Annotated in this window: 40 protein-coding genes and 2 pseudogenes (1 of these 42 only partly in view); 18 read left to right on the top strand and 24 right to left on the bottom strand. The window is 61.5% G+C overall.

Annotated features, from left to right (window positions below):
• Nucleotides 1-984: 984 nt before the first annotated feature.
• Together QWY84_RS19245 and QWY84_RS19240 are read right to left on the bottom strand one after the other, a co-directional pair.
• On the bottom strand, nucleotides 985-2196 hold the full coding sequence (locus QWY84_RS19245) for a hypothetical protein (protein ID WP_290204668.1): 1212 nt from the start codon (nucleotides 2194-2196) through the stop codon (nucleotides 985-987).
• Between the two features lie 533 nt (nucleotides 2197-2729).
• Nucleotides 2730-5339 (bottom strand): DEAD/DEAH box helicase, encoded by a 2610-nt coding sequence (locus tag QWY84_RS19240; protein ID WP_290204666.1) that lies wholly within the window; start codon nucleotides 5337-5339, stop codon nucleotides 2730-2732.
• Between the two features lie 1220 nt (nucleotides 5340-6559).
• Between QWY84_RS19240 and QWY84_RS19235 the strand changes: the two genes are divergently transcribed.
• Nucleotides 6560-7234 carry a hypothetical protein gene (locus tag QWY84_RS19235; RefSeq protein ID WP_290204664.1) on the top strand — a complete coding sequence of 225 codons (675 nt, stop codon included), beginning with the start codon at nucleotides 6560-6562 and terminating at the stop codon, nucleotides 7232-7234.
• Between the two features lie 123 nt (nucleotides 7235-7357).
• Here the strand turns inward: QWY84_RS19235 and QWY84_RS19230 are convergent, their stop codons facing one another.
• Genes QWY84_RS19230 through QWY84_RS19220 form a run of 3 tightly spaced genes read right to left on the bottom strand, consistent with a single transcriptional unit; the run spans nucleotide 7358 to nucleotide 8558 of the window.
• Complete coding sequence (locus QWY84_RS19230) at nucleotides 7358-7660, bottom strand: hypothetical protein (RefSeq protein WP_290204663.1); 303 nt, start codon at nucleotides 7658-7660, stop codon at nucleotides 7358-7360.
• Nucleotides 7657-8118, bottom strand: coding sequence for an RES family NAD+ phosphorylase (locus tag QWY84_RS19225; protein ID WP_290204661.1), 462 nt, complete (start codon nucleotides 8116-8118; stop codon nucleotides 7657-7659). Before QWY84_RS19225 ends, QWY84_RS19230 begins: the two co-directional genes overlap by 4 nt.
• Nucleotides 8118-8558: an Xre family toxin-antitoxin system antitoxin gene (locus tag QWY84_RS19220; RefSeq protein WP_290204659.1), complete on the bottom strand. Its 441-nt coding sequence runs from the start codon at nucleotides 8556-8558 to the stop codon at nucleotides 8118-8120. Before QWY84_RS19220 ends, QWY84_RS19225 begins: the two co-directional genes overlap by 1 nt.
• Before the next feature lie 432 nt (nucleotides 8559-8990).
• Here QWY84_RS19220 and QWY84_RS19215 point away from each other — a divergent pair, with 432 nt between their 5' ends.
• From QWY84_RS19215 to QWY84_RS19200, 4 genes and pseudogenes are all read left to right on the top strand, one after another.
• Nucleotides 8991-9566 carry a hypothetical protein gene (locus QWY84_RS19215; RefSeq protein WP_290204657.1) on the top strand — a complete coding sequence of 192 codons (576 nt, stop codon included), beginning with the start codon at nucleotides 8991-8993 and terminating at the stop codon, nucleotides 9564-9566.
• Between the two features lie 261 nt (nucleotides 9567-9827).
• Nucleotides 9828-10031 carry a hypothetical protein gene (locus QWY84_RS19210; protein ID WP_290204656.1) on the top strand — a complete coding sequence of 68 codons (204 nt, stop codon included), beginning with the start codon at nucleotides 9828-9830 and terminating at the stop codon, nucleotides 10029-10031.
• Between the two features lie 12 nt (nucleotides 10032-10043).
• Nucleotides 10044-10316, top strand: a pseudogene (locus QWY84_RS19205) (CAP domain-containing protein); the annotation flags it as partial.
• Between the two features lie 394 nt (nucleotides 10317-10710).
• Nucleotides 10711-11037, top strand: a complete 327-nt coding sequence (locus QWY84_RS19200; RefSeq protein WP_290204654.1) for an H-NS histone family protein — start codon at nucleotides 10711-10713, stop codon at nucleotides 11035-11037.
• Between the two features lie 331 nt (nucleotides 11038-11368).
• Here the strand turns inward: QWY84_RS19200 and QWY84_RS19195 are convergent, their stop codons facing one another.
• Nucleotides 11369-11779, bottom strand: coding sequence for a transketolase family protein (locus QWY84_RS19195; protein ID WP_290204653.1), 411 nt, complete (start codon nucleotides 11777-11779; stop codon nucleotides 11369-11371).
• A gap of 411 nt (nucleotides 11780-12190) precedes the next feature.
• Here QWY84_RS19195 and QWY84_RS19185 point away from each other — a divergent pair, with 411 nt between their 5' ends.
• Nucleotides 12191-12859, top strand: a complete 669-nt coding sequence (locus tag QWY84_RS19185) for an SOS response-associated peptidase (protein WP_290204652.1) — start codon at nucleotides 12191-12193, stop codon at nucleotides 12857-12859.
• A gap of 316 nt (nucleotides 12860-13175) precedes the next feature.
• Here QWY84_RS19185 and QWY84_RS19180 read toward each other — a convergent pair whose 3' ends face one another.
• A complete protein-coding gene (locus QWY84_RS19180) occupies nucleotides 13176-14006 on the bottom strand; it encodes a class I SAM-dependent methyltransferase (protein ID WP_290204651.1) in 831 nt (276 codons plus the stop codon).
• 69 nt (nucleotides 14007-14075) lie between these two features.
• Entirely contained in the window at nucleotides 14076-14681 is a 606-nt protein-coding gene (locus QWY84_RS19175) for an OsmC family protein (protein WP_290204649.1), read from the bottom strand.
• A gap of 375 nt (nucleotides 14682-15056) precedes the next feature.
• Here QWY84_RS19175 and QWY84_RS19170 point away from each other — a divergent pair, with 375 nt between their 5' ends.
• Nucleotides 15057-15665: a 2-hydroxychromene-2-carboxylate isomerase gene (locus QWY84_RS19170; RefSeq protein ID WP_290204647.1), complete on the top strand. Its 609-nt coding sequence runs from the start codon at nucleotides 15057-15059 to the stop codon at nucleotides 15663-15665.
• 334 nt (nucleotides 15666-15999) lie between these two features.
• Here QWY84_RS19170 and QWY84_RS19165 read toward each other — a convergent pair whose 3' ends face one another.
• Nucleotides 16000-16926 (bottom strand): LysR family transcriptional regulator, encoded by a 927-nt coding sequence (locus tag QWY84_RS19165; protein WP_290204645.1) that lies wholly within the window; start codon nucleotides 16924-16926, stop codon nucleotides 16000-16002.
• Between the two features lie 486 nt (nucleotides 16927-17412).
• Here QWY84_RS19165 and QWY84_RS19160 point away from each other — a divergent pair, with 486 nt between their 5' ends.
• The 5 genes from QWY84_RS19160 (at nucleotide 17413) to QWY84_RS19140 (ending at nucleotide 22732) form a co-directional block, all read left to right on the top strand.
• Nucleotides 17413-18480 (top strand): C4-dicarboxylate TRAP transporter substrate-binding protein, encoded by a 1068-nt coding sequence (locus QWY84_RS19160; protein ID WP_290204643.1) that lies wholly within the window; start codon nucleotides 17413-17415, stop codon nucleotides 18478-18480.
• A gap of 93 nt (nucleotides 18481-18573) precedes the next feature.
• Nucleotides 18574-19146 (top strand): TRAP transporter small permease, encoded by a 573-nt coding sequence (locus QWY84_RS19155; RefSeq protein WP_290204641.1) that lies wholly within the window; start codon nucleotides 18574-18576, stop codon nucleotides 19144-19146.
• Nucleotides 19139-20464: a TRAP transporter large permease gene (locus tag QWY84_RS19150; RefSeq protein ID WP_290204640.1), complete on the top strand. Its 1326-nt coding sequence runs from the start codon at nucleotides 19139-19141 to the stop codon at nucleotides 20462-20464. The genes QWY84_RS19155 and QWY84_RS19150 overlap by 8 nt, the downstream gene beginning before the upstream one ends.
• A gap of 38 nt (nucleotides 20465-20502) precedes the next feature.
• Nucleotides 20503-21198, top strand: coding sequence for a cyclase family protein (locus tag QWY84_RS19145; RefSeq protein WP_290204638.1), 696 nt, complete (start codon nucleotides 20503-20505; stop codon nucleotides 21196-21198).
• A 109-nt stretch (nucleotides 21199-21307) separates the two neighbouring features.
• Nucleotides 21308-22732: an amidase gene (locus tag QWY84_RS19140; RefSeq protein ID WP_290204636.1), complete on the top strand. Its 1425-nt coding sequence runs from the start codon at nucleotides 21308-21310 to the stop codon at nucleotides 22730-22732.
• 465 nt (nucleotides 22733-23197) lie between these two features.
• Here QWY84_RS19140 and QWY84_RS19135 read toward each other — a convergent pair whose 3' ends face one another.
• The 8 genes and pseudogenes from QWY84_RS19135 to QWY84_RS19100 all read right to left on the bottom strand — a co-directional run bounded on the left by QWY84_RS19135 (nucleotide 23198) and on the right by QWY84_RS19100 (nucleotide 31164).
• On the bottom strand, nucleotides 23198-23707 hold the full coding sequence (locus QWY84_RS19135; RefSeq protein ID WP_290204634.1) for a DUF2938 domain-containing protein: 510 nt from the start codon (nucleotides 23705-23707) through the stop codon (nucleotides 23198-23200).
• 390 nt (nucleotides 23708-24097) lie between these two features.
• Entirely contained in the window at nucleotides 24098-24925 is an 828-nt protein-coding gene (locus QWY84_RS19130) for a hypothetical protein (RefSeq protein WP_290204633.1), read from the bottom strand.
• Entirely contained in the window at nucleotides 24922-25374 is a 453-nt protein-coding gene (locus QWY84_RS19125) for a putative periplasmic lipoprotein (RefSeq protein ID WP_290204632.1), read from the bottom strand. The genes QWY84_RS19130 and QWY84_RS19125 overlap by 4 nt, the downstream gene beginning before the upstream one ends.
• Before the next feature lie 17 nt (nucleotides 25375-25391).
• Nucleotides 25392-26615: a COG3014 family protein gene (locus QWY84_RS19120; RefSeq protein WP_290204631.1), complete on the bottom strand. Its 1224-nt coding sequence runs from the start codon at nucleotides 26613-26615 to the stop codon at nucleotides 25392-25394.
• Complete coding sequence (locus QWY84_RS19115; RefSeq protein ID WP_290204630.1) at nucleotides 26599-27252, bottom strand: LpoB-related protein; 654 nt, start codon at nucleotides 27250-27252, stop codon at nucleotides 26599-26601. The genes QWY84_RS19120 and QWY84_RS19115 overlap by 17 nt, the downstream gene beginning before the upstream one ends.
• 108 nt (nucleotides 27253-27360) lie before the next feature.
• Entirely contained in the window at nucleotides 27361-28749 is a 1389-nt protein-coding gene (locus QWY84_RS19110; RefSeq protein ID WP_290204629.1) for a hypothetical protein, read from the bottom strand.
• Between the two features lie 1341 nt (nucleotides 28750-30090).
• Nucleotides 30091-30333 (bottom strand): annotated as a pseudogene (locus tag QWY84_RS19105) (IS3 family transposase); the annotation flags it as partial.
• A gap of 168 nt (nucleotides 30334-30501) precedes the next feature.
• Entirely contained in the window at nucleotides 30502-31164 is a 663-nt protein-coding gene (locus QWY84_RS19100) for a TetR/AcrR family transcriptional regulator (RefSeq protein ID WP_290204628.1), read from the bottom strand.
• An 81-nt stretch (nucleotides 31165-31245) separates the two neighbouring features.
• On the opposite strand from QWY84_RS19100, the gene QWY84_RS19095 reads away from it, so the two are divergent.
• Nucleotides 31246-31521: a DUF4242 domain-containing protein gene (locus QWY84_RS19095; protein WP_290204626.1), complete on the top strand. Its 276-nt coding sequence runs from the start codon at nucleotides 31246-31248 to the stop codon at nucleotides 31519-31521.
• Between the two features lie 165 nt (nucleotides 31522-31686).
• Here the strand turns inward: QWY84_RS19095 and QWY84_RS19090 are convergent, their stop codons facing one another.
• Nucleotides 31687-32835: an acyl-CoA dehydrogenase family protein gene (locus QWY84_RS19090; protein ID WP_290204624.1), complete on the bottom strand. Its 1149-nt coding sequence runs from the start codon at nucleotides 32833-32835 to the stop codon at nucleotides 31687-31689.
• 98 nt (nucleotides 32836-32933) lie between these two features.
• Nucleotides 32934-34259, bottom strand: coding sequence for an ABC transporter substrate-binding protein (locus QWY84_RS19085; protein WP_290204622.1), 1326 nt, complete (start codon nucleotides 34257-34259; stop codon nucleotides 32934-32936).
• Nucleotides 34260-34700: 441 nt separating this feature from the next.
• Between QWY84_RS19085 and QWY84_RS19080 the strand changes: the two genes are divergently transcribed.
• Genes QWY84_RS19080 through QWY84_RS19060 form a run of 5 tightly spaced genes read left to right on the top strand, consistent with a single transcriptional unit; the run spans nucleotide 34701 to nucleotide 40302 of the window.
• A complete protein-coding gene (locus tag QWY84_RS19080) occupies nucleotides 34701-35312 on the top strand; it encodes a TetR/AcrR family transcriptional regulator (protein ID WP_290204621.1) in 612 nt (203 codons plus the stop codon).
• Between the two features lie 19 nt (nucleotides 35313-35331).
• Nucleotides 35332-36924 carry an acyl-CoA carboxylase subunit beta gene (locus QWY84_RS19075; RefSeq protein WP_290204619.1) on the top strand — a complete coding sequence of 531 codons (1593 nt, stop codon included), beginning with the start codon at nucleotides 35332-35334 and terminating at the stop codon, nucleotides 36922-36924.
• A 17-nt stretch (nucleotides 36925-36941) separates the two neighbouring features.
• Complete coding sequence (locus QWY84_RS19070; RefSeq protein ID WP_290204618.1) at nucleotides 36942-38927, top strand: acetyl/propionyl/methylcrotonyl-CoA carboxylase subunit alpha; 1986 nt, start codon at nucleotides 36942-36944, stop codon at nucleotides 38925-38927.
• Entirely contained in the window at nucleotides 38924-39421 is a 498-nt protein-coding gene (locus QWY84_RS19065; RefSeq protein ID WP_290204616.1) for a MaoC family dehydratase, read from the top strand. The genes QWY84_RS19070 and QWY84_RS19065 overlap by 4 nt, the downstream gene beginning before the upstream one ends.
• Complete coding sequence (locus QWY84_RS19060) at nucleotides 39418-40302, top strand: HpcH/HpaI aldolase/citrate lyase family protein (protein WP_290204615.1); 885 nt, start codon at nucleotides 39418-39420, stop codon at nucleotides 40300-40302. Before QWY84_RS19065 ends, QWY84_RS19060 begins: the two co-directional genes overlap by 4 nt.
• A 233-nt stretch (nucleotides 40303-40535) precedes the next feature.
• On the opposite strand, the gene QWY84_RS19055 is transcribed toward QWY84_RS19060, so the two are convergent.
• The 5 genes from QWY84_RS19055 to QWY84_RS19035 form a co-directional block, all read right to left on the bottom strand.
• Complete coding sequence (locus tag QWY84_RS19055) at nucleotides 40536-41612, bottom strand: GGDEF domain-containing protein (RefSeq protein WP_290204614.1); 1077 nt, start codon at nucleotides 41610-41612, stop codon at nucleotides 40536-40538.
• A gap of 474 nt (nucleotides 41613-42086) precedes the next feature.
• Complete coding sequence (locus QWY84_RS19050) at nucleotides 42087-42380, bottom strand: circadian clock KaiB family protein (protein WP_290204612.1); 294 nt, start codon at nucleotides 42378-42380, stop codon at nucleotides 42087-42089.
• Between the two features lie 5 nt (nucleotides 42381-42385).
• The gene (kaiC, locus tag QWY84_RS19045) at nucleotides 42386-44116 is read right to left on the bottom strand and encodes a circadian clock protein KaiC (RefSeq protein WP_290204610.1); all 1731 of its coding nucleotides are present in this window, start codon (nucleotides 44114-44116) and stop codon (nucleotides 42386-42388) included.
• Between the two features lie 57 nt (nucleotides 44117-44173).
• A complete protein-coding gene (locus tag QWY84_RS19040) occupies nucleotides 44174-46258 on the bottom strand; it encodes a putative bifunctional diguanylate cyclase/phosphodiesterase (RefSeq protein ID WP_290204608.1) in 2085 nt (694 codons plus the stop codon).
• Nucleotides 46255-46625, bottom strand: partial view of an ABC transporter substrate-binding protein gene (locus tag QWY84_RS19035; protein ID WP_290204605.1) — the 3' end only. The gene runs 565 nt beyond the window's last position; 371 of the gene's 936 nt are visible here — the last part of the coding sequence; its start codon lies off the right edge, out of view; its stop codon occupies nucleotides 46255-46257. Before QWY84_RS19035 ends, QWY84_RS19040 begins: the two co-directional genes overlap by 4 nt.

The raw sequence follows: 46625 nt of genomic DNA, 5'->3' as shown, positions 1-46625 counted from the left end.
CTTCGGGCGCTGTCCAACGGGTCCTGCCGGAGTGGTACGTATCCGAGGGCACGCTCTACGCCATTACGCTCGGCGGACGCGACGCACCGGCACGGGTCCGCGTGTTCCGGGAGTTCCTGCGGGAGAACCTCGACGCCCACGGACAGGTGGCGAGCTGACATTCGGGGGCGCGAAAGCCACTGCGCGGCGTTGCTGATCCGCCATCAACTTCTCCGCCGGTCAGCTGTAGGCTCCAAGGAGTGCACAGGCGGCACAGCAGATCCGCCAGCGGTTCGCCGTGCGTGGCACCGATCGCCTTTGCTGGATTGCGGAATGTCGGAAGGAACATTGCACCCGCCAACCGACGTGACCACGGCAATACATCGGCTCAGCAAGACCGGCTTCCTGTTCGCCCCGGATGACTTCGGGCGGGGTACTTCATCCCTTCGCTGCGAAAGCCAAGCGCTAAGCGCAACCCTTTGCTGTCGCAAAAATGTTACACACTTCACACTTTGAGCCCTATGTTTGCGAGTGGCCCCGGCCCAGGTGCGCGGGTCCGCGCTGGTGCCAATGCTCTGCAGGGACGAAAACAAAAGGGCCCCGGCCTTCGGGGGCAAGAAGCCGGGGCCAACATGACCTTGGTGGAGGTCATCATGCCCGCTAAAGGAGAAAAGTAGCGGGCCTCCCTGGCGAAGCGCACTGCACACTCTAGCTCAGTGAGTGGATGGGATCTGTACGATGTCACACAACCAGGAGGTCTGCGGACCCGGTAGAGATTCCACGTCCACAAATACACCCGCGCATTGACGGTCGCAGCGGGAAAGATCTCCTCGGCAAATCCATTGCCCCGCTTCGAGAGGTCTCTATTGACCGGGGATGCAGCTGAAGAGCCAACGTCACAGCGCGTCCCGGACGCGCAGGCCAAGGATCAAAGGCGGGCGAGCCTGCCGCCCCCCTCGGTGCGCGGCAGGCGTTCTCGTGGGAATCATCGCGACCCGGTGGCCCTCACCGAAGGCGCCTACCGCTCGGCATCGGTCTTGAAGGGTACACGCTCACCCGCCGTAGGGGCCTTACGCCCATACGAAGTGGGCTCACGTTGGCCGGCCGCATGGCGGTCGCCTCGCGCACCGGCCGCATCCGGTAGCGGCGAATCGCATAGATCATCGCCGCGCGCGCCTCCGGCGCCGGGTTCTTGCTGTAGCCCTCCCACACGGCGCGCAGCGGCGCCCGACCGGCGTCGGGGTCAAGGCCAACGGCGTAGCACCAGGCCCGAATCCCATAATGGCACGCCCCCACCGCGCGGGCGTCGGACAGCCGCACCTCGATCCCTTGCGCATCCGCGTCGCGCAGCAGGCGCGACAAGGACACGTTCGGTGCAAGACGCACACTCTCGATGCGATCGACCTTGCGCTTTAGCCCCTGTAGCGCTCCGCGGGCGGTTCGCCCGTGGCAGGCGTACTCCGGCCCGCCCAGCGGGTCGCGTGTCAGTGCGATATAGCCGTGATCCGTGCGCACCTGATAGCCCCGCCCCTGCCCTGCCCACACGGCCCGGTAAAGCTCGACGCCCTCCGGCGCCCTCTCGAGCGGCGAGACGTCCAGCGTCAGCAGGCCATCCACCACCGCCAACCCGGCGCCATGGACCATGCGCAGCCACCGGCCCGGGACGCGGATGACGTGGTGGTCCTCATTCGCAATCCACCCCTTGAAACGCCCGGCATACGTATCGCGATTCTCATCCATGACAACGGTGTAGCCCACCTCCGTGGGGTCCGACACCACGTGGACCTGCAGGGAGTGGCCGCCCGCGGCGCCGCGGCGCATGGGGTTGACGGCCTCGAGCCGGCGTTGCGTGCGTTGGCGCAGTCGCTCGGCGAGCGGCGTTTCGCACATCACCCGGTTCGTCACTGCCTCTGTGGCACCGGGCGCGGGGCGCGCGCCCGATCGCCTGCCCCTGGAGGGCGATCGGCGCGCATTGCGTGCCCGCCGCGCGCCGTGGATCGCCTCGACTACCTCGTCGACGACCTCGCGCGCTCGGTCCGCGCGGCGACTGCCACGAATCGTACGCTTGCGCCCGCGCATCGCCTTCACCGCCGCATCGCGCGCGCGCTTTGTCCCCGGCCTCGCCCCGTCCGCCCAGTGGAGGGCGAGCCGGAATAACCGCTTTCCAACAACGGGAATGTAATTCCGGCCAACATTGCTCTTTTGTTTCGTCTTCATTTTCGTCTCCGTAATAAAGTTTTGTGGACTGTCACATCACACAAACCATATTACGAATCCGGCCTTTTATATTCCATACCAAATAAAGGTAATTTTTGCGGTTATTCTTTTTAATTATTCCTGCAAAGCAGAATATATTGAGCGCCTCTTTTCGCCCTTTCGGGCACGCTAATCGCACCCGCCCGATCGGCGAATCACCGACGACAATCAACGGGGCTCACCGGCGCGAGGGCGTCGGGTGGCCGCGCACGGCGTGTCGCCGCGACCGGCCGCGCGCGCACCGGCCCCCGGGGACGTGGTGCTGGCGCAGGCAGCACCACGCCCGGTCGCAGGCGCATCGCAGGCGGGCTTGCAAGTCCTTGATTGTGGGGCGGGCGTGGCGGGCACGCTACCCGCCACCCAAGGCGGGGCATTGCCGCGCAGCCCCCTCGGCAGCCAAGGCGTACGCCGCGCGTAGCGCCCCGTACAACCAGCCGCACACCGCTCGCGCCCCCGTGCTACGCCGCCTCCCCCGGTTCCCCGAGCGCCGTGCACTAGCGCGTTCCGTTCGTTGGTGATGCGGCATTCGGTGTGTCTCTCGCCCCCCAGATCGCATCCAGGATCGGCTCCCGGAAGAGCTCGGGGGAGACAGGCTCCGGTGCTACAAATTCCATCTCGCGGTGCGGAGTTTCGGGCTCCAATACCGACGCCGGGATCGGGTTCGTGCAACGCGATTGGGGCGCGGTCATCGGTCCGTGAGACGCCACCACCGCGCGCAACTGCTGGAGTCTTTCTGCCTCGACACGCTTTCCCCGAGTCCGTTTCCCGTCCACCTTCATCTCGCCATCTCGAAACGTCAGGCCAAACAGGGCCTCCAGGACACGCCGCAGGATCGGCACGGGGCTTTTGGCGTGGGCGTGCTTGGGATAGAGGGTGACCGGGAGGTCCAGCGCTTGAATCCACCCCAGATACTGCTCAACCAGGCCGCGCAGCGCCGGGCCCGCATTCGCGCGGTGGAGAACCATTGCGTTGGGGTCCCCGTCAAGCCGCCAACCGAGCGCATCGAGGAGATAGCAAAAGATCGCATGGAGTTTTCCGATATGGCGGCGACTCAGCGCGTCGCCCTTCTCCGCCCGATCGGCCGCGTGCGCCTGCGCGGTGGTCATCCCAGCAATCCGCCACGCCTGCACCCACGATGGCAAGCACCCTTGCGCCCACAGTGCGACATCCGCCGGCGCGACATGCGCACGGCCTAGCCAGTGCTCCACGCGCCGGCGCTCCAGCCGATAGAATAGCGCCTCGCTCGTGTCCTCCCTTTGATGTGCAGCCGCCCATTCCTGATCGGTCGCCGCCCGCGCAGCAAGCAGCGCGTTGTCATACTCCGCCTTCGCAATGCGCCGCCCCGAGCGCCCGGCCTCACGGCCGCATTGGCGGCACTGCTCGTTCGCTACGAGGCGCGAGACTCGGATGCCCTGCGCTTCCATGATCGCCCAAAGTGATACGGCCAGGTGGTTGCGGGAGAAACTCTGTTCCGCCCGGATGGTGGCAATCAGCGCCTCATTCGCGCTCGCCTCGCGGTTCTCGGGAAGCAGCTCGGCCAGACGTTTGCGGGGACAATCCAGATGATAGCGCTTCGGGGGCCGCACCCCGATACGATAGTTCTGCGCCGTGCGATCGCGACGCAACATCTGCAGCGCCTCCGCCGCCGTCACCACGCCAGAGAAAAGGCCAAACGTCCTCGTAAAATGCGGGACGGTGATCGATACCGACGAGACAATGGCCGGCGAGTGCACCAGGACTGACCACTGCGTCACGACGGCATCGGGATGCGCGATCAGCCGCGCCGGGGCCGTCTCGCCGCTGTTGTGCCCCGTAATCGCCAGGCATGTGCAGCCGCTTTCCTCGTGGATGCGGGCCGCGATCGCCCGCACTTCCTTGGCGCTGTCAGCACAAATGCGCACGGGTTCGTCGGCTTTCACCGCCTCCATCACCTCACCCAACACCTGGTCGAAATCCCCGATCTGCGCGGCGATGTGTGAGAACTCGGCTTCGCCCGTGATCACCGTGACAGGCTCGTCGGGGCGGTGCCGCTTTACGAAATCCACCAACGTGCCATTCGCGTCCGCATCGCACAGCACAACCGTGGACGTCGTGCGAATCGCTTCACCGAGCGCATCAATGGCTTGGTCACGGTTGTCGATATTGTCCGCCGTGGCAAGATGCTCCAGCACCTGCTGCGCTTCGTCGACGATGAGCGTCTGTGACCGACGAATCAGGCCCTTGTATCGCCGCGCCCCGAGTGAGTTCCCCGTGACCGCAAGCGACGACAACGCCACCTCTTCACCCGGCGCCGGCACTGGCTGTCCCACCCGCGCAGGCTCGTAGTGCGTCATGAGATCCGCCATCGGAGCGACAATGCTGCGAAGCCGGGAGACATAGACCGGCTGACGACCATCGGTCTTTGCCTGCTGCACGAGCGCGCGCGCAAACTGCGTCTTCCCGCTCCCGGTCGGCGTGGCGATGATGTAGATCCCACGGTTTTCCCGCATGTGCGACAGGAGCGTTTCATCAAGGCTCCACGCAATGCGCTCCACCCCCTCCTGGTCCACCGGGATCGATTGCGTCGCGCAGGCACGCTCGCGCAGCCGCCCGAGATACCTATGGAGAAACTCGGTCAGTGAGCGTGCGTCAATGTGGGGGTTGGCCGCCACCAAACGCTCAACAACCTCTTCTATGCTGTAGCGCAGCGGAGCCAATGGAGCGGCAGCGCGCGCTGCCCGCTCCGCCCGCTCGTTCGCATCCACCGCGCAATCAGCCACGCAAACGTCAGGGAGATGTCGCTGCAGCGCGTCGACGCCCGAGAACGGGTAGCTCGCGAGCTGCGCTCCGCGCGCGTCCACTATCTCAACGGCATGGACTCCGTAGTCACGGGCCAGATCAAAAGCCGATCCAGCTTCATGACGTTCACATGCAATCACCATCCGGTATTTCCGTCCGTAGGTTTGCCACCATTGCGTCAACGCCGCGTCGAACGGCGGCGCCGTCTCCACAACTCCCGCCCCCTCGTGGCGCGCTAGAACACCATCCTGGGCATCCGGCCGCGTAAGGTGCGTGAAAATGACCGTACTCTCGACCCGACCGCGTGGAACTAACTCATTGTGCATTCGATTATCTCCTTTTTTTGGCTGTCGCATCACCTCCTTCCTTCTTCCGAAGGCCCTATCCTGTGGCGAGACCCAGCCGACTGTTGACACGTCCGTATCTTCTCCCAAAGAACCTTCCAATGTCCACCCCGAATAACGCCAAAAAGTGGCTTTATTCGAACGCGATGGCCCCTTATTTATTTTCTTTTATTAATAACTCCAGGCTCTGTGTCCGTTCTGCTCCTGGCATCTTCACGCGCGTAGCGCGTGGCCTATCTTCAGTCCTGCACTATTCCACGGTTTTCTAGCTATGTATTATACAACCAGGAAAACCGTGGGACAGGCTTTTCACTCGAAGGGTTCGGTTCTCATTGCCGCCCCTGACCCGAGTCTTATTGCAAAGACGCAACAACAAGCGAGTCCGTCGATGAAGTTCACCTTCTTGTCGTTTAACCTTCAAAATCCGTCTCTTACAGTCTACAAACGATCGAGCGCCCGCTCGTTTCCCGGTCTTGGAAGCTGGCTCAAGCGGACTCTACGAGGTCTCACTCCATTGCCACGAACGAACAACGCATGGGTCTCACCGGTCACGCAGAGAGAAGGCTATGAACCGACAAGTATTTTTCCTACCGGCTAGGATATAAGAATTATTTATTTCGACTTATATAACCCGCACTACCGTCATCCCTTATCAACCCATTCGACCCACTTTCACAGGCCATAATGTCTTCTCTAAACCACAGACCTGAGCGGCATCGCAACGCCCTGAAAGGAATCGCAAAGAAGCGCCCTTCATTCCCATATGCGGTGTGTGAAATATTAGGTTTTATTAATATTCACTTTCCTATTGCATTCCCGACTAGAACTCGATACATTTTCTCCATCGATTCACGCATTTCTGAAAACGAGGAGGTACGCATATGACTCGCATGACTTCGCCAACCCCACAAACCACCTCTGAGCATCCAGCCAGTCCAAGGCAGTTTGCAGAGCCAGTGGCCGACGGATGGGATCTACAGGCCGCTGTCGAGGCGCTCGCTCTCGAACTGACATCCGCGTTCGGGGTTGGCAAGGGCGACTTTTCGGTAGGTCGCCTGACGCAGAAGTCCCTCTTTGGCCGAGGGACGGTCGTCAAGCGCGTCGACGGAGTCGCTTTCGATCGCACGAATGATGCAATCGGGACGCGAGGTCGCGTGGTTCGTCCAGACTCGAGTTCCCTCAGTCGATCCTCGGGAACTGGGATGGTGGCTTACGAGCACCTCGGTACGGGACTCTATCGGTTGGAGGACGTGCTGGTGGATGCGCGCGGGACCCGGCGCTGCTATCACCTCGTCGTGGTCGGTGATGCGGCTGCAATGCTCTCGGATCAAGACCGGGATTCATGGCATCAATTGCTGTGCGCGATGTTTCCGGGTGACATGGCCGAGGCGAAACGCGCCAGGGAGAGTCATCATCGTGAAAGTGAACGCTGCCAACGTCTGCTCCAGCAAATCCAATGCGAGCGGGACTACTACGTGCCAGTGACAGAAGGTGAGTGGACTGCTGATCCGGTTTACCCGAAGTTGCCGGACTGGTTTCCCCCACATGCGAACGATGATGAGCTCATCGCCGAGTGGAGTTTGCCCGTCAAATGGTGCGTCAGTGGATTCCGTGACGCCGTCGGCGAGACAGCCGAGGAGGCCATCGCCGTGGCCAGGCGAATCACGAACGAGCGCGAAAGGAATGCCCGCGCAGCGCGCCGGCAAGCGGACCATGCAGGACTGCCCGCACTACAGGGCTCAGCCCGGCAGGTCCAGTGGGCGGAACAGATCCGTGCGATCTGCAGGGACCGAGACCTAGTGAAGGAAGCAACCCGCAGGCGAGTGAAGACAGCAAAGTACTGGATCGATCACTTCAAGCATGTGACGCGCAAATAGGGTTCAATCCGTGCTTGTAGCTTCGTTCGCCATGTCAGCTAGCCTGCTGACTGAATGCCACGGCCACCGCCTGCCACCCAATTTTCCATGATCGTCAACCTATTCTCGGCGGGCTCTACCCCCTCACCCCCAGCCCTGGCGCATCAGTGTCCCCACCTGGCGCTGCGACAACACCCGAGCGCAATCCCGCCAGGCGTCGTCGTCGACTTCCAGTGTCTGGTTGTAGCGAAGATCGAAGCCGTTGACCTCGCGCTGCGCATTTATGCGCTTATCAAGTTCTTCGGCAAGGCGTTCGGCATCCTCGATCCAGTCATCATCGATTGTAGAGAATCGCGGGCCGTAGCCGGATACGGCTTCCATTGCAAAGGCCCTATCCTGAACGTAGCGCTTGGCAGAGGAACTGCCGTTGAGGGCCTCTTCTGTCACGGGGATGGGTCCTTCGTGAAAGGCAGCCGCACGTCGAACACGAAGGCACCATGATCCCTCACAGTGATTTGTTTCGCGTCAGGATGTCGTGGATTGAGGATGATGTTCCAGGACAGGGGAATAACCACGGAAGGTACGCGCATCAGCAGAATATCGTTGGCCCGAGTCTCCAGCCAGTCCCGCCCCACCGACACCGGGTTGTGCGGGATCGAGGGAATATCCAGGACGCTGGCCGCGGCGTCGATCGGGACTACCAGCTCAATCAGCCGGAAGTCCAGTGGCGCGACCGGCTCCTCAAGCCCGAAGTGCACCGCGTTTTCCCAGGCCGCCAGCGCTGGGTGCTCCGAGGTGTAGATCGCCGGATACCCAGGTGGCGTCCAACGGCCGCCGTAAAGGCGCGAGCCCTCCCCGGAGAGGTCGATTGCGTACTTGGCACGGGCAATGCGATAGAGTCGCATCAGGCCGCGATGCCGTGCTCGATTCGACCCAGCAATTGCTCAACCTCGTGCACCCCGGGGTCGTGCAGCAGCAGATCTGCCGGCACCTGCCCTCCCAGTGCCCGGTTGGGTTGCTCGAGCCACTGCCGGCCACGCTCGTGATCACCGAAGACCTCGGCCGCCCGGGCGTAGATCCGGCCCAGCCGCACTACCCGATCGGACTGCTCCTGGGATAGACGCACCGAGCCGCTCTTGGACGAGAGCGTCGTGCGCGGAAGGACCCGGTCGAATACCCGCCGAGAGATACGCGTTCTCAGGATACGGGCGTTCTCCGTGGGCAGCCCCCTAGTGACGACACCGCGCAGCAGCGTCCAATCGTCCGTTGAGGCCGATGACCAACCCTCAACCCGGAGATCCCCGAGATAGTACGTCAGGTACTGCTGGCGCTCCTGGGTCTGCATATCCAGCCCTCCGTGTCGACTCCGTCACCAGTATATGACGAAACGGACGACCGAGACAGGATCACCCTTCGCATTCGTCACCTCAGCATTCGTTTCTGTCGCAACAAAGACCACAGGCTTCGATCAGCGATCCCGATGCCCAACAGCGCGCCCGAGGAATGAACGTAGATGCCTAAACATGGGGGAAGGCTACGGAGCAACTCAACCACGCGGGGCACCCTGAGTCCGAGTTCATTTATTCTACTAGGTAGAGTATAAATGATTGTTTTTACTCCATTTTTATTTGACTTCGCGGCCCTGGAAACCTACAATACTGAACTGTACCCGATGCCATGGGATCGAGGTGAGTAAGGCTCTCACCGCGTTTGCACGTCTCGGCGTACGGCTCTCTCTGCGGTTACCGCAACCGCCCTAGACTAACGAGGAAACGACATGACAAAGCAGATCTCCGTAACGCCATGCAGCGCTCTCTCTCGATTGCTGGAGTCGCGGCCAACCCGCCCGGATATCAACCGGAGTACGCATATTGAGCTGGGATATACTGATGTGCCTGTTTCTCGGATTCCGGAGAACGACGCTATCAATCGGATGGCTGCCCGCTATGAGTGGACGCTCTCACAGGGATTTCCTCTACTCGACGAGGAAGCGTGGATGTTGCTGCTCAATTCCGAGATTTCACGCAGCGAGTTCGCACTCGACGAGCTGGATGGATTCGCGTCCCGGGTTATGGACGATCTTGGATTCGAAGCCGATCCGCGCGACGTTGAATTGTATTTCAACCAGAAAGGGACCACCCGAATGGGTACCGGTTCGCGTGCCATGGAGCAGATAAGGGAATTGACAGCCGTGCAGCGAGTGTTCGTTGCCGAGGCGATCGAACGGATCTGCGGAGACACCTCTGATCATAAGTCGCCTCGTACAGTCATCGCCCACCTCGCCGGTCGCTCCCCTGATGCTGTTTTCTGTAACGACAGAGAAGTCGCAAGCGACGCGTCTCCAGCAGGATGACGGTTCACGGGCGCCACGGATGGCAGGGCTCGTATCCGCCGGAGTTCCGGCAACAGACGATCGATCTGGTGCGCAGCCGGCGCACGCCCCGGGAGCGGGCCCAGGAGTTTGAGCCCTTGGCGCAGACCATTGTGAACTGGGTTGGACAGACTGGCCGTGTTGCCGGGGTGCAGGATGTTCGAGCATTGGCGGATCGCTGATAAGTTGAAATGTTTACAACGGTGCAATGAGCCGCCGCGGGCCGCCGTTAGGAGCCGCCTCGTGATGGTCACCCTCGTGAGCCTGATCGGCTTTTACGCGGCACCGGCGGTGCTTTCCGGTGACACCATTGACGGGGTCCCATTCTCTGATACTTGGGAGACGCTCCTAGCCGAGGCTAGAGTCCAGGAGCGGCAATGCGGCGACGACACCTACGCCGCTGGCCCACCGCTCACCTGGAACGATCACCTGGGCGCCGCGGCGTAAGCACACAGCGCGGACATGGCGCACACGGGCCAGTTGAGCCATGACGGAAGCGACGGTGAAACCCTCGCCGACCGCCTCGGCGCGGCCGGATATCAGGCATGGGCCTGGGCCGAGAACGTTGCCGCCGGCCAGCCGGATGCCACCACCGTGGTCGCCGCCTGGCTCGACAGCCCGGGCCACTGCGCCAACATCATGTCCGCGGATTACACAGAGTTCGGCGCAGGTGTCGACCGGGACGCAAGCGGTACACGCTACTGGACGCTGGTCTTGGCTGCCCCGCGTTAGTAGCCGTCTACGAAAATGCGGATACACTGCTGGGAGAGGCGCGAGAACCGGTCGGCCTACATATTTGCCGTTTTTTGGCACCTGCTGTTTCGCTGTCAGACGTTGAGCGCACCGGGCAGAACGGCGAATCCTTACCATAGGATTCGCCCTGGGTAGGTTGCACCAAGTCAGAACAGTCGTCCGTTTGTTGAATACCAAAACCGCACCCGGAATAGGCATCGTTTGCGATCATGAATGAAAGCCGGTGTCAGAGAATCAACCTGTCGTTCGGGTTTATGGGGTATTCGCGTTTCCCTTTTCTTCCTTCCATCCTTGACTTAGCATTGCACTTGCATCAAGTATTCTCTCGTAGTCAAATAACGGCGGTTTTTACCTAGAATGGAAGGATTTATCCATGGCAGTCGATCTCAGCAAGTACTCAACCAAGGAACTCAATACGCTCAGCAAGGACATTGACAAAGAGCTCCGTGCGCGCCGGAAGCACGATGAGAAAAAGGCTCGTGAGGAGATGAAAAAGGTCGCCGAGCGCTACGGCCTCTCGCTCAGCGAAGTCGTCGGCAGCGCCGCCACAACGAAGAACAAGGGGCGGACCCAGGCCTCGGCCAAGTACGTTCACCCGGATGACGGCTCGAAGACGTGGAGCGGTCGCGGGCGCAAGCCGGCCTGGGTGAAGGACTGGGAAGCCGCCGGCCGTTCCCTGGAGGAGCTCAGGGCATCGTAGAGTAACGCGTTGCCCGGATGGAGGCAGGGAGGCCTCATCCTGAGTGCAATAGCAGAAAACTGCCGCCGGCCACCAAGGCACAGGAACGCGTCGCGCCACACCCTGCACCCCGGCAAAGGATCCTCCATAATCCACGATGGCATGATCGCCACGGAATGCTTTTCTCCGCGGTTTTGTTCGGGCAAGGGAACCGCAGAAAGGAACGCGTGATGATGCAGTTCTCCGGCGTAGAGCCGTTTCTCGCATCTGCGTTCTGCGTCAATGCAGCGGTTTCTCCCTCGTTTGCACGAACGCATTCATTTAGGCTTGAGTTTCTCCGGGCGTGCTGGAATCACTGATGCTCGTAACGCTGGCTCGGAGCCACGGGAATCGCGTTGTCTCCATGCTCCAGGTCCATATCCCTGCAGAACTGCTCCGAGACACGGACCATCCGCTCGCGAGGCGCCGTTGCGAACTCAGCAATCAACGTGCCGGCAGGACGGCCGTGGAGCAAATAGACGTGCTCCTCACAGGTCACAATGTGCTGACTGTCCCGACAAGCCGCCCGGATCGGGGCGGTCACATCGAGTGCGCCGTCGTTGTCCAGCTCTTCTGCAGCGACGGTGACATCCGCGCCCGGGTCATACAGGCACGACCAGCGCCGAAGCACCCGCAACGGAATCCCTCTGCTCAGCATCCAGAGTGTGGCGATGTTGATCGAATCGGCCGATGCCCTGTAGCGCTCGAATAACGAAGACTCCATCGGCAAGGAACTCCTTGGCGTGTGGTGGCGATTGCTTCATTATTGAAGGCTGTATATATGTACGGGCTATCCTGCTAGCTCCACCACCTACGAGATGTTGTGTCCCCGTTGCGTGCCAACTTACTCGCAAGTCGCCGGCGGTCGGGACACGGCCCGGTCGAGCAGGAGGTGGAACAATAGGCCGCGTGCGCAGGGTGAACGCCGGTTAAACCGGGAGGTAAATTCATCCAGGTAGGGATCGAGCTGCGCCGGCTAAACGTCCTTTTGGAACCACTACATATTGATACTGGTGGAGCAAGGAGGATAGCCCATATATATGTATAGTTTTTGCCCAAGACGCGCAATCCGCTGCCGGATGGCAGCGCTTGGACTGGGTTAGACTGGAGATTGAATACCGCCGGGAGCCGACAGATGTGTGGTCGATTCGTCAGCAAGACCGAGGCGGCCATCGAGCGGGCGTTCAACGTGATCCCGCGGCAGTGGACGCATGATTGGGTCAAGTACAACGTCACGCCCACGCAAATGGTCCCTGCTATCCGACCCGCTGATGGCGAGCGCGAGGGCGTGATGCTGCGCTGGGGACTTGTACCCGCGTGGGCCGACGGGCAGCCGACGAAGTACAGCACCATCAATGCCCGGGCGGAGAGCATCGACACGGCGGCGACCTACCGCGGCCCCTGGAAGCGCGGGCAGCGCTGTGTCATTCCCGCCATTGGGTACTATGAGTGGCAAGCGGTTGCCGGTCGCAAGCAGCCATACTTCATTTGCCGTGTTGGCGGCGAGCCGTTCGGCTTCTGCGGCCTGTGGGAGGCATCAACGGCACCGGACGGGGCGGTGGTCGAGTCGTGCACCATCATCACGGTGCCGGCCAATCCCATGGTCGCGCAGATCCACGCAAAAGCGCGGATGCCGGCCATCGTCACCCCCGAGGACTGCGGGATCTGGCTGAAAGGATCCCCGGAGGAGGCACGGGCGGCGTTGGTGCCATTTCCCGCAGAACGCATGGACGCCTACCCGGTGAGTACACGCGTCAACTCACCCCGGAACGACGGCCCCGACCTCCTGGAACGCGTCGCCTAAACGTACCCGTCGTCTCAAAGCGACCCGTTGCGGACCTTCGATCGAGGGTTGGGAACGTCTGCTTTCCGTCGGAGTAAACACTCTCAGAAACTCTAAATCTCATGTTGTCATTGCATTCGGCTGAAGGTCGCAATAGGTCGGCAACTACTTCTGGTTTCTGACAGCCACATCAGGAAAACGCTCCCCGGGAACTGCTCAACGATGCCACGTCGATAGACAGCGCGAGCACCAACCTTGATACGGGTTCCGGCGAAGGGGCGTGCCGCAGCCCCTCCAGCTGCAGCACGCTTCCCGGTTCCGAGGCTTCCCGCGGTCGTCAGCGCCGTATACCGTGGACCACGCGGTACTGGCGCGGCACTGTAATGCCCAGTTCGTCGGCGAAGCCGTCATGGAAGGCCGTGAACTCCGCCTCGAAGCGGGAGCGCTGGTCCGCATCCAGCTTGCCGAGGAGGGTGCGTACCGGACCGTAGCCCTCCGAGAAGGTCCGCCAGGCGGCCGCGCCGTCGGGCTCCCGGTAGTAGGAAGTGCCCTCCTCGAAGCGCAGTTCGAAGGCGTCGGACAGCAGCTCCCGGAGCCGCTCCGTGCGGCCCCACTCGAAGGGTGACGGAGGGGGCGCGCCTTCCGGAGCCGGCATATACCCCTTGATGATCCGGAACATCTCGAAGACGTTGCCGTCCGGCGTCCACACTGCGAGCACCAGACGGCCGCCGGGCCGGCAGACGCGGGCCAGCTCCGCGGCGGCATCTTCGGGGCGCTGGGTGAACATGACGCCAAAGGTGGAGATCACGGCGTCGAAGGTGCCGTCGTCGAACGGCATCGCCTCGGCGTCGCCCTCGATGAACGGGATTTGCAGTCCACTGGCGGCGGCGCTCTCCCGGGCCGCGTCCAGCATATCCGGGGCGAAATCCAGCCCGGTAACATGAAATCCCCGTTCGGCCAGACGGCGGGCCGTCCAGCCCGTGCCCGTCGCCGCGTCGAGGATGCGCATCTCTTTGTGGGGTCGGAGCCGGTTGATGGCGTGCTCGATGGCGTCGAGGATGCCGCGGCTAATCTCGTCGTAGGCGGCACCAGCACTGGACCATACCGCCGACGGGCCCGCGTTGTGCGGGCGGATGGATCCTTTCCGGGATTCGGCTGCTGTACTCATGATATGCCTCCTTGATGGTTGTTCGGGGCACTGTCCAGTGCCCCGAACCCACTGGTTGCCGGATGCGCGTCAGGTGCGTGCGTCGTGGTGGGCGCCGGTCTCGTGCCGAATCTCGTTCGATTCGGGGCCCGCCGCCTGGTCGATACGCCAGTCGACAACCACCTCCGTGCCGCCTTTGAGGGTTTGAAACACCGGGCAGCAGCGTTCCGCGCTGCCCATCAACGCTTTCAGCGATTTCCCCGGGGTCATAGCGGGTACCTCCAGCAGCACGTCGCAGTGGATCCGCTGGAATCCTACCGGCACCGATGGGTCGACCACGAGGGCGCCGCGCACATCGACCTCGGCGCTAACGGCGACCTCGGCATTGATAATCTCGACATCCAGCCATTCCGCCAGCATGCGCGTCGTCGAATGCAAGCAGGCTGCTTGGGCCGCGCACAGCAAGTCACCGGGATTCGGGACATCATGGTCGCCACCGACCGCCCGGTGGATGCCGTAGCGCCAACGCTGCCCGCCGTTGTTGGCCGGCTCCACGTCACCGTGGAAGGAATCCGACGCATCGCCTTCAACCGCTCGTGCGTGATCGCTGATCCATGCCTGCTCGGGCGCTTCGCGATACCGTTGCTGCAGAACGCGCTGGCGCGCTGGTACGAAATGCTCGCTCGGCTTTGCCATGACGAAACCTCCTGTGGACCTTCGATGGACTGCGAGTCCATCTTGGGAGGTAAAAGGCATCACGACCTGAGGCAGACGTCCCGACCGGCGAGAGAAATTTGATAAAACATGGGACATGCGTCCCGGCGTACAGGTCAGTTCGTGCCGAAACCTGCATCCCTCGCCTGTACCATCAGCAGCAGAGTCCGTCCACCATGGTGGCGTGACTCACACCAACGAGCCCCCGGAAAAGCCGGTACGGTTCAAAACGGTGGTTTGCTGTCTACTCTGTAGGGTGGCCCGCACAATCTGTTGGACGCGGGAAGACAGAGGGTCTCCTGGCGTCCCCATCCCGCTTCCGGGGGCGGGATGCAACGCGCAACCGGGAGGCTGGTCATGCCCACGGTCCAATTCTGGTTCGAGTTCGGCAGCACGTATACGTACCTCTCCGTTGCCCGCCTTCGATCCCTCGCCGAGGCCGAGGGGGTTGCCGTCGAGTGGAAGCCCTTCCTGCTGATGCCGCTTCTCGTTGAGCAAGGACTGGAGAACGGTCCGTTTCTGCCGTTTCCGAACAAACTGGCGTACATGTGGCGGGATCTCGAGCGCCGCGCTGCTGAACACGGCATTCCGTATCGGCGGCCGGAGAAGTACCCGCCCGACGAGGTCCTGACGTCGGCGCGCCTTGCGCTGCTCGGTAGCGCGGAAGGGTGGAGTTCGACGTTCACCGAAGCCGCTTTCGCTCTTCACTGGACGGAGGGCTGCATCATCGGTACCGAGGAGAACATTCACGGCGCACTCATGCGCGCCGGCCAGGACCCTGACACGGCCCTGGCGAGGGCACGCTCGGCCGAGAACAAGGCAGCGCTCAAGGAACAAACTGAGCAGGCCCGGCAAAGGGGGATTTTCGGGTCACCAACGTTCATCGCCGGGGACGAGTTATTCTGGGGCGACGACCGTCTGGAACAGGCGTTGAATTGGGCGAAAGCACCGAAGCACGCACAGTGACAGTGGATGCGGCCCATCGCTCCCGGCTTGTCCGACGGACGTTCTCTGGTGGGCGAAGGTTTGTTCACCATTCTTTGGAACGGTGAATGGCGACGTTCCGCCAACCTGGTTGTCATTGACGACGCCCGGCATGTGCCGACCCGTTGCAGACGGCTGCTCAGAATCTGTCGGCGTCCGCTATCGAGGGGAGTGATCACCATTCACCACACCAGGCGAGCGAACACGTCGTTACCGGTGACGATGCACTGCTGAGATCCTAGCGCGTAGAGCCGAACCCGCTACCGCCGATTCGGCGTTCCCTTTCGCAATGGATCTCGTTCCCAGTATGTGATTTTCAGACAAGTCGCCCTGGCCAATCCCCCCTTTCCACCATCGTCTCCATCGTCTGTGTGACGAGCTTGTGTACAGTACGCACGGCCCGGGATCGCACCCCTTTTTGGGCGGTAGCTAGATAAACTGTCCACTGGATAGGCGGAGAGTCTATAGGGATGGCCTGAACTTCTCCCTTTTCAACCAACTCTGAAACACTAGCGTAAGGTAGTATTGACTCAAAGCCAGCCCTGACCAAGGAGATCATTCCAGTGAATGAATCCACGTCAAAGTGCGTCTCCAAGGGGACCTTCGCATTCGCGGATGCGTTTTTTATTCTTTTCGCCAAAGTATGGTGCTGACTTGGGAGAACTAGCCGGAATTCGGGAAGCATTTCAAATGGAATGCTTGTGCGATGCCGCAGTCGACCATCATTCCTGACTACCAGGAACAGCTCCTCAGTCATGATCGGGGTTACTACGAAGTTCTCGGAGTCGAGCATGCTCGCGTCATAGAGAATTGCCATGTCCAGGTTCCCAAGCTGGAGAGCCTCTCGTAGCGTCCCACTCATTCCCTCCACGGCGTGCAGCCAAATCCGCGGGTACTTTTCCGCCGCCAGCGTTAGTAATGGGGCAATCAATATTCCCGCTGCTGTGGTCGTTACTCCTACCTTAACTTCTCCGGATGGATTGTCGGCATAATCTGTTATCAGAGACTGCGTCTTCTCGACATCCCGTAAGACTCCTGTGAAATGGTGCAAGAGCATGAGGCCCACGTCGTTGGGGGTTACGCCCCGTGAGTGTCGGTCAACGACTGGTAAGCCCAGCTCCTCCTCAAGGCTTTTCAGGTTCTGGCTAAGGGCTGGCTGCGCGACGTTGAGCTCTTGGGCAGCCTGGGAAAGGCTGCCGACACGGGCGATGGTCACGAAATACTGCATCTGCTTCAGATTCATTGCCTGCCTCGTATAAGCGCGCCGCATGCTTCTGTCGGAGTTCTTGCGTTGAACTGCTCAGGTGTGACTCGACGTGGAATCAGCACGTCAACGGCAGACCTCTTTATAAATTTGCAATATACCTGATGACTGAAACTTTGTATAAGTGATGTCAGTGACTTGTGATATCACCTGGAAGAGAAGGTAACCGCCATTTTTGCAATCTTGCTTACACAGTAAAAAATACTGTTAAACCAAGGATATATGGAACTCCCAAGAGGGAGAGACTAGGACGCCAAGGCGTTGCGTCCGCAAGGAAGGCCTTAAATTTGGGCTGTCTTCGAGTGTCCGATACTTATTGGATATAAGCTTTTAATATATTAGGTATGCTTGATGGCGGGTAGCGATATAGTGCAATCGAGCCTAGCGTTGGAAAAGAGCATGGCGTTGAGAGGCTAGTTCAGGGCTGAAGGTACAGCTCGATTAACTTTTACTGCGTGGAGACAGATGATGAACATGACAAAACCACTCACCATCGCACTTCCAGTTGCGCTGATGACCACCGTCTCGGCGGCAGGTGCCGAGAATATTACGCTTCGCGTTGGGTCCGGGCATCCCATTGGCCTGCTTGCCTATACCGAGACTGCTCATGAGTTCTTCGCTCCTGAGTTGGAGCGAAGAGTCAACGAAGAAACGGAGCACACACTTACGATCCAGGAACTCCACTCGGGTGCAGTCGCCGACGTCGACGAGATCCTGCAGGCAACCAGGGACGGACTCTTGGACATCGGGTTCGCAAGCCTGATCTTCGAGCCTTCCAACGCCTTTCTACACAACTTCCCTCTATTCATGCCGTTCGGGACGCCAGACCCGTATATGGCGACCGAAGCCGGGCGGGCGACCCTCGAAGCCCATCCGGAGATGATCAGCTTCTTCGAAGAAGAGTTTGGCCAGAAGTACCTGACCGGCAGCTGCTTGGAGAACTACGGGCTCGGTACGGACTTCGAATGGCGCGCATTTTCCGATCTCGAAGGGCAAAAGATCGCGGGCGCAGGCGTCAACCTCGACTGGATCGCCGGGGCATCACCGGTAACTTCCAATCTCAACGAAGCCTATCAGGCAATCCAGACCGGAGTGTATGACGGGTACATCAGTGCGGCCGCTTGGTGGGAGAGCTTCAGCCTCTACGAAGTCGCACCCGTTTTCACGTTGACCGACTTCGGCTCCCAGTATGTCAACTCCGTGACGATCAATCTCGATACCTGGAACAGCCTGCCCGAGGAAGTACAGGAAATCCTCATGGAAGTGTCTGAGGAGTATGAAGAAGAAACCGCTCGAGTCTGTGCGGAGTCAGAAGAAAAAGCGGTCGCTGCCTTGGAAGAAGAGGGTGCGACCGTATTCGAGATCGACCAGCAAGCCCGCGAGGATTGGGCGGAGGCGCTCAAGGATTTCCCGAATCGCATGGCTCAAGAAGCCAACGAGCGAGGACTCCCTGGCACGGAAGTGATGACCTTCTATCTGGAAGAACTTGAGCGGCTCGGCTACGAGTGGCCCTACCGCTATGAGATTGACTAGCGCCGGATGCGGGCCGGTCCTATGGGCCGGCCCGCGCCCCACGTAACCCGAGGCACGCCCTCGTTTCGAATTCACGATTTCAAGGGTATGGCCATGTTCCAGTTCATCCTTCTTGTGGCGCTCCGTGCGGACTGGATCCTCAAGTGGATCGCCGAGATACTAATGGTGATCGCCGCCTGCGCGCTGGTCTTGCTCGCTTTACTTATCGGGGCTGACGTTGTTGGCCGTGGCGTGTTCGGGAACTCGATTACCGGTGTAGCCGAGGTCGTTGGACACGTTCTTCTGATAACGGCGTTCTTGCAGATCGCGTACAGCGTCCGGATCGGGTCGCTGCTGCGCACGGAAATCGTTGACAGCTTCCTGCCACGACGGGTGGTCCCCTTTTTCTGGCTAATCGGCTACCTGCTAGGCGCACTCTTCTTCACATTGGTTGCGTACTACACATGGGACCCGATGATTACTTCGTGGGTACGCAATTCCTTCGAAGGCCATGCCAGCTTGCGTGTTCCTAAGTTCCCCGCACAGCTCGCCATTGTGGCGTGTTCGGTACTCGCCGTCCTGAACTTCCTCGCTAAGTCGGTGAGGGCAATCGCCGTTTGCGTTACCGGCGACCGCGCCTACATCGATAGCGATGTCAGCAAATCGGAGGAGGCCAACATTGGATAGCGTTACCTTCGCAACGGTGATCATCGGTGCGCTGATGTTCTTGGTGTTCACCGGGATACCGATTGTCATTTCGCTCGGCCTGTGCAGTTTCTTCGGGCTCGCCTATATCATGGGGAGCTACGAAATCGCCGGCTCGTTGCTTTCCAGTTCCGCCTACGGCGCTATTCGATCATACGTGTTCGCCACTATTCCCCTTTTCGTCTTGCTGGGCGAGATTGTAGCCCGTTCCGGGGCGGCCTCCGACCTTTATCGTGTCATTGATCGATCCCTGCGGCTCCTCCCTGGCCGGTTGGCGCTTGCCACGGTAGGTGGGAACACGGTTTTTGGTGCAGTTACAGGAGTTTCCATCGCCTCGGCTGCGACCTTCTCCCGAATCGCCTATCCCGAAATGCTTCGTGCCAACTACAACAAAAGCGTCGCGCTCGGCTCGATCGCGGGTAGCGCCGCTTTGGGGATGCTGATCCCGCCGAGCATCTTGTTAATCGTCTGGGGCGTTATTGCCGGGGAATCGGTAGGTCGACTCTTCGTCGCCGGCGTCATACCCGGAATTCTTCTGGCAACGATGTTCTTCCTGTTCCTGCTTCTCTTAGCCATAGCCCGCCCGCGGCTGTTCGGTGACAAAACCGGTCCGGCTGATTCGGGGGACGGCGTGGACGTGCCCGGCATGGCCGAGTACTTCAGCTGCGTAGGGGTGTTGATCCTAATTCTCTCGGTACTGGGTGGTATTTGGGGGGGCTTCTTCACGCCCACCGAGGCCGCGGGCGTTGGGGTGCTCTTCTCGGTGGTTATTGGACTAGCAAAGGGCATGGGTCCGCGAGCCTTCGCACAATCCGTACTTAACACCGGGCGGGTCTCGGCGCCGTTATTGTTTCTTCTCATCACGGCCGACATGTACTCCCGGCTCTTGGCGATGGGAGGAATTATCGACGTCATCGGAGGCCTCTTCTTCGGCGTCGCTGGAGATCCTTTGATCATTATCGCTCTGATGGTCCTGGTCTGGGTCCTCATGGGCATGTTCCTGGACAGCGTTTCCATCATTCTCCTGACCGTTCCACTGTTTGCGCCGATTATTGCCCAAGCAGGTGTCGACCCGCTCGCGTTCGCGATCATCGGCATTGTCGCGATCGAGGCAGGTTTGCTTACACCGCCTTTTGGCATGTGTGTCTACACCGTGAAAGGCGCGGTGAGCGATCCGGACGCAACCCTCGCACGCATTTTCATGGGCGCCATCCCTTACTGGCTTGTGCTGCTGGTGCTGGTTGCGCTGGTGGCGTTCTTCCCGGGCTTGGCCAGCTGGTTACCGAACCAGATTCTCTAGCTGTGCCCGCACGGGTCCAACATCGAAAGGAGAGCATCATGAATAAGACCGTAATCGACTTATCCCTCACCGTTGAGGACAACATGCCGGCCCATAAGCTCTTTCAGAGCCCGTTCTATCTGAAGCATCTGAACCACGAAGACACCAAGTCCTTGGAACTCGGCGTTCCGGAAGACCGAATGACGTTCCAGACGAACTTTATCGGAATGCTTGATCATGTGGGGACGCACGTGGATGCGTTTCGTCACGTGAACCCGGACGGTACACCTGTGGATGAGATGCCCCTCGATATCTTCATGGGCAAGGCTGTGTGCTTCGACATGAGGCACATCCCAGACCTTGGCGATATCGATGCTGCGGAAATGGACAAAGCGGAGAAGGAAGCTGGTGTAAAGGTGGATGGCCACATCGTTCTTCTTTGTACGGGGCACCACGAGCGGCACTACCCGAATCTGGACGTGTGCTGGAAACACCCGGGCCTGACCGTAGACGCGACGCACTGGCTTGCCGATCGTGGCTCCAAAATGCATGGCGTCGAAGGCCCGAGCACGGACAAGCCCACCGACAACATCTTTGCTCAGCATCGTGCCTGCCGTGACCTCGGTATTTCGCACTATGAATGGCTCGTAAACCTGGAAAAACTCGTCGGCAAGGGCGAGTTCGAGTTCTTCGGGGTGCCAATCAAGTTCAAGGGTGGTTCTGGCTCGCCGGTGCGTGCGTTCGCGCTCGTATAGATCGTAGAGAGTGCAGCGATGCCCAAAGGGGTGTCGAGGCGGGGCCGTATGTCGCCTCGACACCAGCTAGCGGCTGTAGCGCGAACCGCCAATCGCGAGGAAATTAGCCATGACCGAGACCACAGAACTGCCAAACGATCTTCGATATGTCAGCCTTCAACGCCTCAGGGCCGCGATCAGGGAGCGCGAAGTGTCGCCGGTAGAGATTGCTGACGCGACACTCGCCCTCATCGACAAACTGGACGGTCGGCTAAACTGTTTTGCACACCTGGATCCGGATGACGTTCGGCGCCAAGCAAAAGACGTGGAAAAGAGGCTAATGCGAGGGCAAGAATTGGGACCCCTCGCCGGGGTGCCAGTTCCGATCAAGGATCTGATCGCGGTCCGGGACCAGCCAATGCAGTTCGGGTCCCGAGTTATGGAAGAGAATGTGGCAGATCAAGACGCTCCCGCTGTCGAGCGTATCCGCAACGCGGGCGGCATCATTCTCGGCAAGTCAACCACGAGCGAGTTCGGTTGCAAGGCTGTAGGCGACAGTCCGCTTACCGGCATTACTCGTAATCCTTGGAATCTCGATAAAACCCCTGGAGGGTCGAGTTGTGGTTCCGCAGCCTTGGTAAGTTCTGGCATTTCCCCGGTCGCTCTCGGAACGGACGGAGGGGGTTCGGTTCGCATCCCCGCTGCACTATCCGGATTATTTGGCATAAAAGCGCACTTCGGCCGTGTTCCGGTCTTTCCAGTTTCGGCGACACCTACGCTTGCCCATGTCGGCCCCTTGAGCCGTACGGTGCGGGATTCGGCAACAATGCTGTCCGTGATTGCAGGCGAGGATGACCGTGATCCATTTTGCGTTCGAGGCCCTGTACCTGAATTTGAAAAGGCTTGTGACTCGGTTGCCAGCCCCTTGCGGATAGCCTGGAGCCCGACGCTTGGCTATGGCGAACCGTTGCCCGAGATTGTGGATGTATGTGAACGGGCAGCCCGGGTATTTGAAGATCTCGGCCACCGAGTCGAGCTCGTTGATACCGTACTCCCGCAAGACCCGATCGATACTTGGGTTGCGGAGTTCTATGCCGGCGTCGGAACCAAGCTCGCGAATGCGTTGGCCACTAGGCGTGAGGATATTGACCCGGAGGTGGTCGACGTTCTGGATAAGGCGGTGAACCAGCAAATGCAAGATTACTACCAGAGCGTATTTCAACGATATGCGTTTCGGGAAACCATCCGCCAGTTTTTCCTTTCCTATGATCTTCTGCTCACACCGACGGTTCCGGCTCCGGCATTCGACGTCGGTCGCTCGACGCCGCCAACCCATAATCACAGAAGCATCGTTTCGTGGGTTTATTACACGTACCCGTTCAACTTGAATGGTTACCCGGCGGGGTCTGTTCCGGCTGGGTTCACGGACGCAGGGCTGCCCGTCGGGCTGCAGCTCGTTGCGGGCGCTAACCAGGAAAACCTGATCTTGTCTTTGGCGGCTTCGTTTGAACAGGCCCAGCCTTGGGCCCACAAGCAACCTCAGGCGGCAGGGTGACAGGGTGATGGGTTCGCTGCATGGAGCGGCGTTACTGTAAAGTCGACTAGATGCCGCCGCGTCAATGTAGCATGCCTTGCACATGGGCGGGCGGGTGCCCGCAGCAGATGAGCTACGAGCGGTCGCTGCGGTTCATGGCCTGGAGGTAACCGCAAGAGGCCGGAATTCTCGACTTTTGACCCCTCAACGATCCCGGGGGTCATCAGGCGCGATGGCGTCTTCCGTATCGAAGCGGTCACTGACACGTTCGTCGGCACTGACCGCTCATGGCCGACTGTTGCCGGGAACGGTGTGATCGTCCCTCGCGTCGTGGGGGCGACCCTCGATGGCAATCTCCAGTCAGGAGTCGGCATTGCCGAATAATGACTTAATGGCCGCTTTCGGGACACTATCTGCGTGAACGCGTCCAATTCAGCCGCGCAAGGTCAAAACGCGGAGCAAAGGCCATCCCCGTGGCGCGCTTTGTTAGGCATGAACCCGCAGCACATAGCTCACGCCAACCGCGCATACATACAGCCCGATCCCGAATACCGTGTGCGCCATAAGGCTTCGCAATCTGGCCTGCGTTGGATTGGGGATTCTTGATGCAGCAATGCCGAGTCCGAACGATGGATGCATGATGACGAACGGAAGCAGCACTGTGCCAACGCCGAAAAGCACGGCAGGCAATAAAGTTGGCCGCATAAGCCAGCCACCAGACACAAGAACGACGAGCGTAACCGCGAATACGGCACCAATAGCATAGTGAGCGACCCAGCCCACTGTGCACTCTAAGCGTTTCTGAGAAGAGGCGGCGATACTCGCGTGCATGAACGTGCCGTCGAGCATATGACGAAGCCAGCGCCCGACCATGCAGTAGTTGGCCGAAGGAATGCTAAAGACACGCTTCAGGAACAGTGCCCAAAGGTCCATGAACAGAGTTGCGCCAAGCCCAACGACAGCTGCGCCTAAGAAGTAACTTGCCTCGGTGCTCATAATCCGATGTTCATGCCTAACAGTGAATGAATCGCCTTCACGGTGATTCGATCACTGTGACGGCGCCATAACACCCCGCTGTCAATGGGAGCGCTGTGCGTTGTATTGCATTTACAGAAGCTTAGCGCGGGGAGGGAATCAACGCCAACCAATCATTTGACGGCGTGTTTTTGCCCCTTCAACTGGAGAGCGGACGCTGGCGGATGCCCGGCCAACGTCCGCAACGGGTCGTACTTCGCCATCGCGATGGCTAGCCGAAGCGGTTTGACTTACAACCAACAGCCTCCGGAGAAACCGGGACAGTTCAGGTGGCGCTGAGCAAACGCGTCAAGATCGCGGGGATGGATACGATGAGGATACAGCCCCCCTGCGAGGGCACGAGATCCCGAGCTATAGCCCACTCATGCCTGCCAGCGTGAGCAGCGCCAGCTCGCCGCCGATCGCGCCCAGCGATATCGGGCGTTCCCGACGCTCGAAGCCCTCATCGGTGGTGATCCACCGCGGCTCCGCGTTGTCTTCCTCCGGCGGGATACCGTTGGAGGAGAATAGCGCCTGGACACTGCCATCGGCCACCGAGAGCACGGTGATCCGGAAGCGGTCAGGCCCATCACGGCGCAGTTCCACCAGGAAGTCCGCGTGCTGGGCCAGCGAGCGCATCTCCAGCCGCGCCCGGTCGGGCGACAGGCGCGAGAAGCTGCCGTCTTCCAGGGCATTGTCGGTGATGCGCATCATAGCGCGCCGATCGAGCACGCGGACCCCGGCGCCGCGCAAGCGCTCGACGAAGCCCGCTTCCAGCGCGAACGCCAGCCGCGCCGAACCGGAGTTCTCCCTCGGGCCTCGCGTCTCGGACTGGGCCGCGAGGCGGAGTTCCGTATCCTGACGGGTGGCGCCCTGCGGGCCGTCACTGCGCACCGATTCGCTGCCCACCACGACGCTGCGCTGGGTGCTCGCCCAGTCGCTGACCCGGCCGCCGAAGGCACGATTCCAGTACACTGCCATGGTCGGGGGCGCGTCACCGAAGCGCTCGACGAACGCCGCGAGAATGGCCTCGGCGTCGCGGGTCCGCCCGGACGTCTGCTGCTCGGCGGCCCTGGCCTGGCTGGTCAGCGGCTCCTGGGCCGGCGCCATCATCGGCGCCGGTGCGTGATCCTGCTGGGCCAGGGCCGGGCCGCCGAGCAGCAGCACCAACGCGGCCGAAACGGCTGATCGATTCATCATCGCACCTCCCGTACTTCCACGCGGTACTGCAGCGGCTGATCGCTGGTCGAGTACTCACGGTAGGCGGTCAGGCCATTGGCTGAGGCGGTGAAGCGCTTCCATACGGCGTCGGCATCCGTGGGCACGCCGTCTCGGTCGACGAAATGCGTGCGCGCCTCCAGGGTGTAGTCGGCGTCCGTGTGGTTGCGGATCACGGCGAACACCTCGGTGGTCCCCGTCTCAGTGCGCCGCTGCCCGTGACGCTCCACGGACAGCCGATAGCGCCCGCCCTCCCCGAGCAGCCCATCGCTCCAGGTGCGCTGAAGGTTGTAGTCGGTGAATACGACGCTGTTGTACTCGACCGGCGCGGTACGCTCCGTGAGGCGCTCGGAGTCGCTGGGCAGGCCCTGGCACCCGACCACGAGAAGAAGGGCCGTGACTACGGCGGCGACGTTCGGGATGCTCCGCATGTTGATCTCTCCTCGGTTCAGTTGTCCTGGCGGGAGCTGATGTACGCCAGCCCGTTGCCCTGGTCATCGAAGTGCACGGCCGCCTCCATCGCCGCACCCACGGGCGTGCCGTTGTCGTCGACGAACCGTACGGTAAGCTCCTCGCCGGGAGCGACCTGCAGCGGCAGGATATGGAGCGTATCCGGTAGACTCTCCCAGTAGCGTGTGTCCGCGCGCACGTTCGAGGAAGCCGACAGCCCCTGGGCCGCAACGCTGACCAGCGTGACGGTCGCGTAGCCCGCGGCAAGCACGCCGCCCCCGGCAGCACTCAGGCCGGCCAGCGTGTTATTGCGGCTGATGTCGCTCAGATTGGCACCGACCTCCGCCGTATCGGATTTGAACTCCACCTGGCCCTCCACAATCCGGTCGATGGCGCGCCCGCCGCGGGTGGAGGCCTGGAAGAAGACATCCTCGATTGGGTAGAGCGGCTGCCAGCCGTCGCCGCTCGCCAGCTCGGCGCCCGTGTCGTCGAAGCCCCGCCCGCGACGGTAGACGAGCTGGTAGTGGCCGACACCGTCGGCGAGCTTGCGCGGCGCCGTGCCCGTCTCGGCCACCAGCAGCACATTGTGCCGGGGCTCCGGGATGGGCGCGTCCGGCCGGAACGCCTGCAGCTCCTGGAAGTGCTCCTCGGCGAGCTGGGTGCTGCCCATCTTTTGCGCCGCCCACCCCATGAGGTAGAGTAACGAGGCAAAATCGGCGCTGTGCTGCTCTTCCTCGGCAAAGGCGTCCTGGAGCAGACCGCCAAGAAAGCTTGCGCGGGCGTTGCCGTAATCGCCGTCCTGGAGAAACAGCAGCCCCAGGTAGAAGTAAACCATGGAGCGCTCATACGGCTCGCCCTTGAAGCCCTTCTCCGCTTCCTCATACCAGCGGCTGCGCGCACGCCGGGCGGCCTCGTTGTCCGCGTAGACGCTTTCGATGTTCAACCGGGCCTCGTTGAACGCCCGCCGCGCCTCCGTGAAGTGGTCGTTGCGGTAGGCATGCAGCCCGACCTCCATGAGGTTGAGGACCTCGTTACGCCGGCCCTCCTCGTAGAGGGTCTGGTAGTGCGAGCGCAACGCCGGCGGCTGCGCAGCCACATGGTCGCGCTGCGCCTGCGACAGAGTCGCACTCTCGTACTCCTTGGGTCCGGTGGCGCAGGCGGCGAGGAGCACCCCTGTACCAGCGGCGACCACCCGGCCGCACCGGTTAGCGATACAGGACATTGTCCTGCGCGGCTTTGCGCATCTCATAGAGGCCACTCCACACGATCGTGCCCAGTTCCAGGTCCACCATCTCGAATGTCACCTGCGTGTAGCGCGACTGCGTCTGGCTGTCGCGGTCCACCGCGTCGAGGGAGGTGATGCGCCCGCGCAGCCGGTAGTCGGCCCCCGCCTGAGCGGCCGTCTCCCGAATGGTGCCGCTGTCGACCACGCCGTCGCGCTTGGCGTCGCGCTCCTGCTGCACCATGTCGGCCGACTCGCGGGAGACGAAGACCATGCGCCCGTTGGCCGCACGGTTGAGCTCGATACGCAGGCGGTCGGTAAGCTGGTTGGTGTTGATCACAGACGAGCTCTCGTTGTCCAGATAGGCGTTGTCGATGATCACCCGCGGCGGCACGTCCCGGCCCGCGAGCATCCGGTTGCGCAGCATGTCGCGCATCATCTCGTCGGTCATGGCGACCACATCCTGGCTCTCAATGCCGACACCGCCCACGCGGCCGGTGGTTTCCGGGTCTTCATACACGGTGGGCGTGCCCGCCACGTTCTCCACCTGATTGCCGGCGCAGCCGGCGAGCAGCGCCGCCGCGGCAAACGGTACAAGGGCACGCACGGCGCCGGCGGGAAGAGGGAATCGTGTCATGGCGTCTCTCCGTTCAAAGGGGTTCGTCGACCTGCGCCAGGGGCTCCTGGAACGCGGGATAGAGCGCGACGGTGACCGCCGCTACGCACTGGAAGTCGGGGTGGTGACTCACTGCACGCGCGCCACCGCGGCGGCGAACTCCGGATAGACGTCCACCGTCGCCCGCATCACCGCCTCCAGGTTCGGGTTGTCGTGGTAGTGCGCGATCAAATAGCGCGCCATGTGGTCCAGCGACGCGAACGAGCGATCCGAGGTCTCACGCAGGAAGGCCTCGCCACCGATGGCGTCAAGCGCGGTCTGGCGACCCGCTTCCTCGCCGGCGGCGGAGCCGATAATCGCACCGGCAGCGGCGAACAGGAGCCCGCCGGCGCCGCCCATGCCTTCGCCCAGCTCGCTCATCACCGCGCCCGCGCCGGCAACCCCAGCCGCCGCGCCCACCGCCGAGCCGGCGGTCGCGCCCATGGAGACGTTCTGCGCCTGGTTTACCCACTCTGCCACCGTGTCGTCGCGGGTGAACGGACTCATGTAGCGCCCGCCGGTGCCCTCGATGACCAGGCCGCGGGTGCGTGCGCGCTCGTCCTCGCTGATCTCGCCGCCCTGCTCGGCGAGAATGGCCAGGTACGGGCCAGGGCACGAGGCGGCCTCCTCGATGTGCTCGCCGTCCTGATAGCAATGCCGGAACCACACGCTTCCGTCGGCAGTGTTGTAGGTGGTCGCCCAGCCGTGGAAGGCGTCATCGAGCTCGCTGAACTCCTTCAACAGGTTGGCGCCCTGGTACATACGCACATTGCGTGAGCGCGGCGACGTGCGGGTGTTCACCCGCGTCGTCGCCGCACCGTTGGTCGGATGGCGGCGGAAGATCACCTGCTGCTCCACCTCGCCCGATGCACTGTAGTCACTGTAGTAATAGGCCGCGGCGGGCTCGGTTTTCATGGCCTGCAGCCAAAGGCCATCATAGGTGCCGGCCCGGAAAGTGCCACCGGCGAACGTCCCCTTGGCGTTGGTGGACACGGCGAGAGCGGCGTGCTCACCTACCGGCTCGCCCGCCTCGAACGTTCCGCGGACGCGATACGCCGTGTCGGAGAGTTCGGCGTGCGAACCACCGGAACCGGACCACTGGTAGATCTCCGGCAACCGCATGGAGGCGACGGCCTCCCCCTCCAGTCCGTCCGGCCCGCAGGTGCCTTCCAGGACCACGGCGCGAAACGTGGGCTCGTAGAACGTCACCTCGAACGCCTTATGCCGCTCGTTCGCCCGGCGCATCTCCGCGGTGCGCTCCTCCAGCGTCACACCCAGGGCCGCCCGGTAGGCCTGCTCCCGGGTAAGCTCGCAGACGCCGACGTCCGCCGATGAGTACAACGCCTCCTGCGACCGGCCGAAGCGCTCAAAATCGGCCTGGAACTGCTCCTGCCATGCCTCCAACCGGGGCGTACCGAGGGCCGGCGGCCCCTCCTCGAGCGAGGCCTCGTACTGCTCTCGATTCAGGTCCAGAAGCATCTGCGCGCGTTCTTTTGGCGTTAACTGTGGCCCGGCACACCCGACGAGCAGTACGCACCCCCCCGTCAGCGCCGCCCAAGCGGGGAGCGCGCCCGTGCTATTCGCATTTGTCACTGCCCTGCCCTCGTTGTTCTTGCCGGCGTGGTTGTTGGTTGGTTCGATGCCGGTATGCGCAGAACTACCAGCGGCACGCAGAGAAAAAAGCGAACCGAGTCGCAGTTTTCGGGATCCTGGAACGTACGTACTGAGCAAACCTGGTAAATGCGAACGCGTCCCGGACCCCAGGGAAAAGCAGAGGTGGTCTCCCCCTCACGGATAAGGTGCGTCGGGCTCGATATATCTACGCGGTCGCTCCGCGGCCAAGACCCGTCACTCGGGCGCGTGCACGACTCTAAGAAGCGTACGCTCGACTCGTATGGCTGGACGTCTGGTGAGGGTCGATACCGACTGAGTACTCGAACTGATCACCACCGTGTCTCGTGTTGCGCCAAACTGTACCGACCTCGGACACATCTAGGCGACGAGACCGTACACGGAAAATCTCTGGATAGGAGGTCGAGCACCGCGAACGGCTGGCTTCCCTCCAATGAAGTGCATCGCCGTTCTGGCGACGCCGGTCACGGTGAGTTCGTCACGTCAGAAGCGGCTGCGAGCGCGGATACCAAAGATAATAGAGTCGACCAGCATGCGTTGTTCGTGGCCGCGAGCCTGCCGGCACAGCATGCAAAGAAGGCAGACGAGTCTACTGCGAATCCGAGACTGACGGCCCGATCGCGATACACCACAGCCCCGGCTTCGGCCGGGGATTTTCGTCGGCACACCCGAGAAAAGGCCCCGGTTCTCTCAGGGATGAGAGAGGCCGAGGCCAACAGGGCAACCGCTGAGGGATTGCCAACCCGCTGAGGGTGGATAGCGGGTCTGCACGGGCACGTTGTGCAGGGTGGAAGTATAGCAGCGGTGGGCGACCTCATTGCTGCCGGAGTCGTTCTGGCGGGAAGGCGCGTATGGGCCAAAAGAAAATGCCCCGACTCTCGGTAAGGAGAGGGCCGGGGCCAACATAAGAGCAAACCGTGTTTAGCTCACGCTCTGAGAGCGCAATTCAGACGCTAGACCGGCTGAATGGGCGAGTCTGGGCGCGAGGGTACATGAGACCTCGGTGAACGCACTGGCGGATCTACGGTCACAGCGAAGGAGATCTTCTCCTCCATAGATCCTTTGCCCCGCTTCGGCGGGGTTTTTTGTGGCCGGCATGCCAGAATCTCGGAAGGGTTCTACCCCACTCCCATGGACGGTTGCGTTAAGTCGTTGGACTTCCCCCAGTATCTTGAGCACTCCGGTGCCTCACGGAGAGGCCCGCTCGAAGGCCTCGGGGCTGACGTCGCCGAGATGGCTGTGGCGACGGGTTCGGTTGTAGAAGACCTCGATGTAGTCGAAGACATCCACTCGGGCGAGCTCCCGGGTTTTGTAGATGCGCCTTTTGACACGTTCTTTCTTCAGGCTGGAGAAGAAGGACTCGGCGACCGCATTGTCCCAGCAGTTGCCGCGCCTCGACATGCTCGGCTCCAGGTTGCGGGCGGTGCAAAAGCCCCGGCAACAACGCCACGCCCGCGAACGGACCATTTCCAGTTTGCGGGTCTCACCAGACCTCCGTTCGACCGTGCGAGTCAAGCGTCTATGCCACCGATGCCGCCGATTGGAGCAAAGGGCAGGCGGTGGTGCACTTGGATTGGAAGCGCCTATCCGGAGGGTCGGTTATTCGGCAACGAGTAGACCGTCGAGCATCGGCTCGATGGCGCTCATGGCCTCGTCCAGCGCCTCATCTGAATTCGCCGCATTCGCAACGAGCAAGCAGGCCTCATTGAGCGCGCCAGCGATGACCGCGGCCAGCATTGCCAAAGGAAGGCGCCTGATGATGCCCCGCTGCATGGCGCGCCGGAGGTCGGCGCGCAGCAGCGTTACCCCGTACTCGCTTTCGACGCGCTGCCAATCTTCCCAGGAGAGGACCCAGCGGGCATCAACCAGCACGATCTGACGGATGGAAGCGTCACTGTGGAGCTCGATGTACCGCCGGCAGCGTGACCTTAGCTCAGCCCAGACTTCCGCGTTCGTTTGCGCGGTAAAGCGCTCCAGGTGCAGCGCGTGGCTGTCGTCCGTTGAGAATGGCTCGTGCTCGGCGTGGGTGATGAACGCGCCGCGGCTGAGTTCCTTCTTGACGTTTTCGAACACCCGCAGGAACAAATCCTCCTTTCCCGCGAAGTGGTGGTAGAAGGCGCCTTTGGTGACGTCGGCCAGACGCACGATGTCGTCGACGGACGCATTGGCATAGCCCTGTCTGGCGAACTCCTTACGTGCCGCCACGATGAGCGCATCGCGAGTCACTCGCCCCTGCTCTGCCTTTCTCGAAACCGTTACCATCCGTCGTCCCCTTGACATACATACTGTCAGTATCTATACAACATACTACCGGTATGCAACTGAGGCAAACGGGAGGTAGTCATGCCGAAGTACGTGATTGAACGCGAGATCCCCGGGGCGGGCGAGATGAGCGCGGAACAACTCCGGGAGGCATCGCGTGCATCCAATGCCGTGCGCGACGAGCTCGGCCCGAGGGAGCTGCAGTGGCTCAACAGCTACATTTGCGATGACAAGATCTACTGCGTCTACATTGCCGCCAACGAAGACATCATCCACGAGCATGCCCGCTGCCTGGATGTCCCCGCCAACCGGATCTCCCGGATCAAGGCCGTAACCGATCCTTCCTCGGGAGAGTAGCTGCAACCGACGATGGAGCTACGGTGGGCACAGCCCCGTAGCTCTACAGCGCACAAACCGAACTCGTCGTGCCTCGACCCGAAGGGATCTTTGAACCCGCATCATGTCGCCGGGCGCCAGGAAGAAGAAACCGATCTATGTTGACGGCATGGATTGTTCTGGACGCTACTGGAGCGAGCGCTTCGCGACCTCTTCCAGCATCACCTCTGTCGCACCACCGCCGATGGAGTGAATCCGAGCGTCACGGACCATGCGCTCGATCTCGCTCTCCTGGATGTAGCCCATCCCGCCGTGGAACTGCTGGCAGGTATACATCACCTCGTTCACCAACTCACCGCAAAGTGCCTTGAGCATCGACACGTCCTTCGTGCACTCGATGTCCTCCTCCATGAGCCAGCCAACGTGGTAGAGAAACTGCTGCGCGGCATTCACCCGCGCCTCGAGCATGGCCAGGCGCTGGCGAATACCTTGCTTGTCGGACAGCACGCCACCGAACGCCTTGCGACCCCGCACGTAGTCCCATGTAACTTCCAGGCCGCGCTCGCACTCACCGAGGGCCATCGCGGCGAGGACAAGGCGTTCATTCTGGAAGTTCTGCATGACCGAGTAGAACCCCTTGTTCTCTTCGCCCAGGAGGTTCTCCGCCGGGATCCGGCACTCGTCAAACACGAGCTCCGCCGTGTCCGAACACAACCAGCCCGTCTTCTGGAGCTGACGACCAACGTTGAATCCGGGGGCATCCTTCTCGACGATGAACATCGAGATGCCACTTGCCCCCTTGGCCTCGGGGTTCGTACGGGCTGCAACGAAGTATACGTCCGCATGGACGCCATTTGTGATGAACATCTTGCTGCCGTTGAGCACGTAGCTGTCGCCCTCGCGGCGTGCGCGTGTGCGAAGCCCGGCAACGTCGGAGCCGGCATCGGGCTCCGTGATGGCGACCGCCGTAATCTGCTCACCGCGGATAATAGGGCCGAGATACCGGTCGAGCTGCTCCCGGTTACCCGCGTGCACCAAGTGTGGGGAGGCCATGTCGGTGTGTACCAGGACGGTCGCGGAGAAACCGCCGAACCCGGATTTGCCACACTCTTCCGCGAACACCACTGTGCTGAGCGGGCCCGCGTTGCTACCGCCGAAGGCATCGGGATAGCGAATCCCCAGCAGCCCCATCTCGCCCATGCTTTGGAGTACTTCTCGGGGCACCATGCCTTCCTCCTCCCAGGCAGGGGCCGCGGGACGCACCTCCTTGTCGATAAAGCGGGCAACTTGGGTTCGGAGCTGCTCATGCTCCTCGGCGAAATGGATGGACTTCATTGGTAGCGCTCCGTGGATATCGTGGCCTTGGGCCGAGGATGATTGTCGACGGTGCACCGGGGGCGGTCAGCCGCCCCCGGTGCAGCCGGCAGAGGGACTCAGTCGCAGTCCTTGATCGGGATGCCGTTGTCCTCGGCGAACGCCTCGGCGGATTCGCGGTACATCGGCTCGACGCGGTCCCGGTCGGGTTCCATGAATTCGGTCAGGGCATTCCATTGCTCACCATCCCACTGTTGGATCAGCGCAAGACCGCCACCCTCATGGTCACGGCAGGTGACGTTTACCGGGGGCATCAGCCCTTCCATGCCGAGTTCTGCGGTGCGCTCCTCGGTGATCGTGAGCTGATTCCAGGCCCAGTTCGTTTGCTCCCGGTTCATGACCTCGCCTTCGCCGAACTCCTCCTGCGCCTGACGCCAAGCCTCGACGATGTAGGCAGCGTTCAAGAGACCGCGGTTGTAGGCGATGGTGCCGTGTCGATCCTCGTCACCTGCCGCCAGGCCGGCGTCGTAGACATGCTCCTGGAGATCGTCGTAGACGCCGTAGTCACTGCCGGGGCCGTGAATGTTGACGGCCTTGTAGCCCTTCGCCGCGTCCCCGGCCGGTTCGACCGAGTCGCCCTGTCCGGAATAGATGCTCCCGATCATGCGCTCGCGGTCGATGCCCATGGACGCAGCCGTACGGATCGCCGTCGGCGTCATGACGCCCCATCCGTACAGTGAGATCCAGTCAGGCTGGATTCGGCGGATCTGCGTCCACACGGAGCTCTGTTCGACCCCCGGGGGCGAAATGGCCATTTCTTCCAGCTTGAAGCCGTACTCCTCCGCGTAGTCGCGCAGCAGCGGGATCGGTTCACGCCCGTAGGCCGAATCATGGTAGGCGTGGACAATGGTCTTGCCGCTGAGGTTGTCCCAGCCTCCCGCCTCGTCGGCGATGTACTGCATCATCACCGTGGTGTTGGACCAGTATGTGCCAGGAACGGTGAACACCCAGTCGAGCACCGGCCCGTAGGCGGCGTCGGCACGGCCGTAGTTCTGCGTGTGCAGCGTGATGCCGTCCTCCCGGGCCCTCGGGATCAGCGCGTAGGCGATCCCCGTGGACCACGGGGCCACCACGGTTGCTCCGCTACCGCGGTCCTTGAGCCGTTCATAGCACTCGACACCGCGGTCGGTCTCATACCCCGTCTCGCATTCTTCAAGCTCGATGCGCACGCCGTTGATCCCGCCATCGCGCTCGTTAATCAGCGTGATGTAGTCCGAGATGCCATCGGCGATACCGATCCCGCCCGGCGCGTACGGACCAGTCCGGTATACGAGGCTTGGCAGATACTGTTCCTGCGCTTGTGCCTGGGCTGCAAAGAGGCCGGTCATGCCGAGGATCGCCCCGAGCCCCACTGTGCTTAGCGTTCGAACCATCGTTTGTCGCATTGTGCTTACTCCTCCATCGGGCGTTTGCGCCCGTCTTGTGTGCCGGCCCTCGTGCGCGCTCGCTCAAGGCTTGCCTCGAACTGCACAGGGCCGACCCGGCTTTCATGCGCCACCGCCCATGAGCCGTTCGCGTTGCAGCATCTGCCCACAGCACCGATCAGATGCCTCAGAGAATGCCTAACGCTTGATAGGTTATTTTCTAAGAGTACGACACGAGTGACGGTTGTCAAACACAATCAATGTTGCACCCGCAAATGCTCCCTACCCATACAGAACAAAGCGATTGGGCGCCCCAACACGGATCAGCCCGTCCTGGCCAGGAGACTTTTCTACCGGGCGAACGACCGGCAAAAGAGCAGCAATCGAGGCTGATCGCGGGGTATAATTTCTTGACAAGGGCCCGCAAACAACCTAACACTTGATAGGCAGGAGCCGAGAGCAATGAATCAACCCAGAGTTCAGGAGAAGGAGGCAACGTCCAGGCGGATCATCCTTGATTGCGCGGCGAGGCTGTTTCGTACGGAAGGGTACGCGGCGACAAGCCTTCGGCGAATCGCGGCGGCGAGCAACATGAAATCCGGCAGCCTCTATTACCACTTCGCCTCCAAGGAGGAGATCATCACCGAGGTACTGAACATGGGCGTCCAGCGGGTTCACGACGAAGTGTGGCGAAGCACGGCCGAGCTGCCGCCCGATGCGGACAGCCATACGCTGGTCCGCACGGCCGTGCGCGCTCACCTGGCAGCTCTCCATGAGCTCGGTGACTACTCCTCGGCGAACGTGCGCATTTACGGGCAGGTGCCTGAGCACGTGCGCAATGCGCACAAGCCGATACGCATCGCCTATGAAGACCTCTGGATTGCCCTGCTGGGGCGGTGTGTCTCCCAGGGCAGCCTGCGCGGCGACGTCTCCAGGCGCTTTATCTCGACGTTCATGCTCGGCGCGATGAATGCGTCCCTGGAATGGGGGACGCCCGAATCGGGCCGTCTGCAGCAAATGGCCGATGACATGGCGGAGCTGTTTCTCCGGGGAATCATGACAAGTAACCAATAGACGGTCAGGACACACGGACATGCCACTACTTGAAAGCCAGGTCGACACAAACTCGCCGCAATTCGAGGCGAACCGCCAGGCGTACGACGCCCTGCTGGAGACATTGCGCGAGCGCCACGAGGCGGTTGTCGGAGGCGGCGGTGAGGCGATGATGCGCCGCCACCGCGAGCGCGGTAAGACCCCGGTGCGCGAGCGCATCGATCTGATTCTCGACCCCCTGAGCCCGTTCCTCGAGTTCAGCCCGCTCGCCGCATGGATGATGTACGACAACGGTGTGCCCGCCGCCGGCATTGTGACCGGCGTGGGCATCATCCAGGGCCTGCCCTGCATGATCATCGCCAACGATGCCACGGTGAAGGGCGGCAGCTTCTTCCACGAGACCGTCAAGAAGCATCTTCGCGCCCAGGAGATCGCTGAGCAGCACGACCTGCCCTGCATCTATCTCGTCGACTGTGGAGGCGCGTACCTGCCCGAGCAGGACCGGGTGTTCCCCGACAAGGACCACTTCGGAACCGCCTTTTTCAAGCAGTGCCAGATGTCGGCCGGAGGCATTCCGCAGATATCCGCTGTCTTCGGCGGGTGCACCGCCGGTGGCGCCTACATTCCGGCGCTGTCGGACGAGGTGGTCATGGTCCGTGGCAACGCCCGCATTCACCTCGGTGGACCATCCATCGTCAAGGCCGCGATCAATGAAGACGTTGACGCGGAGACCCTCGGCGGAGCGGAGATGCACACCCGTGTCTCGGGCGTATCCGACTACCTGGCCGATACCGAAGCCCAGGCACTCTCCAAGGTGCGGGACATCGTCGGAGCGCTGGACAGGGCACCACCCCCCGAGCGCGCCGGTTCGCCACCGCGCTTCGATCCCGCGGAGATTCCGGGCATCGTGCCGGAGAACGCGCAGACGCCCTACGACGTGCGCGAGATCATCCTCCGCTTAGCGGACGACAGTGCATTCCAGGAGTTCAAGCCGGAATGGGGTGAGACCCTGGTCTGCGGCACGGCATGCATTCACGGACATCCGGTCGGCATCTTGGCCAACAACGGCGTGCTCTTCTCCGAGTCCTCTCTCAAGGGGGCGCACTTCATCGAGTTGTGCAATCAGCGCAACATTCCGCTTCTGTTCCTGCAGAACATCACTGGGTTCATGGTCGGAACGGAGGCAGAGCGGGCGGGGATTGCGAAGGACAGCGCGAAGCTGGTCTATGCCGTGTCCAACGCCCGTGTTCCTCGTCTGACCGTCATCATCGGCGGATCCTACGGAGCGGGGAACTACGGCATGTGCGGCCGCGGCTTCCAGCCCAATTTCCTGTTCGCGTGGCCGAATGCACGCATTGCCACCATGAGCCCGGATGTCGCGACGACCGTGCTCACCGAGCTGCGGGGCAAGAGCTCGCAACGCGGCGACGCCTCGGATGACGAAATGCAGGATCTCGTCGACGAGACACGGCGGCAGTTCACCGAGCAAAGCGACCCGTATTACGCCACAGCCCGTTTGTGGGACGACGGCATCATCGAGCCCGGCGAGACCCGCGATGTGCTCGGCCTGTGCCTTGCGCTCACCGCCGCCATCCCGCAGGAGACAGGGCCTTCCCCTGTCTATCGCATGTAACGGCCTGGGAGAGACCTGTGCTCGAATCGGTCCTTATTGCCAACCGCGGTGAAATTGCCTGCCGCATCATACGTACCTGCCAACGCTTCGGCATCCGCACCGTTGCCGTTTTCGCCGAAGCCGACGCCGATGCCAGGCACGTTCGAATGGCCGACGAAAGTCATTGTATCGGCCCCTCACCGGCTGCCGAGAGTTACCTTCGGGCTGACACCATCATGGACGCCTGCCTTGCCCACGGGGCGGCAGGGATCCACCCCGGATACGGCTTTCTCTCGGAGAATGATCAGCTCGCGCAACGCTGCGCGCAGAACGGCGTGACATGGATCGGCCCATCAGCGTCCTGCATTCAGGCCATGGGCTCCAAGATCGAGTCCAAGGCCATCGCCGAGGAGGCCGGCGTGGCAGGTGTGCCCGGCTATTATGGCGAAGATCAGTCGGCTGAGCGTCTCCAGCGGGAAGCGCAGCGCATCGGCTTCCCGGTGCTGATCAAGGCGAGCGCCGGTGGCGGCGGTAAAGGCATGCGCCTCGTCGAGGACGCGGCCGCCTTCGCCGACGCGCTGGACTTTGCCAAGAGAGAAGCGAAAGCGGCCTTCGGCGACGAGCGCGTCCTCCTTGAGAAGTACATCGAGCACCCTCGGCATCTGGAGGTGCAGATCGCCGGTGATCACCACGGGAATGTCGTGCACTTCTTCGAACGGGACTGCTCGATTCAGCGCAACTACCAGAAAGTCGTCGAAGAAGCACCTGCGGCCAATCTCGATGACAGCGTACGCGAGAAGCTCCTTGACCGGGCCGTACGCCTTGCCGAGGCAATCGGCTACGACTCGCTCGGCACCGTGGAGTTCATCCTCGATGCCGGTGATACCGAGCCGTACTTCCTCGAGATGAACACCCGCCTCCAGGTCGAGCACCCGGTGACCGAGCTGGTGACGGGGTTCGACCTTGTTGAGCTCCAGTTGCAGGTCGCGTCCGGCGAGCCCCTCGGGCTCACGCAGGACGCCATCCGGGTGAACGGCTCGGCCATCGAGGCGCGGGTGAACGCTGAAGACCCGTCCGCCGACTACCGTCCGAATCTCGGGCTGATCGCGCGATATCGGGAGCCGCAGCTTGAAGGCGTACGCACTGACTCTGGTGTTGGGGAGCAATCCGAGGTCACGCCGTACTACGATTCCATGCTGGCCAAGGTGATCGCGCACGGCTCCAGCCGGGCCGTGGCCACTCGACGGCTCACCCGCGCCATGGAGCACCTGCAGATCCTCGGCGTCGACACGAATCAGGCCTTCCTTCGGGATATTCTGCGTCACCCGTCGTTCAGCGACGGCGTGCTGACGACCCGTTTCATCAGCGAGGCATTCCCCGAGGGGTGGCAACCGGAACCACCGGATGACCGCGCCGCCGTTGCCGCCGCGGCGGCCGTAGCTCTGGAGGGCTATCGGCGCCAGTCCGGCGTCGGCCCGTGGCGTCGCCTTGCCGGATTCCGCGTCGCCGCCGTTCCCGCACGCGCCGGTCGCTCCCGATACGAGGTTCGGCCAACCGATGGCGACCCGGTCGCCGTTGATCTGGTGCTCGAGAACGACGTGTTGACCGGCCGCGTTGACGACCGCCCAACGGACCTACGAATTCCCCTACAGCGGAACGCCGCCGGTGAGATCGACTGGTGGGTCGACGGCGACCGCGTCTATCTGATCAAGCAAGGGCGCACCATGACCTTTACGGTCCGATCCTGGGTCGAGGCCATGGCCAGTGCCGCACGCCACGAGACCGCATCCGCCTCGGACGTCACTTCGTCCATTCCGGGCCTGGTCACCGACGTCCACGTCGAGGTTGGGCAGACCGTCAGCAAGGGCGAGCCCATCGTCGCCATGGATGCCATGAAACTCGTGTTCGAACTCAAGGCACCGCAGGAGGGCACGGTCAAGACGATCCACTGCGCCTCTGGCGATACCGTCGGTGCCCATGCGCTGCTCGTGGAAATCGAGCCATCTTTCACGGAAGCGAGTTGATCGCGATCGGCAAATCCCGGGAGGGTTCAATGGCCGGATTACGCTACGAGCAGTTTGAAGTCGGGATGGTGTTCGACCATGAATGGTCCCGGACCGTGACGGAAGCGGACAACGTCATGTTCAGCACAATGACCATGAATCCCCAGCCGCTCCATCTCGACGCACACTTCGCCGCGACAACGGAGTTCCATCGACCCCTTGTCAATAGCCTCTTCACCCTCGGGCTGATGATCGGCATGTCCGTAAACGACACGACGCTCGGGACGACCATCGCCAACCTGGGCATGTCCGACGTGCGCTTCCCGAAACCGGTCTTCCAAGGTGACACCCTCAAGGTGCGCACCACCGTTGAGGACATGCGCACGAGTAATTCACGGCCGGACGCCGGCATCGTGTCCTTCCTCCACTCGGCGTACAACCAGAATGGAGACGAAGTCGCCATCTGCAAGCGGGCCGCGCTGATGCGCCGGATGGATAAGGAGGAGGCGGGATGATTCGCTCGCTACTCTTCGCACCCGGGGACAGTGAGCGCAAGATCACCAAGGCGGCGCAGTCCCGGGCCGACGCCGTTATCGTTGACCTGGAAGATTCCGTTGCGCTTGAAAACAAGGCCGAGGCGCGCAAAACGACCAGTGAATACTTGCGCGCCCGCCAGGCCTCGCAGCCCCTGTGCTTCGTCCGGGTGAACCCGCCCGGGTCGGAGTTGCTCCTGCAGGACCTTGCGGCCGTGGTGGCAGGAGCGCCCTACGGGATCGTTATTCCGAAATGCGAATCGCAGGAGCAGGTGGACACGATCGGGCACTACCTATCCGCCCTGGAGGCACGCGAGGGCTTGCCCATCGGCTCGATCCGCCTGCTCGCCATCGCTACCGAGACGCCTGCCGCCGTGCTCGCGCTGTCCGGAGGCGGACTCAGCCATCCAAGGCTCTTCGGGCTCCTCTGGGGCGCAGAGGACCTATCAGCGGAGCTTGGCTCCTCTCGCACGCGAGATGCGACCGGTGGTTACGCACCCCCATTCACGCTAAGCCGGGATCTGTGTCTCTATGCTGCTGCCGCCGTGGACGCCACGCCCATAGACGCCGTGTACACGAGCCTCGACGACTCGGAAGGCCTCGCCACCGAGGTTGAAGTTGCCCGCAACATGGGCTTCCAGGCGAAAGCAGCAATCCACCCCAATCAGATCGACATCATCAACAGTGGATTTACCCCCACCGAAGAAGAACTCGACTGGGCGCGTCGCATTCTGGCACTCCGGGAAGATGGAAGCGGCGTTGCCACATTGGACGGCCGAATGATCGACAAACCGCATTTCCTGCGCGCACAACGCCTCCTTCGCCTAGCCGAGCAAATCAAGCCGGAGGGCCAACCTCTTTGATGTCCTGGAGCGGGGCCGCTGCGCCTGCGAATACCCCCTCCTCGCCGACGGATCCGGCGCTTCGTGATCGGTAGCGGGGTTCCACGTTGTCTACGATTGCAATACTGGACGGCGATGTGCGAGCCATAAAAGACAGTCAACTGGTCGCCATCGATTTCCGCTATTGGAATCGCTATTGGGTTATGTACAGTCAATTCGTACGCCGTTCAGACTACTTCGCGTCATATCCGAGCTTATCGAGAACTAGCGAATACCGTTCGATTCCGCCCAGCCGCCTTCGCTTTGTACAGGCCCTCATCGGCTGCGGCGAACACTGCCGCAAATTCATCGCAAGATCCGTTGATCGAAGCAACGCCAATGCTGACGGTAACTTGGAACTCATCTGCAATAGACTCGCCCGCGATACGGATTCGGAGTTCGTCCGCCCGCGCAACGGCTTCGTCAACGTCGCAGTCCATTAGGAGCACACCAAACTCTTCGCCCCCAAGTCGTCCGACAATGTCGTCCTGCCGGACCGCAGTGGCTATCCGATCACCTACTTCCTTGATTACCGCGTCACCTGCTGCATGGCCGTGGGTGTCGTTAATCTCCTTGAAGTTGTCGATGTCCGCCAACAGCAAGGCGCCTCGCCGGTGACGTGTTGCTCGCGCTGCTCGGGCTGTGTCGAACTGCTGGACAAATGATCGCCGGTTCGAGATACCAGTCAGTACGTCGGTGTGCGCGAGTTCCGAGATGCGATGGTAGGCTCGCTCCGTAATACGCGCCTGATAGAACGTCATCCAGATGATGGCTGTCATGGCGCCGAGGATGTTCGATATAGTCTCGACGTCGCTAATCGATGGCCACTGGCAAAAGTTGACGAGAATGATGCCGATGACGATCAGGCCATAAACGGCTACAGCGCTGAGCCCACGTCGCGTCCCGAGGAGAGAGAAGGCGACAAAGGGAAACCACAACAGCCAGACCGACGCGTCATATGCCCCCTGAATGAGCCCATAGAAAATCAGGGAAATTCCGCCAAAAGCGATCACAGCCAACCAGGAGACACGATTGATTGCCTTGTTGCGACGAAGATCGATTAAACCGGCAACAATGCCTGCAAAGAAAGCGAGTTCAATGAGTCCGAGCAGATAAAGATCAAAATAGAGGAGATTGGATACGCCGAAAACCAAGGCGACGGCACCCAAAGCCGTAAGAAAAACGCTTACCAACGATGTGCGTTGATCGTTGTGGATGAATTGCCGTCGTAGCCATTGGCATAGGCGTGAAATCGGACTGAACTCGGTCTGTTGTCGACTACGATTGTTCACTGTGGGTACTCACTTGATGCGGGCGCGACCGTCGTGAAGATTGTTAGGGTCGTTACTGTAATCCGGGTGATGCGCAATTTGCCCTCTTAGACGAAATCGGACTTCAAAACATCACAATGTTACGGATACGGTTCGATACGTGACGTGATGCGCCTCGCAGAAGTCGGCGAGCGATATGGGGATGCGTCACAGAACCCCACGGAGCCGGTGTCCGTATGCCGATATAGAGCCGGTCGCATTCTTGACGGCGTGTGGTGAGGGACCAACCACTAGCGCCGTTGGCTGGTTAAGTTGGTTGTACGTCGGTGTCAATGGAACGAAGGAATAGGCGGCAAATGTCAACGAGACGAGCGTGATCGCTGGATGCGGCTCGGCGAGCCCGCAACGGCTGGCGACATTACCGCCTTCGCCCACACAGCGAATGGTCGGGGCGCCGGAGGCATTGTAGTTGCGCAGGGTTCCCCATATGGAGGCTTACCCATCGCTGTCGAGGAGAAAGCGGCGCAGGCCCGTAGTATCCGACAGCTCGCCATACAGAATGGTCCGCGAGCCCGCAGCATCTTCACGGATCAGGGCGGGTGTGGCGAAGATCCCGTACTCGATGGTGAGTAGCGGCTCCTGCAGTAGATCGATCTCGCGTACGGATTCGACGTCGCGACCGATTTCGCGAAGTATCGCGTGGAGATGAGCGCGGGCGCGCTCGGAGCGCGGCGCGTGCCCGGCAACGAGTAGCGTGAGTGTCGTGTTTGCGCTCTGAACCTGGGACATTATGCTTAGCTCTCCCCGTCCTGCCAGCGGTCTGGCGAGGGTCGGGCTTGATCGCTTGGGTCGCGTCGCCGAATGACGCTGCCCTGATGCGTATCGCTTTCCTGTTGCGCTTCTCTGGCCTCGCGCTCTTCCCGGTCGAGTTCGTCCTGGTAGCGCTGGGCTTCGTTCTCGGCGTCTTGACGACGAAGACGGGCCGCCTCCAACTCCCGCTGCAGGGTGCGGCGACGGTGGTCCCTTTCGTTACTTTGAGCCCGGCTCTTGGCTGCCTCTTCGCTTTCTTTTTGGACTCGGGCGGTCCCCATAAGCACCTGGGATCCATACTCGTAGACATCGGCAAGATCCGGCCCGGCGTCCGAGAGCAACAGCTCCCGGACCTGGTTGGAGTGCGCCGAGCCGCGGGATTTCACAACCGACAAGGCACGGTTTCGCTCACCGCCGTGAATGCGATAGTCAAGCGTGATCCAGGTATCCGCTAGCGTCGAGACGTGACTCAGCGTAGATTCGTTGTCGACGTCACCTTGCTCAGATAGGGATGTCAGGATCGTTGTGATCCCTCGCCTGCGAAACAGGGCGATCAGGCGTTCCGTGGTATCAAATGCGCTCTCGGCGCTGTTGGCTTTCAGCAAGGCGGACACGGGGTCGATGACGACGCACGCCGGGTTGAGCTGATCGAGCAGGTTGACGATGGCAATGTAGTGCTCTTCGACAAGGGCACTCCATGCCTCCCGCGACTCGATGTGCAGTAGGTCTTTGTCGAGTTGCGGCTGCAAGTCGATTCCTACGGAGGAGACGTTGCGCACGATGCGGTCAGCGAGCTCGTCGAAGCTGATGTACAGAACACGCTCGCCGCGCTGGGCTGCCGCCTGCGCAAAGCACACGGCAAGCGTGGTCTTTGCCGTGCCGGGTTGGCCCGAGATCAGGATACTTGAGCCGCAGTAGACGCCCCCACCGAGGACGCTGTCGAGACGGGGGATCCCGGAGCCCACGCGGATGGATTGCGCTCTCTGCATCCCTTCACCGTGGGGCGAATAAGGCAAGTGGATGCCATCGTTGTCGAGCACCATGGCGACTTCGTCGGTCTCGTGGGCACTGCCGCGGTATTTCGCAATGCGGAAGCGCCGGTTGAGTCGGCGCCCCACGAGTTCAGTGGACAGAACGAGGATCGTGGACAACAGAAACTCGACGCCCTCAAGGTACGCGGCCTCGGTTCGGCCGGCGTACGTTTGTTTTGCCGTGAGGATGGCGGCGAGGCCTTTGTCCCGGCACCACGTGTCGAGATGACGAATCTGCATCGCCGCCGTATGCTCATCCGGCTGCATGCGCAGGAGCTGATCGATGCCATCGAATACGACCCATGCGGTGCGGCCTTGTTCGGCTTGCGCAGCAATGAGAGCGAGCAAGCCCTCCAGATCAAACGCACCGGCCGCCGTCGCCTCCATCGGTGGGCGGGCATCAATGAACCGGACTTCGTCGGCGTTCGTGAGGTGAGCGCCCCAAGCGAAGGATTCGGTGCTGCGGCGGATTTGCTCCTGAGACTCTTCGAAGGAAACAAAGATTCCACCCTCTTGCTGGTCAAGGGCTTCGGCGAGCAGTTGCAGTCCGAGAACCGTCTTGCCCGCCGATGGCTGTCCGATAACCAGGGTGGTCCCGCTCGCCGGAAGGCCGCCTACGGTGAGTGCGTCGAGTCCGGCAATGTGTGTCGGCTGCTTGATCAGTCTCGACGTGTGCGTGGTCATGATCGATTCCGTCGCATGTTTCAAAGTGTAGATCGCTTGCCCCCATCCAGTGCAGTGTCATGTGCGCGGCAAGGGAAGCGGCGAGCGGTGGTCCAGAAGCCAGCGGAAGTCTTCGCTCTCCAAGGGGACGCTGTAGTAGAAGCCCTGACCGATATGGCATCCGAGAGCAATCAGAGCATCCTGCATCGCCTTCGTCTCCACGCCCTCGGGGATGACACTGGCTTCAAGCGTTTCGGCGAGGTTCATCACGATGCGCACGATTGCGTGGCTGTAGCGATCCTCCAGCATGTCGCGCACAAACCCCTTGTCGATCTTGATTTCGTCGAACGGGTATTTCTGCAAGTACATCAGGGACGAATAACCCGTACCGAAATCATCCAGTGACAAACGCACACCCAGCTCGCGCAACTCGCGCAGTTGATTGAGAAGCTCGGCCGATTCGAGCGCGAAGACACTTTCCGTAATCTCGAGCGTGAGCGCGTTGGGCGGGAGTCGGTGGCGTTCAAGCGCGTCGCGAACGGTCTGCGTAAAGTCACCGACCTGGAACTGGACGAGGGAGACGTTGACGGCCATGTGGCCCACATTGAACCCCGCGTCATGCCATTCCCGCAGGTGCCGGCAAGCTTCGTTCAGGACCCATTCACCGATGGGAATCATGAGCTGGCTTTGCTCGGCGATCTCGACAAAGACCGCCGGTGACTGCAAACCGCGCTCGGGGTGGTGCCAGCGCACGAGCGCTTCGCAGCCGGCCACCTCCCCGGTCTTTAGGACGACTTTCGGATGGAAGTGAAGCTCGAACTCGTCGTTGACGAGCGCATTGCGTAGCTCCTGGACAATGTCGATGCGCTGGCGCGTTGTCTCATAGAGGCTCTCCGTATAGGCGAACCACTGGCCGCCGGCGTTCTCGCGTCCGTGGAACAGCGCGAGTTCTGCCTCCCGCAGGACTGTCTCCGGCTCCCGCTGTCGATCGCCGAGCTCGGTGTATCCAAAATGGGCGTTCGCTTCGACGGAAAGGCCGCTCAGCGAAAACGGTGCATCAAAGGCCGCACCCAACGCCGATCGCATCTCGCTAGCAGACGTTTCGTCGTTCGCAGGAAGGAAAACGACGAACTCATCGCCGCCAACACGCCCGACCAGGGCGTTCTCGCCAGCGGCGCTCATGAGGCGTTCGCCAACCCGGACGAGGAAGGCGTCCCCGGAGGCGTAGCCATGGGCGTCGTTGATGTTCCATTGGTCGTCGATGTCCAGCATGACCATGGTGGTGGCACGTTGCCAGCCCTCCATCTGCAATCGCTCGGTGACAGCTCGAATGAACCCATTGCGGGAGAGCTGGCCTGTGAGCTGGTCGTCATAGGCAAGCCGATTGAGCTTTTGCTGCTGTTCGTCCAGGCGTGCTTGCGCTTGCTGCTGCTCGTCCAGCAAATCGTTAATGCTGCCGGCCAGCATCGCCATTTCGTCCGTGCCCCGTATCTGCGCTCTTGCGTTCGGGTTGCCCCTTCGCACCCGGTTGACGGTTTGCGCGATCGAGTGTGCCGGCCCACCGAGGCGGTGATGGATCAGGCCAAAGGCGGCGACGCAGAGGCCACCAAACAACAGGGCGGAGCCAGCGAACGTCCCGGTAATCCAGCGGGACTCCTGGGCGATGTCCTCGCGGCGCTTCCGGACCAGGCGATCGAGGGATTGGTCGAGCGCGATACCGTGGCCTGCGACCTGATTCATGATAATGCGGCTACGCGCTGAGATGTCCAGCGGCGACAATGCACGGCTGGACCGGCTCCCTTCGGGGGAGGCCGGCTGTGCATCACTCGCTGCGGCTGAGCGTAGCACCTCGTGGATAAGGGCGATTTGCCTGGCACCCTGTGCTGCATTGGGGTAGGACGTGTCGAAGCGCTCCAGGCGCTCCTGGATCCGGCGGAGGTCGGCCTGGAACGCCTCCCACAAATCCGGATCGGCGCCAAAGAGCAGCAGGCTGTCGCTGGCGGCAGAGATGTCGTCGATCCGCTTGCTCAGTTCAAGCAGTTCCGCGATCTCGGCGTTTTTTGTCTCCATCCGATGGATGCTCGTCACGGCGACCACCGCGAGCACGACGAGGCCGACAAGACAGAAGACAATGCTGGCGATGGACAGGTGGATCAGCCTCACTGCACGTCCTCACGGCTTCCGGTGTGATCGGGCACGCCGACGACTCCGGGGGCAAGAGAACGCAGTGGTCCCGCTTCGATGAGGTCGCGAACGCGCACTTCCGGATTAGCCATCTCGTAGCCCGCGCTCCGCGCCCAATCCAATTGCTGCTGTATGGTGGCGATTACCGTCCAGTTCAGGTTCAGATGGAAGTCGAGTGCTTGCCACTGGGCCTCGACATGGCGAATCTCCGTTTCCGTGTGGCGTCCATAGGTGCGCATGGCCGTATCTGGCCTGTTCGTGATGAACGCGATTGCCCTTTGATACCCTTTGAAAAGGGCTTCGACGACTTCGGGGTTCTCATTGATCGTGCGCCGTTGTGCGACAA

Source organism: Aquisalimonas lutea, assembly GCF_030409225.1.
Lineage (GTDB): Bacteria > Pseudomonadota > Gammaproteobacteria > Nitrococcales > Aquisalimonadaceae > Aquisalimonas > Aquisalimonas lutea.
The sequence above is the reverse complement of the archived record's forward strand: the minus strand, read 5'-3'. Positions and strand labels throughout refer to the sequence as shown.

What these genes read in the sequence shown, in the direction of transcription:
- QWY84_RS19245 (WP_290204668.1), bottom strand. Translation starts at nt 2,196, where the DNA reads ATGAAGACGAAACAAAAGAGCAATGTTGGCCGGAATTACATTCCCGTT.
- QWY84_RS19240 (WP_290204666.1), bottom strand. Translation starts at nt 5,339, where the DNA reads ATGCACAATGAGTTAGTTCCACGCGGTCGGGTCGAGAGTACGGTCATT.
- QWY84_RS19235 (WP_290204664.1), top strand. Translation starts at nt 6,560, where the DNA reads ATGGTGGCTTACGAGCACCTCGGTACGGGACTCTATCGGTTGGAGGAC.
- QWY84_RS19225 (WP_290204661.1), bottom strand. Translation starts at nt 8,118, where the DNA reads ATGCGACTCTATCGCATTGCCCGTGCCAAGTACGCAATCGACCTCTCC.
- QWY84_RS19220 (WP_290204659.1), bottom strand. Translation starts at nt 8,558, where the DNA reads ATGCAGACCCAGGAGCGCCAGCAGTACCTGACGTACTATCTCGGGGAT.
- QWY84_RS19215 (WP_290204657.1), top strand. Translation starts at nt 8,991, where the DNA reads ATGACAAAGCAGATCTCCGTAACGCCATGCAGCGCTCTCTCTCGATTG.
- QWY84_RS19200 (WP_290204654.1), top strand. Translation starts at nt 10,711, where the DNA reads ATGGCAGTCGATCTCAGCAAGTACTCAACCAAGGAACTCAATACGCTC.
- QWY84_RS19195 (WP_290204653.1), bottom strand. Translation starts at nt 11,779, where the DNA reads ATGGAGTCTTCGTTATTCGAGCGCTACAGGGCATCGGCCGATTCGATC.
- QWY84_RS19185 (WP_290204652.1), top strand. Translation starts at nt 12,191, where the DNA reads ATGTGTGGTCGATTCGTCAGCAAGACCGAGGCGGCCATCGAGCGGGCG.
- QWY84_RS19180 (WP_290204651.1), bottom strand. Translation starts at nt 14,006, where the DNA reads ATGAGTACAGCAGCCGAATCCCGGAAAGGATCCATCCGCCCGCACAAC.
- QWY84_RS19175 (WP_290204649.1), bottom strand. Translation starts at nt 14,681, where the DNA reads ATGGCAAAGCCGAGCGAGCATTTCGTACCAGCGCGCCAGCGCGTTCTG.
- QWY84_RS19170 (WP_290204647.1), top strand. Translation starts at nt 15,057, where the DNA reads ATGCCCACGGTCCAATTCTGGTTCGAGTTCGGCAGCACGTATACGTAC.
- QWY84_RS19165 (WP_290204645.1), bottom strand. Translation starts at nt 16,926, where the DNA reads ATGAATCTGAAGCAGATGCAGTATTTCGTGACCATCGCCCGTGTCGGC.
- QWY84_RS19160 (WP_290204643.1), top strand. Translation starts at nt 17,413, where the DNA reads ATGATGAACATGACAAAACCACTCACCATCGCACTTCCAGTTGCGCTG.
- QWY84_RS19155 (WP_290204641.1), top strand. Translation starts at nt 18,574, where the DNA reads ATGTTCCAGTTCATCCTTCTTGTGGCGCTCCGTGCGGACTGGATCCTC.
- QWY84_RS19145 (WP_290204638.1), top strand. Translation starts at nt 20,503, where the DNA reads ATGAATAAGACCGTAATCGACTTATCCCTCACCGTTGAGGACAACATG.
- QWY84_RS19140 (WP_290204636.1), top strand. Translation starts at nt 21,308, where the DNA reads ATGACCGAGACCACAGAACTGCCAAACGATCTTCGATATGTCAGCCTT.
- QWY84_RS19135 (WP_290204634.1), bottom strand. Translation starts at nt 23,707, where the DNA reads ATGAGCACCGAGGCAAGTTACTTCTTAGGCGCAGCTGTCGTTGGGCTT.
- QWY84_RS19130 (WP_290204633.1), bottom strand. Translation starts at nt 24,925, where the DNA reads ATGATGAATCGATCAGCCGTTTCGGCCGCGTTGGTGCTGCTGCTCGGC.
- QWY84_RS19125 (WP_290204632.1), bottom strand. Translation starts at nt 25,374, where the DNA reads ATGCGGAGCATCCCGAACGTCGCCGCCGTAGTCACGGCCCTTCTTCTC.
- QWY84_RS19120 (WP_290204631.1), bottom strand. Translation starts at nt 26,615, where the DNA reads ATGTCCTGTATCGCTAACCGGTGCGGCCGGGTGGTCGCCGCTGGTACA.
- QWY84_RS19115 (WP_290204630.1), bottom strand. Translation starts at nt 27,252, where the DNA reads ATGACACGATTCCCTCTTCCCGCCGGCGCCGTGCGTGCCCTTGTACCG.
- QWY84_RS19110 (WP_290204629.1), bottom strand. Translation starts at nt 28,749, where the DNA reads ATGCTTCTGGACCTGAATCGAGAGCAGTACGAGGCCTCGCTCGAGGAG.
- QWY84_RS19100 (WP_290204628.1), bottom strand. Translation starts at nt 31,164, where the DNA reads ATGGTAACGGTTTCGAGAAAGGCAGAGCAGGGGCGAGTGACTCGCGAT.
- QWY84_RS19095 (WP_290204626.1), top strand. Translation starts at nt 31,246, where the DNA reads ATGCCGAAGTACGTGATTGAACGCGAGATCCCCGGGGCGGGCGAGATG.
- QWY84_RS19090 (WP_290204624.1), bottom strand. Translation starts at nt 32,835, where the DNA reads ATGAAGTCCATCCATTTCGCCGAGGAGCATGAGCAGCTCCGAACCCAA.
- QWY84_RS19085 (WP_290204622.1), bottom strand. Translation starts at nt 34,259, where the DNA reads ATGCGACAAACGATGGTTCGAACGCTAAGCACAGTGGGGCTCGGGGCG.
- QWY84_RS19080 (WP_290204621.1), top strand. Translation starts at nt 34,701, where the DNA reads ATGAATCAACCCAGAGTTCAGGAGAAGGAGGCAACGTCCAGGCGGATC.
- QWY84_RS19075 (WP_290204619.1), top strand. Translation starts at nt 35,332, where the DNA reads ATGCCACTACTTGAAAGCCAGGTCGACACAAACTCGCCGCAATTCGAG.
- QWY84_RS19060 (WP_290204615.1), top strand. Translation starts at nt 39,418, where the DNA reads ATGATTCGCTCGCTACTCTTCGCACCCGGGGACAGTGAGCGCAAGATC.
- QWY84_RS19050 (WP_290204612.1), bottom strand. Translation starts at nt 42,380, where the DNA reads ATGTCCCAGGTTCAGAGCGCAAACACGACACTCACGCTACTCGTTGCC.
- kaiC (WP_290204610.1), bottom strand. Translation starts at nt 44,116, where the DNA reads ATGACCACGCACACGTCGAGACTGATCAAGCAGCCGACACACATTGCC.